Source organism: Stenotrophomonas sp. YJH_SMC_57, from assembly GCF_059369755.1.
In genome coordinates, this window is the sequence record NZ_JCAFSZ010000002.1 from 1 (window position 1) to 57,121 (window position 57,121).

General features: G+C 67.6%; 46 protein-coding genes (1 of these 46 cut by a window edge). 20 read left to right on the top strand and 26 right to left on the bottom strand.

From position 1 onward, the window contains the following. Positions 1-916 (top strand): calcium-binding protein (locus AC5P7U_RS02110; protein WP_495220744.1); only part of this gene is annotated, 916 nt, incomplete at its 5' end. Positions 917-1,087: 171 nt separating this feature from the next. On the opposite strand, the gene AC5P7U_RS02115 is transcribed toward AC5P7U_RS02110, so the two are convergent. Both AC5P7U_RS02115 and AC5P7U_RS02120 read right to left on the bottom strand, forming a co-directional pair. After that, positions 1,088-1,741 (bottom strand): response regulator, encoded by a 654-nt coding sequence (locus AC5P7U_RS02115; RefSeq protein ID WP_006450899.1) that lies wholly within the window; start codon positions 1,739-1,741, stop codon positions 1,088-1,090. Further along, on the bottom strand, positions 1,734-4,763 hold the full coding sequence (locus tag AC5P7U_RS02120) for a triple tyrosine motif-containing protein (RefSeq protein WP_197564888.1): 3,030 nt from the start codon (positions 4,761-4,763) through the stop codon (positions 1,734-1,736). Before AC5P7U_RS02120 ends, AC5P7U_RS02115 begins: the two co-directional genes overlap by 8 nt. Positions 4,764-4,859: 96 nt before the next feature. Between AC5P7U_RS02120 and AC5P7U_RS02125 the strand changes: the two genes are divergently transcribed. The 7 genes from AC5P7U_RS02125 to AC5P7U_RS02155 all read left to right on the top strand — a co-directional run bounded on the left by AC5P7U_RS02125 (position 4,860) and on the right by AC5P7U_RS02155 (position 11,639). Beyond that, positions 4,860-5,192 (top strand): hypothetical protein, encoded by a 333-nt coding sequence (locus AC5P7U_RS02125; RefSeq protein WP_197564887.1) that lies wholly within the window; start codon positions 4,860-4,862, stop codon positions 5,190-5,192. Positions 5,193-5,242: 50 nt separating this feature from the next. Further along, positions 5,243-5,686, top strand: coding sequence for a helix-turn-helix transcriptional regulator (locus tag AC5P7U_RS02130; protein ID WP_197564890.1), 444 nt, complete (start codon positions 5,243-5,245; stop codon positions 5,684-5,686). After that, a complete protein-coding gene (locus AC5P7U_RS02135) occupies positions 5,683-6,339 on the top strand; it encodes a hydrolase (RefSeq protein WP_197564886.1) in 657 nt (218 codons plus the stop codon). Before AC5P7U_RS02130 ends, AC5P7U_RS02135 begins: the two co-directional genes overlap by 4 nt. A 2-nt stretch (positions 6,340-6,341) precedes the next feature. Further along, positions 6,342-6,767: a DoxX family protein gene (locus tag AC5P7U_RS02140; RefSeq protein WP_197564885.1), complete on the top strand. Its 426-nt coding sequence runs from the start codon at positions 6,342-6,344 to the stop codon at positions 6,765-6,767. Between the two features lie 119 nt (positions 6,768-6,886). Beyond that, positions 6,887-8,734: an amidohydrolase family protein gene (locus AC5P7U_RS02145; protein ID WP_197564889.1), complete on the top strand. Its 1,848-nt coding sequence runs from the start codon at positions 6,887-6,889 to the stop codon at positions 8,732-8,734. Beyond that, on the top strand, positions 8,713-9,996 hold the full coding sequence (locus AC5P7U_RS02150; protein WP_197564884.1) for an alginate export family protein: 1,284 nt from the start codon (positions 8,713-8,715) through the stop codon (positions 9,994-9,996). Before AC5P7U_RS02145 ends, AC5P7U_RS02150 begins: the two co-directional genes overlap by 22 nt. Beyond that, on the top strand, positions 9,990-11,639 hold the full coding sequence (locus tag AC5P7U_RS02155) for an MFS transporter (protein WP_197564883.1): 1,650 nt from the start codon (positions 9,990-9,992) through the stop codon (positions 11,637-11,639). The genes AC5P7U_RS02150 and AC5P7U_RS02155 overlap by 7 nt, the downstream gene beginning before the upstream one ends. A 122-nt stretch (positions 11,640-11,761) precedes the next feature. On the opposite strand, the gene AC5P7U_RS02160 is transcribed toward AC5P7U_RS02155, so the two are convergent. Further along, entirely contained in the window at positions 11,762-12,586 is an 825-nt protein-coding gene (locus AC5P7U_RS02160) for an alpha/beta fold hydrolase (RefSeq protein WP_197564216.1), read from the bottom strand. Between the two features lie 186 nt (positions 12,587-12,772). On the opposite strand from AC5P7U_RS02160, the gene AC5P7U_RS02165 reads away from it, so the two are divergent. Further along, positions 12,773-13,159 carry a hypothetical protein gene (locus AC5P7U_RS02165; protein ID WP_495220745.1) on the top strand — a complete coding sequence of 129 codons (387 nt, stop codon included), beginning with the start codon at positions 12,773-12,775 and terminating at the stop codon, positions 13,157-13,159. Between the two features lie 66 nt (positions 13,160-13,225). Here the strand turns inward: AC5P7U_RS02165 and AC5P7U_RS02170 are convergent, their stop codons facing one another. From AC5P7U_RS02170 to AC5P7U_RS02230, 13 genes are all read right to left on the bottom strand, one after another. Beyond that, the gene (locus AC5P7U_RS02170) at positions 13,226-13,939 is read right to left on the bottom strand and encodes a DUF2968 domain-containing protein (protein ID WP_197564217.1); all 714 of its coding nucleotides are present in this window, start codon (positions 13,937-13,939) and stop codon (positions 13,226-13,228) included. Positions 13,940-14,038: 99 nt separating this feature from the next. Then, positions 14,039-16,192, bottom strand: a complete 2,154-nt coding sequence (locus AC5P7U_RS02175) for a TadG family pilus assembly protein (protein ID WP_197564218.1) — start codon at positions 16,190-16,192, stop codon at positions 14,039-14,041. 8 nt (positions 16,193-16,200) lie between these two features. Beyond that, positions 16,201-16,671, bottom strand: coding sequence for a DUF3613 domain-containing protein (locus tag AC5P7U_RS02180; RefSeq protein WP_006450822.1), 471 nt, complete (start codon positions 16,669-16,671; stop codon positions 16,201-16,203). Further along, positions 16,668-17,549, bottom strand: coding sequence for a tetratricopeptide repeat protein (locus tag AC5P7U_RS02185; RefSeq protein WP_197564219.1), 882 nt, complete (start codon positions 17,547-17,549; stop codon positions 16,668-16,670). Before AC5P7U_RS02185 ends, AC5P7U_RS02180 begins: the two co-directional genes overlap by 4 nt. Continuing rightward, positions 17,549-18,484 (bottom strand): type II secretion system F family protein, encoded by a 936-nt coding sequence (locus AC5P7U_RS02190; protein WP_006450819.1) that lies wholly within the window; start codon positions 18,482-18,484, stop codon positions 17,549-17,551. The genes AC5P7U_RS02185 and AC5P7U_RS02190 overlap by 1 nt, the downstream gene beginning before the upstream one ends. A 28-nt stretch (positions 18,485-18,512) precedes the next feature. Then, the gene (locus tag AC5P7U_RS02195) at positions 18,513-19,469 is read right to left on the bottom strand and encodes a type II secretion system F family protein (RefSeq protein ID WP_197564220.1); all 957 of its coding nucleotides are present in this window, start codon (positions 19,467-19,469) and stop codon (positions 18,513-18,515) included. A gap of 2 nt (positions 19,470-19,471) precedes the next feature. Next, the gene (locus tag AC5P7U_RS02200; RefSeq protein WP_049458423.1) at positions 19,472-20,821 is read right to left on the bottom strand and encodes a TadA family conjugal transfer-associated ATPase; all 1,350 of its coding nucleotides are present in this window, start codon (positions 20,819-20,821) and stop codon (positions 19,472-19,474) included. Further along, positions 20,806-22,062: a CpaE/TadZ family protein gene (locus tag AC5P7U_RS02205; RefSeq protein WP_197564221.1), complete on the bottom strand. Its 1,257-nt coding sequence runs from the start codon at positions 22,060-22,062 to the stop codon at positions 20,806-20,808. The genes AC5P7U_RS02200 and AC5P7U_RS02205 overlap by 16 nt, the downstream gene beginning before the upstream one ends. A 27-nt stretch (positions 22,063-22,089) precedes the next feature. Beyond that, positions 22,090-23,448, bottom strand: a complete 1,359-nt coding sequence (locus AC5P7U_RS02210) for a type II and III secretion system protein family protein (RefSeq protein WP_197564222.1) — start codon at positions 23,446-23,448, stop codon at positions 22,090-22,092. 16 nt (positions 23,449-23,464) lie between these two features. Next, a complete protein-coding gene (gene cpaB / locus AC5P7U_RS02215) occupies positions 23,465-24,496 on the bottom strand; it encodes a Flp pilus assembly protein CpaB (RefSeq protein ID WP_197564223.1) in 1,032 nt (343 codons plus the stop codon). Positions 24,497-24,519: 23 nt separating this feature from the next. Then, the gene (locus AC5P7U_RS02220; protein ID WP_006450702.1) at positions 24,520-24,996 is read right to left on the bottom strand and encodes a TadE/TadG family type IV pilus assembly protein; all 477 of its coding nucleotides are present in this window, start codon (positions 24,994-24,996) and stop codon (positions 24,520-24,522) included. Further along, positions 24,993-25,538: an A24 family peptidase gene (locus AC5P7U_RS02225; protein ID WP_006450701.1), complete on the bottom strand. Its 546-nt coding sequence runs from the start codon at positions 25,536-25,538 to the stop codon at positions 24,993-24,995. The genes AC5P7U_RS02220 and AC5P7U_RS02225 overlap by 4 nt, the downstream gene beginning before the upstream one ends. A gap of 105 nt (positions 25,539-25,643) precedes the next feature. Beyond that, positions 25,644-25,832 (bottom strand): Flp family type IVb pilin, encoded by a 189-nt coding sequence (locus tag AC5P7U_RS02230; RefSeq protein ID WP_006450700.1) that lies wholly within the window; start codon positions 25,830-25,832, stop codon positions 25,644-25,646. A gap of 687 nt (positions 25,833-26,519) precedes the next feature. Between AC5P7U_RS02230 and AC5P7U_RS02235 the strand changes: the two genes are divergently transcribed. From AC5P7U_RS02235 to AC5P7U_RS02250, 4 genes are all read left to right on the top strand, one after another. Beyond that, positions 26,520-27,500: an AraC family transcriptional regulator gene (locus AC5P7U_RS02235; protein ID WP_006450645.1), complete on the top strand. Its 981-nt coding sequence runs from the start codon at positions 26,520-26,522 to the stop codon at positions 27,498-27,500. A 235-nt stretch (positions 27,501-27,735) separates the two neighbouring features. Further along, positions 27,736-33,537 carry an ESPR-type extended signal peptide-containing protein gene (locus AC5P7U_RS02240; RefSeq protein ID WP_197564224.1) on the top strand — a complete coding sequence of 1,934 codons (5,802 nt, stop codon included), beginning with the start codon at positions 27,736-27,738 and terminating at the stop codon, positions 33,535-33,537. A gap of 61 nt (positions 33,538-33,598) precedes the next feature. Beyond that, the gene (locus AC5P7U_RS02245; RefSeq protein WP_197564225.1) at positions 33,599-34,441 is read left to right on the top strand and encodes an OmpA family protein; all 843 of its coding nucleotides are present in this window, start codon (positions 33,599-33,601) and stop codon (positions 34,439-34,441) included. A 148-nt stretch (positions 34,442-34,589) separates the two neighbouring features. Beyond that, a complete protein-coding gene (locus AC5P7U_RS02250) occupies positions 34,590-34,853 on the top strand; it encodes a DUF6959 family protein (protein ID WP_006450485.1) in 264 nt (87 codons plus the stop codon). A gap of 80 nt (positions 34,854-34,933) precedes the next feature. Here AC5P7U_RS02250 and AC5P7U_RS02255 read toward each other — a convergent pair whose 3' ends face one another. Next, complete coding sequence (locus AC5P7U_RS02255) at positions 34,934-35,761, bottom strand: methyltransferase domain-containing protein (RefSeq protein ID WP_197564226.1); 828 nt, start codon at positions 35,759-35,761, stop codon at positions 34,934-34,936. Between the two features lie 63 nt (positions 35,762-35,824). Between AC5P7U_RS02255 and AC5P7U_RS02260 the strand changes: the two genes are divergently transcribed. After that, a complete protein-coding gene (locus AC5P7U_RS02260; RefSeq protein WP_049457383.1) occupies positions 35,825-36,232 on the top strand; it encodes a MerR family transcriptional regulator in 408 nt (135 codons plus the stop codon). A 31-nt stretch (positions 36,233-36,263) separates the two neighbouring features. Here the strand turns inward: AC5P7U_RS02260 and AC5P7U_RS02265 are convergent, their stop codons facing one another. The 3 genes from AC5P7U_RS02265 to AC5P7U_RS02275 all read right to left on the bottom strand — a co-directional run bounded on the left by AC5P7U_RS02265 (position 36,264) and on the right by AC5P7U_RS02275 (position 41,000). Then, positions 36,264-36,980, bottom strand: coding sequence for an MgtC/SapB family protein (locus AC5P7U_RS02265; protein WP_006450480.1), 717 nt, complete (start codon positions 36,978-36,980; stop codon positions 36,264-36,266). A gap of 103 nt (positions 36,981-37,083) precedes the next feature. Continuing rightward, the gene (locus tag AC5P7U_RS02270) at positions 37,084-38,856 is read right to left on the bottom strand and encodes a chloride channel protein (RefSeq protein WP_308309473.1); all 1,773 of its coding nucleotides are present in this window, start codon (positions 38,854-38,856) and stop codon (positions 37,084-37,086) included. A gap of 62 nt (positions 38,857-38,918) precedes the next feature. Next, the gene (locus AC5P7U_RS02275; RefSeq protein WP_197564228.1) at positions 38,919-41,000 is read right to left on the bottom strand and encodes a TonB-dependent siderophore receptor; all 2,082 of its coding nucleotides are present in this window, start codon (positions 40,998-41,000) and stop codon (positions 38,919-38,921) included. A 131-nt stretch (positions 41,001-41,131) separates the two neighbouring features. Between AC5P7U_RS02275 and AC5P7U_RS02280 the strand changes: the two genes are divergently transcribed. Next, entirely contained in the window at positions 41,132-42,052 is a 921-nt protein-coding gene (locus tag AC5P7U_RS02280; protein WP_197564229.1) for a DUF2817 domain-containing protein, read from the top strand. A gap of 68 nt (positions 42,053-42,120) precedes the next feature. Here AC5P7U_RS02280 and AC5P7U_RS02285 read toward each other — a convergent pair whose 3' ends face one another. Beyond that, positions 42,121-42,972, bottom strand: a complete 852-nt coding sequence (locus tag AC5P7U_RS02285; protein WP_495220748.1) for a LysR family transcriptional regulator — start codon at positions 42,970-42,972, stop codon at positions 42,121-42,123. 160 nt (positions 42,973-43,132) lie between these two features. Here AC5P7U_RS02285 and AC5P7U_RS02290 point away from each other — a divergent pair, with 160 nt between their 5' ends. Continuing rightward, entirely contained in the window at positions 43,133-43,486 is a 354-nt protein-coding gene (locus AC5P7U_RS02290) for an SMR family transporter (RefSeq protein WP_053449983.1), read from the top strand. After that, on the top strand, positions 43,486-43,809 hold the full coding sequence (locus AC5P7U_RS02295) for an SMR family transporter (RefSeq protein WP_197564975.1): 324 nt from the start codon (positions 43,486-43,488) through the stop codon (positions 43,807-43,809). The genes AC5P7U_RS02290 and AC5P7U_RS02295 overlap by 1 nt, the downstream gene beginning before the upstream one ends. Positions 43,810-43,973: 164 nt before the next feature. On the opposite strand, the gene AC5P7U_RS02300 is transcribed toward AC5P7U_RS02295, so the two are convergent. The 3 genes from AC5P7U_RS02300 to AC5P7U_RS02310 form a co-directional block, all read right to left on the bottom strand. Beyond that, positions 43,974-46,922 carry a TonB-dependent receptor domain-containing protein gene (locus tag AC5P7U_RS02300; RefSeq protein WP_197564974.1) on the bottom strand — a complete coding sequence of 983 codons (2,949 nt, stop codon included), beginning with the start codon at positions 46,920-46,922 and terminating at the stop codon, positions 43,974-43,976. A gap of 69 nt (positions 46,923-46,991) precedes the next feature. Then, positions 46,992-47,936, bottom strand: coding sequence for a FecR family protein (locus tag AC5P7U_RS02305; RefSeq protein WP_495220749.1), 945 nt, complete (start codon positions 47,934-47,936; stop codon positions 46,992-46,994). Further along, positions 47,933-48,451 (bottom strand): sigma-70 family RNA polymerase sigma factor, encoded by a 519-nt coding sequence (locus AC5P7U_RS02310; protein WP_101765637.1) that lies wholly within the window; start codon positions 48,449-48,451, stop codon positions 47,933-47,935. The genes AC5P7U_RS02305 and AC5P7U_RS02310 overlap by 4 nt, the downstream gene beginning before the upstream one ends. A 148-nt stretch (positions 48,452-48,599) precedes the next feature. Here AC5P7U_RS02310 and AC5P7U_RS02315 point away from each other — a divergent pair, with 148 nt between their 5' ends. After that, complete coding sequence (locus AC5P7U_RS02315) at positions 48,600-48,980, top strand: VOC family protein (protein WP_006450259.1); 381 nt, start codon at positions 48,600-48,602, stop codon at positions 48,978-48,980. A 146-nt stretch (positions 48,981-49,126) separates the two neighbouring features. Beyond that, entirely contained in the window at positions 49,127-51,106 is a 1,980-nt protein-coding gene (betT, locus tag AC5P7U_RS02320; protein WP_088026253.1) for a choline BCCT transporter BetT, read from the top strand. 57 nt (positions 51,107-51,163) lie between these two features. On the opposite strand, the gene AC5P7U_RS02325 is transcribed toward betT, so the two are convergent. Together AC5P7U_RS02325 and AC5P7U_RS02330 are read right to left on the bottom strand one after the other, a co-directional pair. Further along, entirely contained in the window at positions 51,164-53,791 is a 2,628-nt protein-coding gene (locus AC5P7U_RS02325; RefSeq protein WP_197565054.1) for a TonB-dependent receptor domain-containing protein, read from the bottom strand. Positions 53,792-54,023: 232 nt separating this feature from the next. Further along, positions 54,024-55,001 carry a zinc-binding dehydrogenase gene (locus AC5P7U_RS02330; protein ID WP_049457398.1) on the bottom strand — a complete coding sequence of 326 codons (978 nt, stop codon included), beginning with the start codon at positions 54,999-55,001 and terminating at the stop codon, positions 54,024-54,026. 433 nt (positions 55,002-55,434) lie between these two features. Here AC5P7U_RS02330 and AC5P7U_RS02335 point away from each other — a divergent pair, with 433 nt between their 5' ends. Beyond that, on the top strand, positions 55,435-57,121 hold the 5' portion of the coding sequence (locus AC5P7U_RS02335; RefSeq protein ID WP_197565053.1) for a ribonucleoside-diphosphate reductase subunit alpha. 677 nt of this gene lie beyond the right edge of the window; the window shows 1,687 of its 2,364 coding nt (coding positions 1-1,687); it begins with the start codon at positions 55,435-55,437; its stop codon lies beyond the right edge, outside the window.

Here is a 57,121-nt window from a genome sequence, read left to right on the forward strand (position 1 = left end):
CATCACCGTCGACATGGGGCTGTACAACGACGCAGCGGCCGGCGGTGCGTACCGGATCGACCAGGTCAGCTTCGCCGACGGCACCCTGTGGACGATGGACCAGATCAAGCTGATGCTGCTGCAGCCGACCCCCGGCGCCGACCGTCTTCTGGGCTATGCCTCCAACGATCTTCTGGACGGTGGCGAGGGCAACGATGAGCTGGACGGGGCCGGTGGCAACGATGTGCTGATCGGTGGCGGTGGCAATGACATCCTGCGCGGCGGTGCGGGCAGCGACACGTATCACTTTGATCTGGGCTGGGGCAGCGACCGGATCATCGTCAGCGACAGCGGTGTTGGCCGGGTCGAGACGGTGCGCTTCGGCGCCGGGATAACCACCAGCGATATCCGTCTTGGCCGCGCCGGCAGCGATCTGCTGTTGACGCACGTCAATGGCGATCGCATCACCGTCGACATGGGCCTGTACAACGATGCAGCGGCCGGCAGTGCGTACCGGATCGACCAGGTCAGCTTCGCCGACGGCACCCTGTGGACGATGGACCAGATCAAGCAGATGCTGCTGCGTCCGACCAGCGGTGCGGCCAGCACTACCGGCGTTGCCAGCAATGGTCTGATCCAGGGCGACGAGGGTAACGACAAACTACATGCGCTGGCGGGCCACGATACCCTGTACGGTGACGCAATCTACAGCGCCGATCGCAGAGCCGGCCGCTTCGACGTCATCGAGTTCGGTGAGGGTATTGGCGCTGTCAGCCCGGGAAGCTATCGCAGCGATCACAGCAATGAGGTGGCGCTGTTGATCTCGGCATTGGCGGACGGTGGTGGGGCCACGGACTTCGCTGCGGCGATACGGGTGCGGGCCGATGACCCGCGCCACCAACTGGTGGCGATGCCGAGCGCGTTGATGCTCGGCTGAGTCTTCCAGCCGGATTTTCGGAACCGGAAGTGGCAGGGACAGTCCTCCACCGTGGAGGCTGTCCCGGGCCAGAGGTGCCTCCGCCCGAGCTTTGGCCGAATGTCGAGATGCTCGGCTGTGATTGGGGTTCATCCACGCATGGCGTGGATCTACTGATCGTGGATCCGTGCGTCAATCGTGAGCGCTGTCATCCAGGCTGATGATGCCGCGCCGCAGCGCCTGGGTGACCGCATGCGTGCGATCACCCACGCCAAGCTTGTCCATCAGGCTCTTCATGTGCGCCTTCACCGTCTGCTCGGAAATCTGCATGCGTTCGCCGATGCGCTTGTTCGACAGGCCCGCCGCCACGTGCCGCAGCACCTCGGTTTCACGGGGTGACAACCGGTCTTCCACCACGTGCGCGGCGATGCTGGCAGCCACCGCCGGTGGGATCGGTGCGCGCCGGCCACCGGCCACCATGCGGATGGTGTCGACCAGTTCATGGCGCAGCATGTCCTTCAGCAGGTAGGCACTGGCACCGGCCTGCAGTGCGCGCACCGCACGCACGTCGCCGCGGTAGGTGGTCAGCACGATGATCCGCGCGCGCGGGTCGAGCGCGCGGATCCGCACGATTGCTTCAACGCCATCCAGCCGTGGCATCTGCAGATCCATCAGCACCACGTCGGGGTGCAACCGCTGGTAGCACGCGATGGCCTCTTCGCCGTCGGCGGCTTCGCCAAGCAGCTGCAGGTCGGCCTGCGCGCCCAGCAGTGCGGCCAGGCCGTCGCGCAGCAGAGGATGGTCGTCGACCACCAGGACGCGGATCGGGGCAGGAATTTCAGTCATGCTTCGGTGTGCTCCAGGGCCAGCGCCAACGGGAGGGGTGGCGGTGATACAGGCGCCGCGCGGGAACCGCCAGCGCAATTTCGGTACCCAGTCCGGGGCGGGTCCACAGCTGCAGCTCGGCACCCAGGCGCTGCGCCCGCTCGCGCATGCCCTGCAGGCCCCAGTGGCCGTGGCCGGCGTGCTCGTCGGCGATGCCCACGCCATCATCGCGCACGTGCAGCAGGAAGCAACGCGTGCCGTAGGACAGCTCCACCTCGATGGCACTGGCGTCGGCGTGACGCAGCGCATTGCGGATCGCCTCGCGCCCGATCAGGAAGACTTCTTCAGCGGCGTCGGCCTGAAGCAGTGGCGCGGCCCCCTCCACGGTCAGGCGCAGCGGGTTGGTGCCCTGGCCGGCGTACTCGGCGTGCACATCGGCCAGCGCCGACGCAAGGTCGCGATCAGCGAACGGGCCATCACGCAATGCGTTGACTCGCTCGCGGCCTTCGGCCAGGTTGCGCTCGGCCAGCTGCATCGCCGACTCCAGCTGGCTGCGCACCGGCGCCGGGGTCTGCGCGGACTGGCTGATCGCATGCAGGCGCAGGATCAGGCCCTGGCTGCCCTGCAGCAGGGTGTCGTGCAGGTCGCGGGCGATGCGTTCGCGTTCACCGTGGCGCTCCTGCAGACGGGCACGGAACAATGCCGCCAGCTGGCCACTGCGGATGCGTACGGCCATCACCAGCAGTGCCAGTATCGCCGCTGCGCACAACAGCTTGAACCACACCGTCTGCATGAACGTAGGCGCGATGCGGAAGCTGCGGCTGGCCGGCGTGGTGCTCCAGATGCCGTCTTCGTTGGCAGCTTCCACCTCGAAGCGGTAATTGCCCGGTTCCAGGTTGGTGTAGTACGCACGGGTACTGCTGCCGGCGTCCTGCCAGCCGTCGTCGACGCCGGACAGGCGATAGCGGTAGCGGTTGCGCTCCGGGCGTGCCAGCGACAGCGCCACGTAGTCGATCTGCAGCTGGCTGGTGCCTGCCGGCAGGCGCAGGCCGTCACGCAGGGGCTGGTGTGCACTGCCGTACAGCACCTCGCCGATGCGCACGCTGGGCGCCATCATGTTGACATGCGAGCGCGTGGTATCCAGCCAGGCCAGGCCCTGGTTGGTGGCCAGCCACAGCAGTCCGTCATCGGCCAGCGCGGCGGTGGCGATCGGCCCGCTCTGCAGGGCAATTCCTGGCATGCCGTCCACCGCATCGAACAGGCGTGGCGTCACCTGCATGCCGGTGCGCAGGGCGCCGCGCAGCTGGCTGCTCTGCAGCCGTACCAGGCCCCGGCTGCCATTGAGCCACAGGTGCCCGCGTGCGTCGGCGACCATGCCGGTGATGCCTTCGAGCACACCGGCCATGTCAGTACGGACGGGCACGAATGAGCCATTTCCCACGCGCGCGGCAAGGCCGGCTTCGCCGGCCACCAGCAGCAGATCCTGATGCTGCAGCAGCGCGGTCACCGGCCCCACGGCAAGCCCCTGGGTGGCATCGAAGGTGTCGATGCCCGTGCTGCGCATGCGGCGCAGCCGGCCGTCGGCATAGCCGAGCAGCAGCTGACCCTCGTGGTCCAGTGCAAGCGTTGAACAGGACAGCTCGGGCAAGCGCGTTTCGCGCCGCCATTGGCCATGCCGGTAATGCAGTACGCCGTGTTCGCCACTGCAGACCCAGGCCTGTTCGTCGTCGGCGAACAGCAGGGCATGCAGCGGTTGCCCGGTGAACGGTGCCGGCAGCGGAATCAGGGTGGTGTGGCCAGCCACCGTACGTGCCAGGTTGACCCAGTCGAACTGCCAGACCGGCGTGGGCGCCTGGCGTGCGGCCGCCTGCAGCTGAGCGGCGTTGCCGTCCAGCAACGGCCGGCGCAGATCGTACAGTCGGAGGTCCTCGCCGTAGCCATACACGCGTCCATCGCTGGCCCGCACCAGTGAGCGGTAGGGGTCGCTGGGGCCGGCGGCGAGCGCATGCACGCTGCGCGCACGGAAGCGGTTGAGGCCGAGATTGGTGCCGACCCAGAGGTTGCCCTCGCGATCGACGATGATCGGCACGGCCGATGTGGCGGTCAGTCCGTGCGGTGAATCGAAGCGTTCCATGCGTACGGCATGGTCGCCCTGGAAGGTGACTCGGGCCACGCCGCCATGTGGGCTCATCGTGGCCCACAGCGCACCATCGGCGGTGAACTGCAGGCGCGCGGCGACCAGATCCGGCAATCGCCGTGCTTCGCGCTCATGCTCGGCCATCAGGCCCTGCGCGTTGGCCAGCGGCGAGGTGCCGCGCACGCGGTCGGCCAGCCACACTTCGCCCTGCGGGCTTTCCGCCAGTGACGCCATCTGCGATACGGCGATGCCGGTGTCCTTGAACACGGCATCGCCTGATGCGCGCATCCAGACCTTCAGGTCGGCCAGTACCCAGAAGGTGCCGCGGCTGTCATGCAGCACCCATTGCACGCGATGCTCCGGCACGCCGCTCCCGCTCGGCAGCGGTTGCCAGCTCCGGCCGTCGAACCAGCGCAGGCCACCATTGATGGCCGCCCACAAGCGACCGTCGCGGCCCTGGCTGAACTGCGGAACCACGCCGACCGGAACGCCCTGGCTGCGGCCGTAGTTGTGCAGCTGGCCGCGCGCGAGCTGGCTGATGCCGGCCTGGAAGTAGCCGATCCAGAGTGCGCCATCGCTGCGGTGCGCCAGCGTGACCATGTTGGAGGAGGGAAAGGCGCTGCCGACCGGTGCCGGCTGGCGTTCAAAGCGGCGGCCATCGAAGCGGTAGAGGCCCGAGCCGGTGGCCAGCCACAACAGGCCATCGCGGTCCTGGCTGATGTCCCATATATCACCCGGCGCGCCCTGGCCAACCCGCCAGGCGGTGTGCTCGTAGCCGGGCAGGCCGCTGCTCAGCAAAGGACGCTGCACGCCGAACGCAGGTAGGGAGATCAACAGCAGCAGGCACGCCAGCATCGCTGGCAGGCGCTGCTGGAACGGGAAGGGGTGGCCACGCATGGCGGGCATTCTGTCAGGTACGGGGCAGTCCAGGGTGACCCGAACGGGGTAGGTGCGTGGCGCGGCACTCGGCTATCACCCCGGCATGTTCCGTGGAGCCCAGCCATGCAGCGCCTGTTTGTGATGTTTCCCGACCGTGCACCGGGCATCGGCCTGTTGTGGCTGCGGCTGTGCGTGGCCGCTGCGCTGTGCATGCCGGCGCCGCACACCGGTGAGTGGTCGATACCCGGCCTGGTGGTGGCCGCGATGCTGGTGCTGGGCGCGCTGACCCCGCTGGCGGCGGTGCTGGCAACGTTGGGCCTGTACCTGCTGGCCCAGCCGTGGGCACTGGCACCACTGCCGCTGGCGCTGCTGCTGCTTGGGCCGGGCGCCTATTCGCTGGATGCTCGGTTGTTCGGCCGTCGCCTGCTGGGGCGGCGGCCTCCCCCATTCGGGTAGGTGCCGGCTTCGTCCGACGGGGGTAGGGCTTCCGGCGCGTGGCGCAGACCATGGGCCACCCCTCTGCGGCGTCCCCCATGGCCACCGTCTCCCTGCCTGTCTTGCCCGCCGCATTGCTTGCCCCGCACCAGGCGGCGGCGTTGCAGCGCGCCCTGCGCTATGTCGATGAACACCTGTCGCAGCCGCTGCGGGTGACTGATCTGGCGGAGGCTGCCTGTGTCAGTCGCTTCCATCTCGTGCGCCTGTTCCGTAGCGGCACGGGCGCCAGCCCGCTGCGCTATGTGCGCCGCCGCCGCATCCAGCGCGCCTGCCAGTTGTTGCCCGCCGCGAAGCTGCCGATGTCATCCCTGGCGCAGCAGCTGGGCTTCTTCGACCAGAGCCATTTCGTCCGCAGCTTCCGCGCCGAAACCGGCTGCAGCCCAGGCCAGTACCTGGCCGGCGATGCGGCGCTGTTGCTTCCCCCAGAACGTGCTTCCAACGGAGTCCATCCATGAGTCCTGCCACCGCTGTTCCCGCCCCGTCCCTGTTGTCGCCCACCGATCACGCGCTGGTGCTGATCGACTTCCAGTCGCAGATGGCATTTGCCACCCATACCATCGACATCTCGGCGCTGCGCAACAACGTGTCGCTGATCAGCAAGGGCGCCAAAGGCTTCAACGTACCGGTGCTGCTGACCACGGTGGCCGAGACGTCGTTCTCCGGCCCGATGTTCCCGGAACTGCCTGAGATCTTCCCGGGCCAGCCGGTGTTCGACCGGACCTCGATGAACACCTGGGAAGATCAGGCGGTGATCGCGGAGATCAACCGCATCGGCAAGCGCCGCCTGGTGCTTGCCGGCCTGTGGACCAGCGTCTGCATCGTTGGTCCGGCGCTGTCGGCGCTGGCGCAGGGGTTCGAGGTGTACGTGATCACCGATGCCTGTGGGGATGTCAGCGAAGAGGCCCACGAGCGTGCGATCACCCGCATGGTGCAGGCGGGCGCGGTGCCGATGACCAGCGTGCAGTACCTGCTTGAACTGCAGCGTGACTGGGCGCGTGGCGAAACCTACGAGCTGACCACCGGCATCGCCCGCGACCATGCCGGTGGCTACGGCATCGGTATCCAGTACGCCAAGCGCATGTTTGGCGCGCAGGAAGGCGGGCACTGAGCATGCTGGCTGGGCATGGCCTCGACCTGGCCCTGCTGATGCTGCGCGTGGCAGCTGGGGGATTCCTGCTGCCTCACGCGCTGGGCAAGCTGTCCGGCTGGTTCGGCGGCCCCGGGCTGGCCGGCTTCGCTACCGAGTTGCGCGGCTTCGGACTGCCAGCGGCGGCGCCACTGCCGCTGCTGCTGGCCCTGTTGCAGGTGCTGTGCGGACTGGCCGTGCTGCTGGGTTGGCAGGTCCGCATCGCCGCACTGGTCGCCGCCGCGTTCATCGGCTTCACCGTACTGCTGGCCCTGCCCAAGGGCTGGTTCTGGATGCGCGGTGGCAGCGAGTACCCGTTGATGTGGACCACGGTACTGCTGGCCGTCGCGCTGGCCGGGCCCGGCGCCTGGGCGCTGGACGGCCAACGCCTGCCGGGAGACCACGCATGAATCACGATCCACTCGACCACGGCCGTCGCAACGTGGTGCTGGCCAGCGGTGCCGCTGTTGCGCTGGGTGTGGCCGGCCGTGCCGGTGCCGCATTCGATTCCACTTCCAAGGAGCGTCGCATGAGCACGCTGGTCATCCGCAATGCCCGCATCACCACCCTCGACCCGCAGCAGCCACACGCACAGGCGCTGGCCGTGCAGGAGGGGCGCATCGTTGCCGTCGGCAGTGACGAGCAGATCATGCGCGACTGGGGCAACGAAGCGACCGTGATCGATGCACAGGGCCGGCGCCTGTTGCCCGGCCTCAACGACAGCCACACGCACCTGATCCGCGGTGGCCTGAACTACAACCTGGAGCTGCGCTGGGATGGCCTGCGTTCGCTGGCCGACGCGATGGCGATGCTGAAGGCACAGGTTGATCGCACCCCGGCACCGCAATGGGTACGCGTGGTGGGAGGTTTCACCGCCGCGCAGTTCAACGAGAAGCGCCTGCCGACCCTGCAGGAACTCAACGACATCGCGCCGGATACGCCGGTATTCCTGCTGCACCTGTACGACCGCGCGCTGCTCAATCGCGCCGCGCTGCGTGCCTGCGGCTACACCAAGGACACGCCGGATCCTCCGGGCGGGCAGATCGTGCGCGACGCGCTGGGCAACCCGACCGGACTGCTGCTGGCCAAGCCCAACGCGCTGATCCTGTACGCGACGCTGGCCAAGGGGCCCCGGCTGCCGATCGAGTACCAGGCCAATTCGACGCGCCACTTCATGCGTGAGCTGAACCGGCTGGGCATCACCTCGGTGATCGATGCCGGCGGCGGCTTCCAGAATTACCCCGAAGACTACCAGGTCATCGAACAGCTTCACCGCGATGACCAGCTGACAGTGCGCATCGCCTACAACCTGTTCACCCAGAACAAGGGCAACGAAGTGGATGACTTCCGCGGCTGGAGCGAGATGCTGCAGCCTCGCCAGGGCGATGACCTGCTGCGCCACAACGGGGCCGGCGAGATGCTGGTGTTTTCCGCTGCCGACTTCGAGCTGTTCAACGAGCCACGCCCGGAGTTGCCGCCGGAGCTGGAACCGGAACTGCACGATGTGGTGAAGCTGCTGGTCGAGAAGCGCTGGCCGTTCCGCATCCACGCCACCTACGACGAGAGCATCACCCGCATCCTCGACGTATACGAACAGGTCAACCGCGAGGTGCCGTTCGATGGCCTGCACTGGTTCATCGACCATGCCGAGACCATCACCCCGCGCAACATCGAGCGTATCCGCGCGCTGGGAGGCGGCATTGCCGTGCAGCACCGCATGGCCTACCAGGGCGAAGCGTTCGTCGAGCGCTATGGCGTGCAGGCGGCGCGGCATACGCCGCCGGTGAAGCGGATGCTGGCCGAAGGCGTGCCGGTGGGTGCCGGAACCGATGCCACCCGCGTGGCCAGCTACAACCCATGGGTGGCGCTGTCCTGGCTGGTGACCGGGCGCACCGTCGGAGGCCTGGCCCTGTATGGCGACGAAAACCTGCTGGAGCGCGAACAGGCGCTGCGCCTGTGGACCCAGGGCAGTGCCTGGTTCTCCGGCGATGAAGCGGTGAAGGGCACGCTGAAGGCTGGCCAGCTGGCCGACTTCATCCTGCTGTCGGCTGATTTCTTCCGCGTCGATGACGCGCGGATTGCCGACATCACCAGCGTGCTGACTGTGGTCGGTGGCCGCATCGTGCACGCCGACGGTGACTACGCCGGCCTGGCCCCGCAGCTGCCGCCGGCGATGCCCAACTGGTCGCCGGTGAACAGGTTCGGGGGCTACCACGTGGGTGGCGCCGCGACCGGCCTGGCCGCGGCCCACCGCCATCACCACGGTGTGGCCTGCACCACGCATGGCGCCCATGGTCATGCCGCCCGGCACGCGGCACCGACCGACGACCTGACCGCGTTCTGGGGCGCGATGGGATGCTCGTGCTTCGCGTTCTGAGCCTGGCGCTGCTGGTCGCGCCGACAGTGACGCTGGCCTGCGAAAACGGTCGTTGCATCGAGGCTGGTGACGGCCAATTGCAATGGGATGCGTCGCTGCGCGTGCGTGGGCTGTACTACGACCCGAGCCGGTTCGGCATTGGCGGTAGCGAGGATGGCTATGGCCTGCTGCGCGCGCTGGCCTCGGCCACCTATGTGGAAGAGACCTGGCAGGCGAAGCTGCAGCTGGGTGTGCACGGGGAGGATGGTAAAGCCGGCGGCCCCGGCCGTACCGATCGCAGCGCGCTGGATGTGCAGCAGGCGTACTGGCGCTGGCAGCACGGTGGCTTTCATCTGCAGCTGGGGCGGCAGGAGGCCGGCTACGGCAGTTCGCGGCTGTTGTCGGTACGCGATGGGCCGAACATCCGCCTGGCCTTCGACGGCGCACGTGCAGGCTGGAAAGGCCGTCTCGGCATGCTGGACCTGATGGTGCTGCGGCCGGTGGAGAACCGAGCCGGTGCCTTCGATGATCGGGGTGAACACGGTGCCCATCTGTGGGGTGCGTACGCCACGACGGCACGCGGTCAGGCGGCGGCCCAGTGGGATCTGTACCTGCTGGACTACCGCCGCGAAGGCGCGCGGTTCGCCGCAGGTGGCGGTATCGAGCGGCGGCAGACCCTGGGCGCACGATGGTTCGGCCAGGCCGGTGCACTGCACTGGAACAACGAACTGGTGGTGCAGGGCGGTGAACTGCGTACCGCCACGGGTGACCTCGGCATCCGCGCCTGGACGCTGGCCACCGATACGGGCTGGCGCTGGACGGACCTGCCGCTGCAACCGCGGTTGGGGCTGAAGGCGGACATCGCCAGTGGCGATGGCAATCTGCATGACGGCCGCCTGGGAACCTTCAATGCACTATTCCCGAAATCGGCCTACTTCAGCGAGGCCAGCCTGCTGGCCCCGGCCAACCTGATGGACGTCCAGCCGACCCTGACCCTGCGCCTGCACGACGCGGTGACGACGGAACTGGGCGTACAGATGGCCTGGAAGCATCGTCGCGCCGATGCGGTCTACACCACGCCGGCACCGCTGGTGGCGTTGCCGGGCAGCGCCGGTGGCGCGCGCCGCATCGGCACTCAGTACAAATCCGAAACCCGCTGGCAGGCCAGCGAACACTGGCAATGGCAGCTGCAGCTGGCCTGGGTCGATGCCGGTCCTGCACTGAAGCAGGCCGGGGGCCAGGACACGCTGTTCGCCTCGATCGTTGGAGCATGGCAATGGTGAACGCAACCGCGTCGCAACCTTCCGCACAGGCCGCAGGGGCCTGGTCACCGTTGAAGATCCGGATGTTCCGTTCGATCTGGCTGGCGATCCTGGCCAGCAACATCGGCACCTGGGTCAACGACGTGGCCGCCGCCTGGGTGATGGCCGAGCGTACCGGCTCGCCGTTGATGGTGGCGCTGGTGCAGTCGGCCACCACGGTGCCGATCGTGCTGCTGGCGCTGGCCGCCGGCACGCTGGCCGACATCGTCGACCGGCGCAGGTACCTGCTGGCCACCCAGGGCTGGATGCTGCTGGTGGCTGCGGTGATGGCGGCGCTGACCGCGATGGACATGCTGACCCCGCAGCTGCTGGTGCTGCTGACCTTCTGCATGGGCTGCGGCGCGGCGATGGCGATGCCGGCGCAGGCGGCGATCGTGTCCGAGCTGGTGCCGCAGCCGATGCTGGCCTCGGCGGTGGCGCTGAACTCGATCGGCATCAACATCGCGCGCTCGATCGGCCCGGCCATCGGCGGCGTGATCGTGGCGCAGCTTGGTGCGGTCTGGGCCTTCGGTTTCAACGCCATCACCTTCGCCGCGATGCTGTTCGTGGTGTGGGGCTGGAAGCGTGACCCGAAGCAGTCCAGCCTGCCGCCGGAAGGCTTCGGTGCCGGCCTGAAGGCAGGCCTGCGCTACGCCAGCCGCGCCGGGCGGCTGCAGGCGGTCCTGATCAAATCGGTCGGCTTCTTCTTCTTCGCCGCGGCGATGAACGCCTTGCTGCCGGTGGTGGTGCGCGGGCAGATGCAGGGTGGGGCGGGGCAGTACGGCATGCTGCTGGGCTGCATTGGTATCGGTGCGGTTGGCGGCGCGCTGCTGCTGCCGAAGCTGCGCGCCCAGATGGACCGCGACCTGCTGGTGCTGCTGGCCACGCTGTCGCTGGCGTTGAGCCTGGTCGGGCTGGCGCTGACCCGCAGCTGGTACGTGCTTCCCGTGGTGATGCTGGTCAATGGCTTTGCCTGGATCACCGTGCTTTCTTCGCTGCAGATTGCCGCGCAGACGGCGGTACCGGCGTGGGTACGTGCGCGCGCGTTGGCGCTGTACATCATGGTGTTCTCTGCCGGCATGGCCGCTGGCGGCCTGAGCTGGGGCGCGCTGGCGCAGCGCACCTCGCCCGAGCTGGCGCTGCTGGTGTCTGCCGCCGGTGCGGTGATCGGCGGGCTGCTGGTCTGGCGCGTGCGCATCGCCGGTACCGAAGACCTGAACCTGCGCCCGGCCGGGCACTGGCCGGCACCGGAACTCTCAGTTCCGGTATCCAATGATCGCGGCCCGGTGCTGGTGACCATCGAATACCGCATCGACGAAGCCGATCGCAGTGCATTCCAGGCGCAGATGCGCGCGCTGGGAACGATCCGTCGCCGTGATGGCGCCGTGGTCTGGGGCGTGGTTGAGGACGTGGCGACGCCGGGCATCCACCTGGAGTATTTCGTGACCCCGTCGTGGCTGGAGCATCTGCGCCAGCACGAACGCATCACCGCCGATGACAAGGCGATCCAGGAGGTGTTGCGCGAACTGCATCGCGGCGAACGGGCACCGGTGGTACGTCACTTCGTGGGGGGCCAGGACCCGCTACCCAAGGCCGCCGTTCCGCACCACCACAGCGATATCTGACCTGCTCTGGTAGAGCCGGCCGCTGGCCGGCTGCACGTGCTTTGGATCCGGATGGAAAAGTTGCCGGCCAACGGCCGGCACTACCGCAGAAGCGGCGGCGCTGCAGGCGCCGCCGCCGCATATCATTTGCGTGCGAACGCCAGCAGGTCGGCGTTGAACGCGTCGGCGTGGGTGACCGTCAGACCGTGCGGGGCACCGGCATACACCTTCAGTACGGCGTCGCTGATGATCTGCGAGGACAGTTTGGCCGAAGCATCGAACGGTACGATCTGGTCATCATCGCCATGCACGACCAGCGCAGGCACGTCGATCTTCTTCAGGTCACCGGTGTAGTCCACTTCCGAGAATTCGTGGATGCAGTCGTACTGGCCCTTGACGCCGCCGAGCATGCCCTGCAGCCAGAACGAATCACGCATGCCCTGGGTGACGCTGTTGCCATCGCGGTTGGCGCCGAAGAACGGCGTGGCCAGGTCCTTGAAGAACTGCGAGCGGTCGCCGCCGGTGCCCTTGCGGATGCCGTCGAAGACCTCAAGCGAAGTGCCGGCCGGGTTGCCGGCGGTCTTCAGCATCAACGGCGGCACGGCGCCGACCAGCACCACCTTGGCGACGCGCCTGCTGCCGTGGCGGCCGATGTAGTGGGCCACTTCGCCGCCGCCGGTGGAATGGCCGACCAGGATCGCGTCCTTCAGGTCCAGCGCGTCGATCACCGCGGCCAGGTCGTCGGCGTAGGTATCCATGTTGTTGCCGTCCCAGGTCTGGCTGGAGCGGCCGTGGCTGCGACGGTCATGGGCAATCACGCGATAGCCGTTCTGCCCCATGAACAGCATCTGCGGGTCCCAGGCATCGGAAGACAGCGGCCAACCGTGGGCGAACACGACCGGCTGGCCGCTGCCCCAGTCCTTGTAGAAGATGCGGGCGCCATCGGCGACGGTGACGTAATTGCTCATTGCAGGTTCCTTGGCGGAAGGGAGGAAAGGCACCTGCAGGCCTGCCGGTGCCTCCCGCAGTACAGCGCAACGGCTGTCGAATGCCTTGCACGCCTGTGCTGGATTGCCGGGGCTGTGACGTGTATCGCTCTGGCAGCGAGCAGATGGCCGGCTGACGATGGCGGCAGTCCCATCGAGGAACCTGTGATGCCGAGAGTGCAGTGCTGCCCGTTGTTGTGTCTGCTGCTGGCAGGCGCCGTTCACGCGCAGACCCAAGTCTACAAGTGCGTGGAGGGATCCCATCCGGTCTATCAGCAGACGCCCTGCCAGGGACGTGCGGAATGGCGCTGGGAGGTTCCGGCGGAACAGTCATTGTCGCGTGGCCCTGGGCCTGCCGCGGCCACACCCGCGCCGGCCCGCCGGCGGGCGTCACGCCCCGGGCGCGCGCGGGCTGCGCTGATCCCGATCAGCGCCGATCCCCGCGCCTGTGAGCGTGCGCGGCAGCAACGCGGGAAGGCGTTGGCCAGGGCCAGGCGCCTGGACTTCGTACAGCGCCGGCAGCTGGATGACGCGGTGCACGACGCGTGTCGCTGATTTTCGTGCTGAAAACGACAACGGCGCCCATGGGCGCCGTTGTGCGGAGACGCTGGAAGCGCGGGCTCAGCGACCGTCGCTGGCCGCCGCCGGTGCCGGCGAGGGCACGCTGTCCGGCTTGGGCAGGCTCAGCTCCGGGTTGCCCTGTTCGGCCTGCAGGATCTGGATGCGGCGCTGCAGCGCGTCCAGCTGGCTGTTGGTGCTCTGCACGTCGGTGCTCAGGCTGACTGCCTGCTGCTGGGCCTGCTGCAGGGCCGCGCTGACCTGGGCCGACTGCGCCTGCTGCTGTTCCATTTCCTGTTGCAGGGTGCGCAGGCGCTCCTCGTTGTAGGCCACCAGGCGCTCGGTGTAGCGCTTGCCGGCTTCCAGCCGGGTGGTGTCGATATAGACCTGGGCCAGCTGTTCGGACTGCTGCGCAAACGTGCGGTAGACGCGCTCGGCGTTGTCCACGGCATCGGTCTTGATCACCCGCCAGAAGTTCTTTTCCTGGAACAGGGCGACGTAATACGTCAGGGTGTTGGCGTTGAACAGCAGGCTGGCACCGTAGTTGCCGTTGTAGGTAGTGCGCAGCTCGGTCAGCTGGCGCGAATCCATCAGCTGCTTGAGTTCGTCCACGGTGTTGCGCACTACCGGTGCGGTGCGCGCGGCCTGCTCTGCGGCTGCTTCGCGGTCGCCACGGGCGGCCATCGCCGCCGGTGCCACCAGCATCATGGCCACGGCCAGCATTGCCGCGCCGCGCGCCTGACGGGCGAAGACCGCGCCCCCTGAAGTTTCTCGCATGTCTAGACCATCCACGGATGAGTGTGGGTTGAGATGAAGGTGGTTCCCCGCCGGGAGTCTAGCATGGGCGCGGGCGCCGCCAAGGGCGCCCGTCACGGGTCAATAGACCAGCTGCGCGGCGCTGCACTGGATCGATTGCACGTTGACATCGGTCCGGCCCAGTTCCAGCCCCAGCACACTGGCCAGCAGGTTGGTCAGCAGGGTGCCAACGCTGTTGAGGACCGGGCGCAGCGCGGCCAGGATCGGCTTCAGCAGCGTGCACAGCAGCCCGCTGCAGCTGACGCTGCCATCGGGGTTGGTGACGCCGGTTCCACCGGCACCATCGAGGAAGCCGGCCGGCGCGGTCTGGATGTACGACGCCAGGTTGTTGCGCACGCAGCCGTTGTAGTCGATCAGGTTGCCGAGCAGGCTGTCGCAGCGGTTGATCAGCAGGCCGCCGACCAGTGAGCCGAGCAGCCCGTCGAGCACGCCCAGGCCCTGGCCGGTGACGGTGACCTTGAACGCATCCCAGACCGGCCCGTCCTTGTGGCAGGTGACCAGGTTCAGCAGGCCGCAGGCGTAGGGCAGGCCGCCGGGCACATTCCAGCTGTTCAGCGGCGCCAGCTGCCGGCTGGGGTCGCCATCGCGCAGCAGCGGAATCAGCTTGTTGACGTCATAGCGCGTGTTGGGCGGGAACGTGGCCTGCAGGTAGCGGTCGGCCAGCGCCTTGGCGGTGTCGTTCGCGCTCATGCCCTGCTTGGGTGAGCTGAGCATGCCAGACAGGACCCGCAGCAACTCGTTCACCAGATCGGAAACGGCATTGCCCAGTGCCAGCGGATTGATCTGGGTGGAGCCGCTTTCGCCGGCAGCCAGGGTCAGGTTCTGCGAACTGGTCAACGCGGGCAGGGTGATCTTGTCGTTGATCAAGGGCTGGCCCAGCAGTGTCAGCAGCTGTTCCTTCTGCAGGGTGTTGTCACAGACATTGTTCTTGGAGAAACGCTGTGCGGGATCGACGTTGCCGACGCAGGCGCGCAGCACCGAGGAATCGACCTGGATGGTGGCCTGGGGCGAGGTGCCGCCGCATTGGATGCCGGTCAGCGTTCCCATTGCGTTGGCGACATCGACGTGTACGGGCAGATGCAGGCGCGTACCCAGCAGCTGCAGCAGTGGGCCGAGCGCAAACAGGTTGTTGCTGTCGACATCGGCCATCAGCCGGACCTGCGCGTTGTAGGCGCGCGACCCGACGCCACCGATGGCGATCGACGGCGGTTCGACCACCCCGGCCTGCACGTTGATGCCCAGCAGATTCAGGCCGCCGATCGCGATGCCATTGCCCTCATTGGCGATGGAAATGGCGGTGCTGATCAGGTTGAGGACGCTGATCTTCGATTCCAGCGCGCTGCCGGCGGTACCGTCCGGAGAAATGACTTCGGCGAACAGGCCACCGCCGCCGGATTCGCTGCCCAGCGCGATGTTGAGCTTGGTGATGTCCAGCCGGGTGGCGACCAGGTCCGACAGGGCACGCAGCTGCACGCCGACGGTGGTATCGCGGCCGACCACCGTGGCGGTGGCGTCGACCAGCTGCGCCAGCGAGATCTTGTTGACTGCCAGCAGGCGGTTGAAGTCGGCCACGCTGAGGTTGGCGCTGACTGGAATGTTGAGCGCCTTCAGCAGGCCGGAGGGTGTGACGTTGGCCTGCGCCAGGCCGTCATAGGAAAGCACGGTGGCGTTGGTGACATCCAGGCCGATCAGGCGCAGGGTCGACATCAGCAGCGAATCGCCGCGGGTCCGCAGCAGCTGCGAGCCGACGGCGAACACCGCAGTGGGCTCGGAGCGGCGCGCCACCGCCTGCACGCTGACGGTCGGCAAGCTGGTGTTCTGCCCGAAGAAGGGCAGCACGCTGCGCTGCGCGATGACCTGCACGGCATTGCGTGGATTGGCGGCATCCACAGTCCCCTGGAAACGATTGGCCGTGCCGCGTGTCGCGCTCCAGTTCCCGCACCTGATCTGCAGGCTGCCGGCAAACCGGTTCTGGGTCAGCGCGCTCTGCCGCGCCGCACTGTTGTCGCTGTTGTCCGACGTGCACAGTTCCAGGCGCTGGGCGCCGGCCAGCGCCGCCAGGTCGGCGACCTTCTGCGCATCGCGCTTGGCCCAGAACAGGTAGCCGATCTCGACCAGCCCGAGCATGGCCAGCAGCGCCAGCATGACCAGCATCATGGTGACCGACATGCCTCCGCGGGGGCGGTTGAAGCTGAACTGGCGTGGGCGTTTCATGGCCTACCTCAACGTCCGGATGAGGATGTTCCCTTGGACTTGCCGACATCGGTTTCAAAGAAATCGGGAATCTCGTGCTGGAAGCTCTTCAGGTAGCGTGCGTAGCTCAGGGTGGCCTGGTCGCCGAGGATCGGCAGGCGCGGGCCGGCCTGCTGCCCCGAGGCCTGCAGCTGGAACAGGCTGCGCGTGGCGTCGCCGATCTCGCTGCGGCGTACTGCTGGCGCAGGTGCGGCCGCTGTGCTGGCGACGTGGTAGGCAGGGGGAGGGGCGGGTGCCGGTACGGGTACACGTGCCTCGGGCGCGGACACGTCGACCGTTGCCAGCGTTTCGGACTGCAGCGGTTGTGCTGCGGTTGCAGCGGGACGGGCGCCGCCGAGCATCTGCCCGGTCAGCGGCTGTTGCTGTGCCTGGGCAGCTGTCGCCAGCAGCAGGCCGCTCAGCGCGGGCAACAGGCGACGGGTCAGGTGTGGCTTGATCATGGCGTGTTCCCGGTGGGCTGGTCTGGGGTGCTGAAGCGTTCGAGCATCGAAGGTGGCAGGCGCTGCGGATTCCGCTCATCGCGAGCGTCGCGTCGCGCTTCGGCGGCCAGCCGGGCCGCGGCCTGCGGGCGGGCCGGCGAGCCGGCAACCGCGCGGGGGGCTGCCACCTCGCGTGCCGCTGCTGCAGCCTGGCGCTGCTGCAGGCGTGCGCGGATCTGCTCGACCTGCTGCTGGATGCCGCGGCGGCTGTCTTCGTTGAGGTTGGCCTGCTGGGCCAGGCGCTCGGCCGTGGCGGTGTCCCCACGCAGCACCGCCCACAGTGCAAGGTTGGCCGTCGCCTTGGCATTGCCGGGTGACAGCTCGAGCGCCTTTGCCAGCGGCTCACGGGCCTGGTCGAACTGTCCTGCACGCAGCCGCGCGTAGCCCAGATCGCCGAGGTAGTCGGTGTTCAGCGGTTCCAGTTGGGTGGCCCGGGCCAGAGACTGCTCGCTGCCGGCGTCGTCATCGCGATGCGCGGCGATCAGGCCCAGCCCATGTGCGGCGGCGGCCGCCTGCGGCCCCGTGGACAGTTCGCGGTAGAGCGCGATGGCAGCGTCGGTCTGCCCGGTTTCGCGCAGGGCGTCGGCCTGCAGCAGCCGCAGCGCCGGGCGATCACCGTAGCGCTGGCGGAATGCATCGACGTGGGCCAGCGAGGCATACCAGGCGCCCTGCTGCTGCATGCGCGCGATCAGTTCCAGGTAGGCGTTGCGGCTGTCCTGTGGTGCCGGTTCGGGCGCGGCCAGGCTGGGCGCGCGCAGGTACTTCGGCGTGGTCGACGCGCAGCCACTGGCGACGGCGGCAAGGGCGAACAGCAGGCAGGCGGTGCGAAGGGCGGGCATCAGGTCGTTCCCATCGAGGACATGGTGGCGGCCAGCGCAACCAGCGCCGGGCCGGCAAGAACCAGCATCAGCGCTGGCAGCAGGGTCAGCATCATCACTACCGTCATCTTCACCGAGAGCTTGCCGACCTTTTCCTTCAGCGAATTGCGGCGCTGCTCGCGCAGGCGGATGCTGAACTGGCGCAGTGGCTCCTGCACCGCGCCACCGTGTGCATGCACCTGCAGGATCAGTTGCACCAGGCTGCTCAGGTCGTCGTCACCGTAGACGTCACTCAGGCGGCGCAGCGATTGCGCGCGGGTGCGCCCGTGGGTGTAGGCCACGTTGGCTTCCTGCAGTTCGCCGCCGAGGATCGGCAGCGCATCACGCAGCTTGTCGCCCAGCGTCTGCAGGCTCTGGTCCATGCTGAATCCCACCCCCTGCAGCAGGCGCAGCAGGTCGATCAGCAACGGCAGCTCGTTCTCGACTGCACGGCGGCGACGCTTGACCCAGGCAGACAGGGCGAACTTGGGCAGCAGCAGGCCCGCTGCCAGTGCACCGATCACCACCATGATCTTCGCCAGCCCGGTCGCCTCGCTGAAGGCCAGCGCAAGGGCCAGTACCAGCAGCGCCAGCAGCAGGCGGACGCCGAGATAGATGGCGGTGCCGCGGCGCGTGTTCCAGCCGGCCAGATCCAGCAGCAGGCGATCCTCGTTGGCCAGCAGTGCGGCTTCCAGGCGGCCACCACTGAGCGAGCGACCGAAGCGCTCCAGCCAGCCGAGCGAGTCGTGGCCCGTGGCTTCCACTTCGCGCGCCTCGTCACGCGGCTGCAGAGCGGTCTTGAGCGTCGCCGACGTGCGCTGTTCACGATGGCTGCGGACCCAACCGGCAAACCCGAGCAGGGCCACGCCCGCGGCCAGCACCAGCAATGAAAGCGCAAACCAGGTGCTCGCACTCATCGGGCTTCTCCTGGGGGGCTGCGATGGCTCATAGCGATTTGGCCAGTCGATACAGCAGGAAGGCGCCCACCAGCTCCAGGCCCAACGCGATCAGCAGGACCTTGTGGCCGAGCGGCTCGTGCAGCACGGGTTGGAAGAAGTCGGGGCTGGCGATGGCCATCAGCACGGCGCTGGCCGGCGGCAGCAGGCCCAGCACCCAGGCCGACATCCGCGTTTCCGAGGTGGTCGCCGCCAGCTCCTGCTGTGCCTGTTCCAGGTCGCGCATGAAGTCGCCCATGCGCTGCAGGATCTGGTCGGAGCGGCCGCCGATGCGCACGCTGACGCCGATCACCACCGACAGCACCTTCAATACATCCATGCGATAGGGCTGCGCGGCGAGTGACAACGCGCGATCCAGGTCCATGCCGCTGCGGGCATAGCGCACCGTGGTGTCGAGCAGGCCGCGCAGCGGCGCGCTGGTCTGCATCGACGCGACCTGGAAGGCCGCCTGCAGGCTGTTGCCCAGCGCGGTCAGGCGCACCAGGTTGTCGAGGAAATCGGGCAGCTGGTGCAGCAGCTGCGCGCGCAGCCGGGTGGTCCGGCGCATGATCCACAGCCAGCAACCGAGCGCGTACAGCAGCAGGGTCAGCGGGAACATCCACGCGGTGCCCAGCCGCAGCATGGCCGTCAATGACAGCACCAGGCCCGGCACCAGCAGCATCACCGGAAGTTTCCAGCCAGGTTGCAGGCCCGCACGTTGCAGCAGTCCATTCCAGGGCAGCGGCCTGCGCCCGCTGCTGGCAGGCCGCGCGGGCTCGTTGGCGGCGGCACTGGCGATGCTGGCCGATGGCGAAGTGGCTGCATTGCCCCGCGCCAGCTGCTGCTCGGCATGCTGCAGTGAAGCCTGGCGTTGCTCGCGGGTGCTGGCCGTGCCCCACAGCCATGCCGCCAGCGCCAGCAGCACGGAGATGATGCTCAGCACGCCCAGCAGCAGACCGGTGCCCATGCTCAATAGTCTCCGTACAGCGATTCGCGCAGCAGCTGGCGGAACGGTTCCAGCTTGTGCGAGTGGGGCTGGAAGCCCAGGCCGATCCAGCGGTCGATCTCCCGGCCGTTCGCATCGATCTGCAGTTCGTGCCGAAACATCTCCTGGGTGGTGATCAGGTTGTCGCTGACGCCGGTGATTTCCGTGATCGAGACCAGCACGCGGCGGCCGCTGCCCAGTCGCGAGATCTGCACGATGAAGTCGATCGCACTGGCAATCTGCCGGCGAAGGCTGTCTTCGCTGCCCTGGAAGCCGGCGAAACCTGCCAGCATCTCGATGCGGTACAGGCAATCACGCGGTGAATTGGCATGGATGGTCGCCATCGAGCCGTCGTGGCCGGTGTTCATCGCCTGCAGCATTTCCAGCACCTCGGCGCCACGGACTTCGCCGACCACGATGCGGTCCGGCCGCATGCGCAGGCTGTTGCGCACCAGGTCGCGGATGCTCACCGCACCGTGGCCTTCGGCGCCGCCGATACGGCTTTCCAGGCGCACCACGTGCGGGTGGTTGAGCGACAGTTCGGCAGTGTCCTCGACGGTGATCACGCGCTCGTTGGGCGGCACGTAGCTGGCCAGTGCGTTCAGCAGCGAGGTCTTGCCGGAGCTGGTTCCGCCCGACACCAGGATGTTGCAGCGCCCCAGCACCATGGCTTTCAACAGCGCCTGCATCGGCGCGTCGAAGGTGCCTTTGGCCAGCAGTTCGTCAGGCGTGAACGGGTCCTTGCGGAACTTGCGGATGGAGACCATCGGTCCATCCACCGCCAGCGGCGAAATGATTGCGTTGAGGCGCCCGCCATTGGGCAGGCGCGCATCGACCATCGGGTTGGAGTCATCCAGGCGGCGCCCCAGTGGTGCGAGGATGCGGCGCAGGATCCGCAGCAGGTGGGTATCGTCGGTGAAGCGCTGCGTGGCGCGCTTGAGCTGGCCGCCCTGCGAGACGTGCACATCCTTGAAGCCGTTGATCAGGATGTCTTCGATCGACGGGTCATGCAGCAGGTCGTCGAGCGGGCCGAAGCCGGTCAGCTCCTTGACCAGCCCTTCAGCGACTACCTGCATTTCTTCTTCATTGATCGGGATGCGCCATTCTTGGATGAAGCCCACCGTCTGCACCTGTACCCAGCGTGCGATGGTGTCCGGCGCCCAGGAATCAATGTCGATGCGCTCGTCCTCGATGCTGTTGAGCAGGTGCTCATGCGCGGCCGACAGCACCTTCTGGTACTGCTCGGTCTGCGCGAACGGCAGGTGGCCCGGCGGGGTGTCGGGCAGCACCGGGCGGGTGGCGGCATGCGGGAACGGGGTTACCTTGTCTTCCATTGCGATCCACCCAGGGCAAGGGAGAGTCTTTCCCGCAGTCCCTGTGCCTGCACCGGGCATGCAGCCGGGTCCAGGCGCGAAACGAGCGGGGCGAGGGCACGCAGGTAGGGGTCGCGCGGTGCGTCCTGCAGCAGCAGGTGGCCCTGGCTGGCAGCAAGGCGCACCCGTGGACGTTCGGGCAAGGTGGCCAGCAGCGGCACCTCGAAGCGACGCGCGATCTGTTCCGGGCTCATGCCGCTGCTGTCGTCGTGGCGATTGATCACCAGCTGCAGCCGCTTCTCGCGCTCGCGCTGCCCGGCAAGGTGCTTCAGCGCCTGGTCGAGCGACACCAGGGTGGCGATCGAGGCGTCGGTGACCAGCCAGATTTCGTCGGCCTGGTCCAGCAGCAGCGGCGGCAACTGCCGCAGCGGGCAGCCGCCGGCATCGCACAGCACACTGGCGAAGACGCCGCGCAGGCGCTGCAGCAGTGCACCTGGATCGGAGGGCGGCACGGCGTCACTGCCACCGGCCCGATCAAGCAGTACCAGTCCGGAGTCATGGCGGGCCATGGCGGTGCGGGCGAGGGTGGCGTCGATGCGGCTGGCGTTGCGCAACGCGTCTTCGTAGTGGAAGCGGCTGTCGAGGTTGAGGTACAGCGCGAGATCACCGGACGGCTGTGCCAGCTCCATCAGCAGGCCATCCTGCTGCAACGCTTCGCCCTGGGCGAGGGTGCGGGTCTGCTGCGCGAGCACTGACAGGTGCGCGGCCAGGGTGCTGGTGCCGACCCCGGCACGCACGCCCAGCAGCACGATCAGGCGGGCCTTGTGCGCCAGTTGTGGCGAGGCCGCCGGTCGCGGCGACAGCGCACGGCGCAACGCGGCTTCGATGCCGGCGTTGTCGCTGTCCAGGTCCAGCACGTCGCGCAGGCCGGCGCGCAGCGCGATCACCACGCCTTCGACCTGGCCGGCACTGGTAGCGCCGACCGCGACCAGCACCAGGTCCGGCTGTGTCTGCTGCAGCTGCTGGGCCAGTGCGCTGGAGGCGGCCGCGTGTTCGGGGCGGAAATCGAGCAGCACCAGGCTCTGGCCCCCGCGTTGAAGGTCCTGTGCGGAGGTCGGCGCGTTGCTGTCCTGCCAGTGCAGGGTCGTGGTCGGCGGCAACTTGGCAGCCAGCCGGGGCAGCAGTTCGCGATCCATTCCGTACAGGACCAGGTTCATCGGTGGTCCCTGTGGATGCAGGGGCTGGGCGGTGGCGTAGGGCATGGTCGTGGTATCGCAGGCATCATGGAATCAGCGTGAGAAGCCGGGCACCGGGTCCTGGCTGATCGGACCGAGCAGCCACGAGCCCCATTCGGGCAGGTTCGGCTTGGCTTCGCGTGCGCCGGGCAGCGGTAGTTCGGTGTTGCGCGCAAGCGGCTGCACCAGCCGCGGCGTGACGATGATCACCAGTTCCTTGTCCTGACGCTTGTAGTCGAAATTGCGGAAGAACGAGCCGATGATCGGCAGGTCACCGAGCAGCGGAATCTTGTTGACGCTGGACACCACGTTGGAGCTGACCAGTCCGCCGATGACGAAGCTCTCGCCGTCACCCAGTTCAACCGTGGTATCGGCCCGGCGGGTGGTGATCGAAGGGATCTGCACGCCATTGAGGGCGATGGAGTTGGTGTAGTCCAGATCGCTGGCTTCCGGTGCGACCTTCAGTGCGATGCGGTTGGGCGCCAGCACGGTCGGGGTCACCGTCAGCCCGATGCCGAACGGCTTGTAGGTGATGGTGGTGGTGCCCAGGCCCTGCGGTTCCAGGATGGGCAGTTCGCCACCGGCCAGGAAGCTGGCGCTCTGCCCGGACAAGGCGACCAGGGTGGGCTCGGCCAGCACGCGGGCCATGCCGTTGCTCTGCAGCAGGTCGACATCGGCATTCCACAGGCCCTTGGTGGAGCCGAACACCAGGCGGAACGCCGAGGAAATCGGTGATGTCGACTCGTTGCCCGATTCGCCTTCCTTCATGCCGGGCAGGATGCCGGTGTTGCCGGGCAGCTGGCCGCCGGGACGGGCGATGCCGTAGGCGAAGCTGCCGTTGCGGTTCTGGAAGCTGATGCCGATCTGCTTCAGGGCGGTCTTGTTGAACTCCACCACCTTGACCTCGACCTGGACCACGCCACCGCTGCTGACCGTCGATGCGTCGGCGAGCTGGCCCTCCTTGCCCAGTGCCATCGCCGCGGTCTGCTGTTCCTGCATGTGCGCAAGCACGCTGTCCGTGCTTCCCTGCAGCAGGCCCTGGTGGTCCTGCTGGGTGAACAGCAGGCCGCTGGGGCCGGTGCTCGCCGCGCCCTGCACGGCGCTCTGCACGCGCACCTGCACGCGCTGTGGCTCGGCCTGCTTGCGGTGCCACAGCAGCAGTGTGGTGGTGCCGGGCGCCTTGCCCACCAGCAGCGCCTGGCGCTGGCCGCGCAGCATCACGATGTCGGCGACGCCAGGGTCGGCGATGGCCACGCGCTCGAGGTCGGCGGGCAGGCTCCAAGGACGCTGCTCGCGGGCCTGCAGCACCAGGTCGTCGGCGGCCACGCTTGTTGCCGGTGCCAGCAGCACCAGCATCAGGGCCAGCCAGCGCTGGCGAGGGGAGGGGCGTGGAGACAGTCGGCGTTGGGTCATGGATGCACTCGGCAGGTCAGAGGGAACCACGGGGAGCGGAGCTGTCACCCCGGATGATTTCAATGCCGGAGGCGCGGGGTGCACCGTGGCGGACCGCCGGTGCGCGCGGCGGCGCCTGCGGGTTGGCGCGCGTCGGGGCGGCGCCGCGCCCGGCCAGCGCATCGTCATCGATGCCTGCGAAAGCGTGGTTCTCGGGTCGCTGCAGGGCCACCTGCTGCTCTGCATCCAGTCCGCGCAGCGGATCGATCACGCCCCGCGCCTGCGGGAACAGGGCAAGGTCGGGCAGGCCGGTGTCGGCCGGATTGCGCAGCGCCAGGAACAGCTTGCCCTGCTGGGCGCCCAGCAGCAGCCGGTTGGCGTCCGCCACCGGTACCGCCAGTACCGCGCTGCGCGCTGGTTGGCGGGTCTGGTCGCTGGCGCCAGGGCTGCTGCCGGTGATGTCCGCCGCGCGTGCGTCGTTGCGTTCGCTGCCATCGCTGCTTGCGGCGGTGTCGCCCGGGTTCGGCGCGATATCCTGTTGGCCATAGCTCAACACGCGCAGGCGCGACAGCAGCAGGCGCGCCTGTGCAGCCTCGCCCGGGCCCCCTGCGCTGGGCTGGGCGGTGCGAAGGTTGAGGAACACGTCGACGAAATCGCCGGGGAGGATGCGATTGCCCGCGCCGACCAGTTCATCGACCGGTACCGCCAGTGCACGCTCACCGGGCCGCAGCTGCAGCGAGAAGCCCTGCGCGAGGGCCGAGCTGCTGATCGCGCTGCCTTCAGCAATGTCCTGTACTGGAACCTTGCCAACCACGGTGGAAATGCTGGTCGCGGCGCCGGCGACCGGCGTGGTGCGCTGGGCCAGTCGCAGGCCATTGGCAGTGATCGGCTCGCCGGCTGGAAGCCGGGCGACGGCTTCGACCACCGTGATGGCCTGCGGGTCCGCGCTGGCAACCGGCGCCACTTGCACCGGCGCGTTGGGCTTGCGGCCGATCATCAGTGCAATCACGGCCAGCAGCACGGCCAGGCCGATCAGGGCGACGGCGGCGATGCGGGTCAACTTGAGCATGGAACCGTCTCCTGTACCAATCGTCAGGTGCCGCTGCCGAGGTCGAGCTGGGCGACCGCGACGCTGCGGATGGGAGCCTGCATCACCCACCCGTAGAGGGTGGCGGTGCCAGGCAGGAAGGGGTGGCCGGCATAGTCGTAGCTGACCGTGACGGTGATGCACTGCGCGGCGGGCAGCCCCGCACACGGCGCGGGCGCGGCGACCACGATGGCGTTGCTGCCCCCCGCGCTGCAGTCCACGTCCTGCTTGGAAAACTGCAGCAGCCACTGCATCGATGTGCGTGCTGCGACACAGGCCGCGGTGCGGCGCTGGGCGTTGGTCCCGTAGCGCAGGGAAGCGCGTGCTCCCTCTGCGGATGCGGTCGCCAGCGTCTGCTGCGCGGCCATGATCATCACCCCGGTGAAGGTGAACAGCAGCAGCGGCAGCAGGCCGAGCATCAGCATCAGTGCGAACTCGATGCTGGCCACGCCGCGTTGCCGGCGAGGGCTGCGAGTGTTCATGAAACACCTCCGTAGACCTGGATGATGATCCAGCCGATGGCCGACAGCGCCAGATAGGCCGCGTAGGGAATGCCGTGGCGTCCCTGCCGTGCGCTCTGCAGTTCGCGCAGGGCAGGATGTGTCTGCCACTGCACGCTGGCCCGGGTCATCTGCAGCTGCAGGCCGGCCGGCAGCATGGGGCCGAGGCGGCGCGAGGCCAGCACCACCAGCGCATGAAGCCCGGCGGCGAGGCTGGCGACCACCCAGATCGGCAGCAGTGCCTCCAATCCCAGCAGCAGGCCCAGCACCGCAAAGAACTTCACGTCGCCCGCGCCCATCCAGCGCACGGCGTAGAACGGAAGCAATGCGACCAGGCCCAGCGCCGCGCCGGCGACGTGGGAGCCCCACGGCAGGCGCGGCGTACTGAACTGGCCAGCGATCAACAGCGGTACAGCCAGCGCGCACGCGGCAAGCAGCCAGGCGTTGGGCACCCGGCGGGCATACAGATCGCTGATCGCGATCCGCAGGCACATGCCGATGGCCAACAATCCCAGCAGTGTCATCGCACACTCCGTCGCCCGATACCGGGCTGTCCCTGGAAACTCCCCGACCTTGCTTCCGGTAGTTTCACTATTACCGGTGTTTGGATCGGTCCATATCCGCCGCGTTTACTTCGGCGCCGTGGTGGCGTCCTTGGCGATATCCTGCAGGTGCTCGAACAGCGTGGTGAAAAACGCGCTGATCTGGGTGCGGCCGACCGCGATCAGGACACCGGCAATGACCGCCGCCAGCAATCCATATTCAAGCGCGGTGACACCATCTTCTTCCTTCAGGAACGTGCGGATCGATGCGTTCATGGTGATTTTCTCCCTCTACCTGTCTGCTGCAGGACACCTGTTGGGCGGTGGCCCGGCTCCGCCGGGATCGTCCGTGGACCCCCGCGCGTCCTGGCGGGGGAGGCACGACGGGGTGTGCCCGCCGTGCTCAAGCAGGGTGATCGGCCCAGGGGAAAACGCCGGCCGCGCGCGGTCCACCGCGCGACGCTGCGCCGCTGGTCGGAATGTCGTGCAATACGGCCATGGTCATGTGCTCCCCCAGGGTGCGGCCGCATTGAAGTGGCCGGATCACCGTGTTATCGACTTTGCCTGAATGGCGGTTCGCTGCAACTGGAACCTATATGCAAATTCGGCAGAAACCCGCTGATGCTTAAACTTTCAGTCTGGTTCTGTGACGCAAATCCGTTCGCGGGCAAAACGATTCACTGACGTGCAGATAATGTGATGCCCTTTCGATCGCATGCGAGAACCGTGCCAGTCGCGGCCACATTTTCTTCACCTGTGTATCTATTTTCTTCAATGCAGGCTGCGGGTTTACCCAAGTAGATTATCGGGCATACTCGGCTTCAGGTTGTGGCAATTCCCGGGCCGGTTGCATGGCATTGGCTGCTTCCATTCCGGCAACGACGGATGTTCGTGGAAAGGTGTGGCCCTGTCAGGCAGTGGGGGCCGCAGCGTGTGACGGATCAATGGGGGGATGACACTGTCATGGTCGATGGTGGGGTAGGAGACAGCGACGACAGCGGCCTGCGATCAATCGATCTGGCGACGCTGAGCGGTGTACTTCGGGTGTGCGATGTCGAACTGCTGCTGCTCGATGGTAATGGGCCGCGGGCGGCATTCGCTTCGCGCGTACATGAAGAAGCCCTGTTCTGCAGCATCAGCTGCGGATTCCATTGCCGCGGCCGCTTCATGCTGCCACCGGACTGGGCGATGCTCGGATACCTGCACGCGACCGACGAGACACTGAGCTGGTGCCACGGCATACCGCTGACGCCCGGAATGGCATTGACGGTGATGCCTGAGGGCATCAGCGAGTTCACGCTGAGCCCAGGTACGCACCTGACCCTGATGCTGGTGCCGGTTGCGCGTGTACAGCGCAAGCTGACCGAGCTGAGCCTGCGCAGCACGCCGCCGGCCGGACAGGCATTGTCGCTTTTCAACCTGTCCAGCGAATCGGCGCCGCTTGCGCGTCATTATCAGCAGTTGCATGTCCAGCTGGGGCAGGGCGGCAACCTGGAGCCAGAAGAGGCAGAGCGCTTGCTGCACGAGCATGTACAGGCGCTGCTCGGGGCCGGTGCTGCCGATCGGCCCGGCTGCAGCCGGGCGCGGCGAACGCATTATCTGATCGCGCAGCGCGCGGAAAACTTCATGCGCCTCAACCTGCGCCGCAACATCTACATGAATGAGATATGCGATGCGGCCGGAGTCAGCGAGCGCGGCCTGCGCTACGCCTTCGAAGACCTGTTCGGCACATCGCCCAACCGCTATCTGTCGATGCTGCGGCTGTGCGCGGCCTGCCGCAGCCTGTCGATGGCGGATTCCAGCCGGCGCTCGGTGAAGGCGATCGCGCTCAGTTGCGGGCTCTGGGACCTCTCCCGCTTCGCCGACAACTACCGCAAGGTATTCGGCGAACTGCCCCGCGATACTCTGATGCGCGCCCCGGCGCAGATTGGCCAGCCGGCCTGAATCAAGCGGCACAAGGGTTTTCCCGCGGTTTCTGCCGGAATTGTACATCCGCTTGCCGATATGGTTGCCGCTTCTGCATAACCGGCTGCCGATTCTGGCCGTGGATTTGCCGGAATGCGCGATTGTCGTGCCGGAATGAAGTGCGCCGTGGCTTCCGCCCGCGCTGAAATGTCAGTCACCTGCCTAGCGGCAAGTCCACTGACATTCCAGTTGTTCGCCTACGGGGGAAATGCTCATGAACCGCATCTACCGGCGTGTATGGAACCGCCAGCTCAATGCTCTGGTTGTGGCCTCGGAACTGGCCACGGGCGACAGCGGTGGCAGCGCTGCCCGTGATCCGCGCAGTGTCCTGCTGGTGCCGACCGCCCTGGCCCTTGCCCTGCTGTGTGCGCTGGCCAGCGGTCATGCGGGGGCATCCGAATCGAATCAATCGCTGCGCGACCTGCAGGCGCTTGCCGCCAAATACACGCAGCCGATGCCGGTCAAGGTTGATGCCGAAGTTGCATTGGCGGCTGCCGCGCGACAGGCGCAGAGCAGCCCGGCGATCAGTGCGGATGCGCGCGTTGGCCTGCAGTTGAGCACGGCGTCGCTGCCGGTGGTGCGTGATGTGCTGCCGGCCACCGTACAGGTGAAGCTGGCGGCCGGCAGCACGCCGAAGCAGGTTGCGGTACCGGGTCTTGCGGCGGATGTGCGCGCCAGCGTAGGCCTGGGCAACGCAGCATCGCGTGCCGCGCAGGTGGATGCATCGCTGGCTGCACAGGTCGCACCGGCGGCGCAGGCGCCGCTGGGCATTGCCGCAGACGCACGCGCCAAGGCCAAGGTCGGTGTTGCGGGCGCGCAGGTTGCGTCGATCGACAGCAGTGCCAAGGCTGCGGCCGGCGTCAGTGCTGCGTCGGCGGGAGGCCTGCCAGGGCTGAAGGCAGCAGCTGACGGTGCGCTGGAGTCGAAGCTGAAGGTGGCGGGCCATCAGATCGACGCTCACGGGCAGGCCAGGGCGACGGCAGCGGTCACGCTGCCGGCCAAGGAAGAGGTGCCGGGGGAAACCCATGACCGTGCGATCACCGCGGCTTTCGACACCGGCGTAGCGGGCAAGGTGCGGGTGCAGGCGCCAGATGGGCAGGAAGTGGTGGCAGATCGCAATCTCAAGCTGGCGGGCCAGGCGACCGTTGCGGCGCAGAACAGCGCGCTGGGTGTGGGTGGCCTGGTTGGCGGTGTGGTGGGCGCCGCTGGGAATGCTGTCGGTGGCGCCCTCAACGGCACGGTTGGCAGCGTAGGCGGTGGCGTTGGCGGCACGCTCAACAACACCGTGGGTGCTGTAGGTGGCGCATTGAATGGCGCGGTCGGCACAGTCGGCAGCGCAGTGGGTGGCGCTCTCAACGGCACAGGTGGCAACGTAGGCGGCACGCTCAACAACGCCGTAGGCGCCGTGGGTGGCGCAGTGAATGGTGCGGTCGGCACAGTCGGTAGCGCGGTGGGTGGCGCCGTCGGTGGCGCCCTCAACGGCACAGTTGGCAGCGTGGGCGGTGCCCTGGGCGGCACGCTCAACAACACTGTGGGGGCCGTGGGTGGCGCATTGAACGGTGCTGTCGGTACCGTCGGCGGCGCCCTCAACGGCACGGTTGGCAGCGTAGGCGGTGCCCTGGGCGGCACGCTCAACAACACGGTGGGTGCTGTGGGTGGTGCATTGAACGGCGCGGTCGGCACAGTCGGCGCGGTGGGTGGAGCCGTCGGCGGCGCCCTCAACGGCACAGTTGGCAACGTAGGCGGTGCCCTGGGCGGCACGCTCAACAACACCGTGGGCGCCGTGGGTGGCGCATTGAATGGTGCTGTCGGCACAGTCGGCGCGGTGGGTGGCGCCGTCGGTGGCGCCCTCAACGGCACAGTCGGCAACGTAGGCGGTGCGGTGGGCGGCACGCTCAACAACACCGTGGGTGCTGTGGGTGGTGCATTGAACGGCGCGGTCGGCACAGTCGGCGCGGTGGGTGGCGCCGTTGGCGGCGCCCTCAACGGCACAGTCGGCAACGTGGGCGGCGCCGTGGGCGGCACGCTCAACAACACCGTGGGTGCTGTGGGTGGTGCATTGAACGGCGCGGTCGGCACAGTCGGCGCGGTGGGTGGCGCCGTCGGCGGCGCCCTCAACGGCACAGTCGGCAACGTGGGCGGCGCGGTGGGCGGCACGCTCAACAACACTGTGGGCGCCGTGGGTGGCGCATTGAATGGTGCCGTCGGCACAGTCGGCGCGGTGGGTGGCGCCGTCGGTGGTGCCCTCAACGGCACGGTGGGCACGGTCGGAGGCACGGTGGGGGGCGCAGTCAACGGTACGGTTGGCGCCGTAGGCAGTGCAGTCGGCACCGTTGGCAGCACCGTCGGTGGCGTGCTGAACGGCGCCACTGGCGGCAGCACCGGTGGCCTGGGCGGGGTGCTGGGCAACACGCTTGGCAACGTCGGCAGCGCCGTGGGCAACCTGCTCAATGGCAACCTCAATGGCACCCTCGGCAATCTGGGCAGCGCCGTGGGTGGCCTGGTCGGTGGCACGCTCGGCGGCCTCGGCCTGACCAAACCCTCCGCGATTCCGCCGACCAGTCCGAAGGCGCCGGCCGCCGCCGACCCCAATGCCGGCCTGATCATCGGCACCGGCGGCCTGGTCGGTAATGTTGGCCAGCTGATCGGTCCGACCACCACCAGCCTGTTCGGTGGCAACGGCTACCTGAGCAACGGCAATCTCAAGCTCAGCAATGCCAACGTGATGCAGACCTATTCGACGGTCAACGTGCTGGGTCTGCCGGTGGTCAACCTGTCGCCGGTCGGCAGCACGCTCAATGGCCTGGGCGGTGCGGTTACCGGTGGCAGCTCGCACCTGACCCTGATCGGCGGCGTCACCTCCGACAGCTACATCTACAACATCAACAACGGCAATCCGGGCGGCCTGCTTGGCCTGCTGCTGCCGAAGGATTCGCCGGCATGGGCGGCAAAGTGCCTCGACATCGCCCTGGCCGACATCTCCTGCTGGGCGGTCAACGCCGCACAGGATTACCAGGTGCTGATGGGTGACGGCGCCTTCGCCAACGGCTCCAAGGAAGTAGTGATCGGTGCCAACGCCCGCCACGAACTGCCGAAGGTGGATGCCAATGTCGCCTTCCCCGGTGCCGGCACCAACGATCCGAGCGACCCGACCGGCGTACCGACGGCTGACTATGCCGCGCGCATGGGCCACTCGGTGATCGTCGGCGACAGCGCCGTCGGCACCGCCAACGGACAGACCCTGCTGGGCGCGGAGGCCACCTCGAACCAGGCCAACTCGGTCGCACTGGGCTACCGTTCGGCTGCACTGCGCGGTGCGCAGGCCAGCTACAGCGCCTATGGCCTTACCGCGCCGCAGGTCTCGGCCGGTGAAGTGTCGGTGGGTACCGCCGGCGGCGGCGAGCGCCAGATCACCAATCTCGCCGCGGGTAGCGCCAACACCGATGCGGTCAACGTGGCCCAGCTGAAGGGCGCGATCAGCCTGATCAACGGTGTTGCCGATGTCGCGGTGACCTACGATCTGGACGGTGCCGGCAACCCGAACTATCGCCGGGTCACGCTCGGCGCGGGTACCGGTACCACCACCATCGGCAACCTTGCCGGCGGCGCGGTCACTGCCGGCAGCCTGGAGGCGGTCAACGGCGGACAGCTGGCAGGCACCAACGCCGCCATCGCCAGCTTCTTCGGTGGTCGTGCGGCCTTCGATCCGGCCACAGGTGCCTTCACCGCACCGCTGTTCGAGATCAGCACGATCTCCACCGGCGGTGCCATCGCCAAGGGCCTCTATACCAACGCCACCGACGCCTTTGCAGCGGTCGATGGGTCGCTGGTCAACCTCAACACGCAGATTACCGACATCCGCAACGGCGGCACCAAGTACCTGCGGGTCAATTCGACCGGTACCGAGGCCGTGGCCAGCGGCACCGACTCGATCGCGGTCGGTACCAACGCCCGTGCAACCGCTGCCAACAGCATCGCCGTCGGCGCCGGCAGCCTGGCCGACCGCGCCAACAGCGTGTCGGTCGGCGCGGCGGGTGCAGAGCGCCAGGTCACCAACATGGCAGCCGGTACCGCCGCCACCGATGCGGTGAATGTCGGCCAGCTGCAGGCGGCCGCGGCCGGCGCACTGCGCTACGACCTCAATGGCGACGGCAGCGTCAACTATGCCAGCGCCACGCTGGGCCAGGGCGGCACCGCCACCACGCTGCGCAACCTCGGCCCGGGCCAGGTGAGTGCCACCAGCAGCGAGGCGATCAACGGTGCCCAGCTGTTCGCTGCCAACCAGGCCGTGGCCACCCACCTGGGCGGCGGCGCAGCGGTCAACGCCAGCGGTGTGCTGACCGCACCGACCTACTCGATCAACAACATCGCCGCCAATGGCACCATCACCAAGGGCAGCTACAACGACGTCGGCACCGCCTTCGATGCGGTCAGCAACTCGCTGGCCAACGTTGCCGACCAGACCGGCGAGATCGACAAGCTGGCGGTGAAGTACGACGTCGACGGCAGTGGCAACGTGATCAACAGTGTCTCGCTGAAGGGCACCGGCACCGGAGCGGTGAAAGTGACCAACGTCGCCGCAGGCAGCATCCTGGCCGGCAGCAGCGATGCCATCACAGGCGACCAGCTGTTCAGCACCCACAGCACCCTCGCCAACTACTTCGGTGGCAGCACCGCCTTCAACGGCACCACCAATGTGTGGACCGCGCCGAAGTTCAGCATCTCCAGCATCGCCACCGATGGCAGCTTCACCAGCGGCGACTACAACAACGTCACCGCGGCCTTCAACGCGGTGGACGGCTCGCTGAAGGTCCTCAACCAGCGCATCACCAACGGGGGCGGTGGCAGTGCCTACCTGGCGGTGAACTCGACGGCGGCGGCTGCAACCGCGGCCGGTGCCGAAGCGGTGGCGGTCGGCCCGCAGGCCAGTGCCGCAGGTGCCAACAGCGTGGCGGTCGGCAACGGCGCCAGCAGCAGTGCCGGCAATAGTGTGGCGCTGGGTGCCGGTTCGGTGGCCAGCGTCGGTGCGCAGAGTGGCTACACCGGCGCCTATGGGCAGACCGGTGCCAGCAACTCGGCCGGTGAGGTGTCGGTCGGCAGCACTGGCAACGAACGCAAGATCACCCACGTTGCCGATGGCTCCGACGACCACGATGCGACCAACGTCGGCCAGCTGAAGAACGGCGTGAACTACGCCATCGACCAGTCCAAGTCCTATACCGACCAGAAGATCCAGAACATCACCAACGTGGCCGGCAGCTTCCGCGCCAACAACACCAACAACCTGGCCGACCCGTCCGCCAGTGGTGCCAACTCGGCCGCCGGTGGCGCAGGCTCGACTGCTGCCGGTGCCAATTCGACTGCGCTGGGCAACGGTTCGCAGGCACAGGCCGACAACTCGGTGGCACTGGGTGCGGGTTCGGTGGCGAACCGGGCCAACACGGTGTCGGTCGGTGCCGCCGGTGCCGAGCGCCAGGTGGTCAACGTGGCTGACGGCTCGCAGGCTACCGATGCAGTAAACGTTCGCCAGCTGCAGGCCTCGCAGCAGGGCACCATCCGCTACGACACCACGGTCAACGGTGCCACCAACTTCAACAGCGTCACCCTGGGCAGCACCGGCAGCGGCCCGACCACGGTCCGCAACGTTGCCGCCGGTACTGCCGGCACCGATGCGGTCAATGTCGACCAGCTGAAGTCGGGCATGGCACAGACCCTGGACTGGTCGAAGGCCTACACCGACGAGCGCATGGGCGGCTTCGAGCGCGACCTGCGCAAGACCGACAACCGCGCCTCGGCCGGTATCGCCTCGGCGATGGCCACTGCGGCGCTGCCGCAGCCCAGCGAAGCCGGCCGCAGCATGGCTTCGATCGCCGCCGGCAGCTACAACGGCGAATCGGGCGTGGCGCTGGGCATCTCCGGTGTCTCCGAAGGCGGGCGCTGGATCTACAAGTTCAGTGGTTCCACCAACAGCCGTGGCGAGGCCGGTGTGGCCGTCGGTGCCGGCATCCAGTGGTGATCACCGCCGCCGGGCCGCCGCGGCGGCCCGGCATCGCGGAAACGTCAACAGGGGGAATGACATGAAACAGCATCGCATCGCCCAGGCCGGCCACGTTGCCGCGACGCTGGGACTGCTCCTGGGACTCGGCCTGCTGGCCGCCTGCCGCAGCCATGCGCCAGCCGCCGATGGCCCCACCGAAACCACCGCCGTGCATTTCCCGGAGGCATCGAAGGCCTCGCTGAAGGAAGGCACCTATCCCGACGTCGCCGATCTGCGCCGCTTTGCGCCCGGGATGAGCAAGCGCCAGCTGTACACCCTGCTGGGCACGCCGCACTTCAACGAAGGCATGTGGGGCGTGCGCGAGTGGAACTACCTGTTCAACTTCCGCACTGCGCAGGGCGCGGAGTACTTCAGCTGCCAGTTCCAGGTGCGCTTCGACAGCAAGGGCATTGCCCAGGCCGGGTACTGGAAGCCGGAATCGTGCGCGGCCGTGCTTGATCCGCCGCGGCCTCCGGCTCCGCCTGCACCCGCACCGGCGCCATTGCCGGAACAGCCGTTGCGTCTGTCTGCCGACGCACTGTTCGGCTTCGACAGTGCGAAGCTCAGCGCCGAAGGCCAGCAGGCCGTGCAGGGCATCCTGGCGCAGGTGCGCGAGGCGGCGCAGGTGCAGTCGATCCGGGTGACCGGGTACACCGACCGCATCGGCAGCGCCAGTTACAACCAGGCGTTGTCGCAGCGCCGTGCCGATGCCGTGCGCACCGCACTGGTGCAGGGTGGGGTGCCTGCCGGCAGCATCAGTGCCGAAGGCCGCGGGGCCGCCGAACCGATCGTGCAGTGCGAGCAGCGCAACCGCCGCGAGCTGATTGCCTGCCTGGCACCGAACCGGCGGGTGCAGATCGCGGGAATGGCCCATCCGCGCTGAGATTCCTGCACCGGGGCATGACCCCGGTATTCCGAGTCCCCCCTGACCGTCGGCAGGACGTGGCAACGTCTCCCCCGTCAACCACGCCTGCCGGCGGCTCAGGTTTTCCATGGTGCCCGCGATGAATGCCCAATTCCTGCCTCTTTCCATGAAGACGGAAACCACACTGAGTGTGTATGGCCAGCTCGGCAACCACGCCGTGGTGCGTATTCCCGGGCGGCGGCTGCCGGGATTGATCCTGCAGGCCGATACCGTGGCGGGGTTCCTGGCCCAGCTGCAGGAAGCCCAGGCCTGCCTGCGCAGCGGCCGCGCGCAGCGTACCGATGCCGAGCTGGACATGCTGATCGACGTCCTGCAGCAGTGGTACGCGCTCATCGAATCGCGCCTGGCCGATGCCGGCGAGGCGCTGTAGGAAAAAAGGGGACGGAGGGGATTAAGTCGTTTCCGGCACTGCCGGGGCAAGAACGACTTAATCCCCTCCGTCCCCTTTTTCTAAGCTCGGGCGCTTACGTGCCAGCAGGCGGCATCCACGCGCACGCGGTCGCCTTCGATGAAAGGGGTGAACGCCGCCAGTGCCTTGTCGCGGAGTGCGGCGGCGCGGGCTTCCGGCATCGAGCGCAGCGCCAGTCCCAGCGGGCCCAACTGGCCCACGTACGTCGGCAGGTCGGCACGGGCGATCGAGCAGGGCAGGTCCACTGCGACCACCTCGACATCCTTCCAGCCGGCGGCCAGCAGCACCTGCCGCACGCGTCCGCCATCGGCGAAAGCGAACTGTCCCGGAGCGCCGGGCAGGCGTGGCGGTAGTTCCAGCGCATCGCCGATGGCGCGCTCGGCGGTGGTCATGAACGGATTCTCGTCTGCACCGCGCCAGGCAATGAAACGAAGGCCGGCGCCGGGCAGCGCGGCACGGTGCAGGTTGGCGAAGGCCGCGCCGCTGTCCTCAAAGAACATCACGCCCAGCCGCGACTGGATCCAGTCGTAGTGTGCCGGCGGCAGCGGATGTTGCTGCGCATCGGCCACGATGAAGTCCGCCTCAAGTCCTGCGTCGGCGGCACGTTGACGGGCCAGCGCCAGCATCGGCGCGGAGATGTCCAGGCCGGTGCAGTGCGCCTCTGGTCGCGCCGCCGCGGACGCGAGCAGGCTGGCGCCGGTACCGCAACCAATGTCCAGCAGTTGCGTGACGGTGTCCGGCAGCTCGCTGACCAGCAGATCGGCCATCGGCTGGAACAGGCCATCGAGGATGGCCTGTTGCGCGACCCATACCTGCCCGCCAGGGCCATTCCAGAGCGTGTTCTGATCAACCGGGGATGTGCTGGCCATGGCCTTGCCTTGCAGGGAAGTTGCCCATAGGTTGGCGCTTGAAGGCGACTTGAGGTCAAGCCCATGCGTGAACTGGATATCGGCGAGGTGGTGAAGCGCAGTGGCGTGCCGGCCTCGACACTGCGTTACTACGAACAGCTGGGGCTGTTGCAGGCCCTGGGCCGTCGCGGCATGCGCCGGCAGTACGACGAGCAGGTGCTGGAGCGGCTGGCGCTGATCGGCCTTGGCCAGGCGGCCGGGCTGTCGCTGCAGCAGATCGGGGTATCGCTGCCGCCACTGCGTGGATGCCTCACGCTGGACCGGGACGCCCTGCTGGCACAGGCCGAGATACTGCAGCGGCAGATCAACCAGCTGCAGCGGATACGCCGGCACCTGCAGCGTGCGGCGGCCTGCCCGGAGGCGCAGGATGCGCGCCAGTGCGGCTCATTCCGCAAGTTGTTGAGGGCCCAGCAGCGCATCGCGGGAGGGTGAGAGAAGCGCATCCACGCCATGCATGGATGAATCAATCGCGCGTACTGACTTCCCAGGTGGCGTGCAGCACGCCCGGCACATGTTCCATCCGCGCCAGCACCACGTCCAGTTCATCGGCGCTCACGGCGGTGCTGACCAGGACCGCGATTACATCGGTGGGCGCGTCTGCATGTTCGACCACCTGCACATCGCCAACCGGATACTGCGCGGCCTCCAGCGCGTCGACCAGCCGCTCGCGCACGCGCGGCACCGCATCGGCATCCACGCTCAGGCGCACCTCGTAGGTCGCTTCGGTCGCCGCCTCGTTGATCGGGATGCGGTTGATCGCATTCACCAGCGGCCGCAGCAGGGTGTTGCCGGCAATGATCAACACCGTCAGCAGCACGCCCTCGGCCAGCATGTCCGCACCGGTGCAGCTGCCGACGGCCGCCGAGCACCACAGCGTGGCGGCGGTATTCAGGCCGCGTACGTTCATGCCTTCCTTCATGATCACGCCGGCGCCGAGGAAGCCGACGCCGGAGACCACGTAGGAGATCACCCGCACCGCCTCGGCGCTGCCGGCGATGCGCATGCCCAGGTCGACGAAGGCAGCCGCGCCCACCGCGACCAGTACGTTGGTGCGCAGGCCGGCGGTGCGCTGCCGGTACTGGCGCTCGGCACCGATCAGCGTGCCAAGCACGAAGGCGGCCAGCAGGCTGACCACGGTGTCGGCGAAGGGGCCGGCCTGGAAGGTTTCAATGAAGCGCATGGCCCGAGTCTACCCGGTGGAAGTGACAGTAGTTCCACGCCAACGCGTGGACATCCAGATGTGCCGGAAACGACTTAATCCCCTCCGTCCCCTTTTTGTGGGGTCAGTCGGTGTCCTCGACGCGCTCGCCCATCAGTTCGCGCTGGCGCTTGTCCAGTTCCTCGGCGTAGCGCTTGCGGACGAAGGCTTCGGAGACCACGCCCAGCACCTGGCCATCGCTGGTGACCACGGCCAGTTCGTCGGCCTGGGTCTGGTCGAAGCGCTGCATCACGCTGACCACGTCCGCGGCCGGCGACAGTGACACGTCACGGTTCTCGGCCAGTTCGCCGATCGTGGTCTCCGGCTTCACGCCATCGCCATAGACGCGCGGGATCTGCACGATGCCGGCGTAGTGGCCTTCGCCATCGATCAGTACCACCCGGCTGCCCGAACCCAGCGGGAAGCGCTGGCGGAACGCGGCAGCGTCGAGGTCGGCCGGTGCGGTCGCCACGCCCTTGCGCATCAGCCGGCCGGCGTTGAGGTTCTGAACCCAGCCGACGTCGCGGGCGCTCTTGATGGTCTCGCCGCGCAGATGCATGCGCCAGGTCGAGAACGAGTAGCCGAACCACTGCCGTACCAGCGTGCTGGACACCAGCACCGCACTCATCACCACGCTGGTCAACAGGAAGTCGTGGGTGCCTTCCAGTACCAGCATGGCCATGGTCATCGGTGCGCCGACCACGGCGGCGGCCAGCGCCGCCATCCCGGCCAGCGCGGCGGAGGTGGCGTCGATCACCGGCACCCCGGTGGCCATGGCCAGCAGGCCGGCGAACAGGGCGCCGACCAGGGTGCCCATGAACAGCGAGGCGAAGAACAGGCCGCCGCGGAAGCCGAACCCGAGCGAGATGCCCGAGGCCAGGCACTTCAGGGTCAGCAGGCCGCCGATCCAGATCAGTGGCAGATGCGTGGTCAGGTCCAGGTGCAGCGCGCCATGCCCCGACGACAGCACCTGCGGGCTGGCCAGTGCCAGTGGAATCAGCAGCAGGCCGCCCACCACCGGGCGGCCCCACAACGGCAGCGGGCTGCGCTTGACCGTGCCTTCGATCGAGGCGATCAGCCGCATCACCGCGATGCCGACCATCGCGCAGCAGCAGCCGAGCAGGCCGTAGATGGCGTAGTCGGCGGCGCGGACATCAATCGTCGAGGCGGCTGGCAGCAGGTAGGCCTCGATGCCAGCCTGGTCGGCCACGAACGCGCCGGCCAGAGCGGCGACCGCAACCGGCGCCAGCGCGGCCGGAGTGTAGGCACCGATGACGATCTCGAAGGCGTAGAACGCGCCTGCCAGCGGCGCACCGAAGGCGGCGGCAATGGCACCGGCGGCACCCGCGCCGACCAGGATGCGCACGTCGTTGCGGCGCAGGCGCATCACCCGGCCAAGCTGCGAGCCGCTGCCCGCGCCCATCTGCGTATAGGAAGCCTCCAGCCCGACCGAGGCGCCGCAGCCGTTGGACAGCAGGGTCTGGGTCAGCACGATCAGGTTGTCGCGCATCGACATGCGGCCGCCGTGCAGCGCATTGGCTTCCACCGCGTCAAGCAGGGGGCGTTTCAACCGGGTCGCGGCCAGGCTGACCAGCCCGACCAGCAGCCCACCCAGCGGCAGCACCAGCAGCGCGGTCCAGGTCAGCGAGGGCAGGGAGCTCAGCCGCATGCCTTCGTCCAGGCCGTACAGCGCGCCCTGCAGCCAGCGCGCGATGCCCGATTGCAGCAGGGTCAGGTAGCCGGCAATCAGGCCGACCAGCAGCGCCAGCGCGATGAACCACAGGTCGCTGCCGCGCAGGCGCAGACGCAGGCCCTGGAAGGCCAGATGCAGGCGCGATGGTGAAACGGGCAGTGACATGGTGGCGGCATGATACGCCGCCACCGTGAGCGCCACCGTCACTGCATCGGGCGGTTATCGCCTCAGAAGCGGTAGCGGCCCTGCACGTAGAAGGTGCGCGGCGCGGCCACCATGCGCCCGGCGTTGCCGTCGACGTTGCGGGTGTACCAGCGCTTGTCGGCCAGGTTGTTCACGCCCAGCGCGATCTCGCTGTCGCCCAGCCCCGGCACCTGCCAGGCCACCTGCGCGTTCCACAGGCGCACGCCGGGAACGCGGCCCACGCGCGCGTCGGCGGTCTCATCCCAGGTGTTGGCCGCATCGGAGAACTGGCCGCTCTGGTGGGTGCTGGAAACGTTGAAAGTCCAGCCGGCCAGGGCATAACGGGCGCCGACGCTGTCGGTGTCGCGCGAATAGAACGGCACGTCCAGGCCGCGGTTGTCGCCGGACTGCTGGATCGCCTTGGTCCAGGTGTAGTTGGCGTACAGCTCCAGCCCGGCCAGCGCGCTGTCCTCGGCGAAGTGGTATTCCAGCGCGCTTTCCACGCCCTTGTGGTCGGTGGCGCCGATGTTCTGGAAGGTCGGCGGGGTGATGCCCGGCACCTGCAGGATCTGGTTGTCGAAGCGCATCTTGAACACGGTCACTTCCGCGCGCAGTGCGCCGTCCTGCCAGCGCGCGCCCAGTTCGGTGGTCTTGGCCACTTCCGGGTTCAGCGGGTTGCTGGCGGTCTGCGAATTCAGCTGGATGTTCTGCACCGGCCCGAACGAGGTGGTGTAGTTGCCGAACACGGTCAGCTGCGGGGTCAGCAGGTAGGCGATGTTGAGCGAGGGCAGGGCTTTGTTGTTGCGGCTGCTGAAGGTCGCGCTGCCGCCGGACTGGCGGCGGTCCATGTCGATCCACTCCATGCGCACGCCCGGGGTGATCCGCCACTGGCCGACCGCGATGCGGTCGTCGATGTAGAACGCGTGGGCGTCGGTGGCGTTGTCGAAGCGGGTGGTGGCGCTGGCCGCACCGGTGCGGCGGGTGACGGTGTAGCTGCGGTCGTTGCCGCGCTCGCGCAGGAAGCGGTAGCCGGCGGTGATGTCATGCACCGTACTGCCCCAGTGCAGGCGCTGGGTGTAGCGCGGCTCGATGCCGAGCACGCGGTAGTCGCGCGGCTGCACGGTCAGCTGGGTGTTGGCGGCATTGATCAGCGAGCTGGCACGGTTGCTCTCGTTGTAATAGGCCAGCACCTCCAACTCGCTGTTGGCCGACAGCGTGTTGGTGTAACCCAGGTCGATGCCGGTGCGATGGCCCTTCCAGAAATCGGTGGGGCGGGTGTTCTGGAACGGATCGGCCTCGTACTGCGCGCGGGTCAGGCCGCCCGGAGTCAGTGAGCGCACATCGTAGTAGGACAGCTTGGCACGCAGCTCCTGCTGTTCGTCGATGGCGTAGGCGAACTTCAGTGCGAGATCGTTGAAGCGATCATCGCTGCCCTGGCGCCAGCCGCGGCCGTCCTGGCCGGAGTAGAGCAGGGCGGCGCCCAGCCCGTTGTCGCCGGTGCCGCCGAGGAAGGCGTTGTACTGGGTGCTGTCGCCACCGCCGTGATCGTAGGCGGTGTGGCGCACACCGGCCTCACCGTGCAGGCCGGCGTCGGTCGGAATGGCGCGGGTGCTGAAGTTGATGATGCCGCCCACGTTCTGCGGCCCGTAACGCACCGCGCCGCCGCCGCGCACCACGTCGATCGATTCGATGTTGGACAGGCTGGCCGGGGCGAACGACAGCTGCGGCTGCCCATACGGCGCCACCGCCAGTGGCACACCATCGAGCAGTACGGTGGAGCGCGGCGAATAGCGACCGGTGAGGCCGCGCACGCCGATGTTCAACGACACCGAGCTGCCGGCCGTACCGGAGTTGTCGGTGACCTGCACGCCGGGGATGCGGCGCATGGCATCGCCGATGCTGGCCGCGCCGCTGGCCTCGATGCGCTGGCGGTCCACCACGGTGCGGGCGCCGGCGAAGCTCTTGACGCTGTCGTGCAGGCCGGTGCCCAGCCAGCTGCCGGAGACCTGGATGCTGTCCAGCGTGGTGGCGCCGTCCTGGGCGAAGGCGCTGACGGCCGGGAGCAGACACAGGGCGAGGGCGGCGGCCAGTGGCAGGCGGGCCGGTCGGAGGGCGTGAATGGGCATCTTGGCAGGTCGTGGAAGGTCGTAAATGAGAATTATTGCTGATTCCATTCGCCAATGGAATGCGTCTGCGGTTCATGCCGAGGGCCCGGTGGTAGAGTGGTTGATTGCTTCCTGACTCGTTGAGATCCGCAATGTCCCAAGCCGCTTTCTACCCCGTCGGAACCCCTGGCCAGCCGTGGGGAGCGGCGGAACGGGAACAGTGGCGTGGCCGCCAGCAGCGCCTGCGTCGCTATGACCAGGAGGTGTTGCCGCGCATCGAGGCCCTGGCCTCGCGCTTCGACAAGGTGGCTTATGGCCAGCTCGACTACGCGGGTGAGACCTACACCCTGTTTGCCCTGCGCAGCCGTGACTGGAATCCGGCCCTGCCGGCGGCGCTGGTCACCGGTGGCGTGCACGGCTATGAGACCAGCGGCGTGATGGGTGCGCTGGAGTTCCTCGAGAAGCACGCCGCCGACTATGCCGGCAAGGCCAACCTGCTGGTGGCACCGTGCGTGAACCCGTGGGGCTTTGAGCGCATCAACCGCTGGAACTTCGATGCGGTCGACCCCAACCGCAATTTCCGCGCCGATGGCCCGGCCCGCGAGTCGACTGCCGTGATCGAACTGATCGCGCCCTACCAGGGCCAGTTCGTGCTGCACATCGATCTGCATGAAACCACCGACAGTGACGAGAGCGAGTTCCGCCCGGCCCTGGCGGCGCGTGATGGCAAGCCGTTCGAGCCGGGCCTGATCCCGGATGGCTTCTACCTGGTCGACGACACCGCGAACCCGCAGCCGGCGTTCCAGCAGGCGGTGATCGCCGCGGTGGAGAAGGTCACCCACATCGCCCCGGCCGACGACAAGGGCGAAATCATCGGTTCGCCGGTGGTCGCCCATGGCGTGATCGAGTACCCGCTGGAGAAGCTGGCGCTGTGCGCGGGCATCACCGGTGCGAAGTACACCACCACCACCGAGGTCTACCCGGACAGCCCGCGCGCCACGCCGCAGCAGTGCAACGACGCACAGGTGGCCGCGGTGTGCTCGGCCCTGGACTACGCGCTCGCCCATCGTTGACCGGTAGTGCCGGCCGCTGGCCGGCAACCACGGGACAGTGGGATTGCCGGCCAGCGGCCGGCACTACCTTATCCAAGCGCGTCGGCCCACCATAGGGCGGCCGGACCCGGCGGCGTGTCGCGGCGCCACAGCAGGTCGCTGTGGATACGCCGGGGCCAGCCGGGCAGGCTCAGTTCCACCAGCTGCCCACGGTCATAGCGCTGTACCAGCGCGCGTGGCAGTTCGGCCCAGCCGATGCCGTCCTCGGTCATCTCCATCACCATCAGGTAGTCGGTGGCGGTCCACGCCAGCCCGGTGGCTGCACGTGCATGTTCGACCTCGGCGCTCAATCGCACCTGCCGGTACCGGGCCAGCTGGGCTGCCGCGCGGCGGCCGGCGTCGGCCAGCGGATGGTCGCGCGCCACATAGATCGATAGTTCGCTGTGGTGGGCCAGCGGTCGGGCCACCAGTTCATCGGGATAGCGTTCCTGCCTGGGCAGCAGGCCCAGGCCGGCCCTGCCGCTGCATACAAGTTCCAGCACGTCCTCGCCCTCGGCGTCCAGCCATTCCAGCTCGATCTCCGGGAACGCCACCGCGAACCGCTGCAGGACCCGCAGCTCTGGATCAAGCTGGTAGACATCGGAGAACACCACGGTCAGGCGCGCTTCGACCGGCGCGGCCAGGCGCACGCTCAACTGCTGAAGCCGCACATCGGCGGCGAGGATCTCCTGGGCATGGCCGAGCACCTGTCGGCCGGCTTCGGTCAGCTGCGGATAGCGCCCACTGCGGTCGAACAGGCTGACCCCCAGGTCCGCTTCCAGATGGGCGATGGCGGTGCTGACCGTCGACTGGGTCTTGCGCAGGCGACGCGCCGCCGCCGAGAACGAGCCCAGCGCTGCGGCTTCGACGAAGGCCTGCAGGGATTCAGGAGAGTAGGGCATTGATCCATTGCTCTTGTCGATGGAATCCATTTTGATCCCACCGTAAAAGACGATGATACTGCCGGTCGTCGCCCCTGTCTGTGGGGCGTTCCGGATCATCCGCGCATCGCGTGGATCTACTGATGGCGAGGCGCGGTCCCCGCCCTGCAAGGAGTTTCATATGTCCCGCACTGTTCCCGCCCGTGGCGCGCTGGTCGCCTGGGCCTGCCTGACCGTGGCGATCGTCGCCGAAGTGGTCGGTACCTCGTTCATGGCCCATGCCGCCCGTGATGGCGGCTGGACCGGTTACCTGGTCATGGCTGGCGCGCTGGCGCTGTCCTATTACTTCCTGGCGCTCTCGGTGCGTCGCATCGCGGTCGGCGTGGCCTATGCGGTGTGGGAAGGCCTCGGCCTGACCCTGCTGACCGTGGTCGGCGTCACCGTGTTCGGCGAGAGCCTGTCGCTGCAGCAGCTGGCCGGCCTGGTGCTGGCGGTGGTCGGCATCGTCTGCGTCACCCTCGGGGAGGCGCACTGATGAACACCCTGGCCCTGTTCTTCGTGATCTGTTCGGCCTTGATCGACGTCGCCGCCAACATGATGGTGGCCAAGTCGGAAGGCTTCCGCCGCTGGCGCTGGGGTGTTGCGGCGATCGTCATGGTCTGGATCGCCTTCGCCCTGCTGGGCCAGGCGGTGCGCTACATGGACCTGGCCAGCGCCTATGCGATGTGGGGTGCGATCGGTGTGATCGGTACCGCTACCTGCGGCCGCCTGCTGTTCGGCAACCGCCTGCGTCCGATCGGCTGGGTCGGCATCGCGCTGGTCACTATCGCGGTGCTGCTGCTCAGTACCGCGAAGTAGTTCGTCGCTGTGCCAACCAAGGTTGGCACCCACCAGTGCTGAGCTGCTGTGCCAACCAAGGTTGGCACCTACCAGGACCACGGTTGGGAGCTACCAGCGCGTGAGCCGCCGCAAGCAAGCGCCCCGGGGAGGACCTCCCCGGGGCGCTGTCGTATCCGCAGGGCTTAGAAGCGCGCGGTGAAGTTCAGCCGCGTGGTGCGGCCCGGGCCCGGCATCAGGCTCATCGCCAGCGTGTCCATGTAGTAGGTGTTGCGCAGGTTGCTGACCACCAGTTCCACCTCGGCCTTCGGGGTGAACTGCCAGCGCGCGTAGAAGTCATAGATCGCGGTGGGCAGGTAGATGTTCTGCAGGCCGGTCGAGCCGGTGGTGTTCCAGGGCTTGTCCAGTTCATGGGTGGGGCCGCTGTTGTAGGTGCGGCGGATGCCGGTATCCAGGCGGCGGTCGAACAGGCGGAAGCCCAGCGTGCTGTGGATCGAGTACTTCGGCGGGTTCTGCGCGTTGACAAACGAGGTACCGAAGCCGCCGTCCACGCAGTCCGGCGTGGTATCCAGCTTGCTCCACTTGGCATACGGGTCTTCGCGCAGGCGCTTGGCGGTGGCCGCATCGCAGGTGCGTGCGCGCTGGTAGTAGCTGGCCGACAGGTCCAGGTAGGCAATGCCGGCGTCATAGCCGGACTGCAGCTCGTAGCCGGACACCGTGTAGTTGTCGACGTTGTCGACGTAGAACGCCCAGTTGCTGGAATCGAAGCGGCGGGTGATCGCGTTGTCGATATCGTTCTTGAACCAGGCCACCTTGAACGCCAGGCGGTCACCTTCACGCCAGAGGTCCTGCTTGAGCAGGCTGAAGCCGATGTCCCAGGAACGATTCTTTTCCGGCTTCAGGTCACCGACCGGCGCCGAGGTACTGTTGCCCAGCGTCGATTCGAACAGGCTGGGCATCTTCCAGCCCTGCGCGTACTTCACGTAGAAGAACATGTCCGCATCGAGGTTGAAGCGAGCCTCGGCATACGGCGCGAAGCCATGGCCGGAGCGGCGGATCGCCGGCTTGTAGCCCCACGCGGTGGGAATCTGCTTGGTGTAGAAGCCGTTGGCGCCGCGCGGATCGGGAATGAAGCCATCGAAGTCGTAGGCCTGGCCCAGCGTGCTGTCGCCATAGGGCGTGGCGCGCAGCGAGTCATAGGTGTAGTTGCCCTGTGCGTCCGGGTACCACTCCTTGTACCAGCCCGGCAGCAGCTGGCCGCCCTTGCTCAGCCGCGCGAAGGTGTAGCGCAGGTCACGCGATTCGCTGACGAAGGCCACGCGGTTGCGGTCACGGGTGCGGTAGTCGATGAAGCGGCCGCCCGCGGTCAGCGACAGCCAGTCCCACGGCTGCCATTGCAGCGAGGCGACGACGCTGGCTTCGCGGCGCGTGCCCGAGCGCAGGTAGCGGTTGTTGTTGTAGTCCACCGGCAGCACCGGTGAATTCGGCGCGGTGTCCTCATGCTGGAAGGCGGCACCGTAGCGCAGCGTCCACTCACCCAGACCGTTGCTGAAGCGGGTGGTGTTGCTGCTGTCCACGCCCCAGCGCTGGGTCTTCACGTCCGACTGCAGGCCCGGGCCGTAGGTCTCGCCCAGCGTGTCGGGCATCGCGTCGCCCGGATAGTTCTTGAACAGCGGCGTGTTGGCGATGTTGCTGTTGAACATGCGGCTGGTGGCGGTGGTGAACCAAAGGGTGCTGCTCAGGTCCAGCCACGGGTGTGCCTCGGGCCGGTAGCGATGGCGCAGCGAGGTGGCGTTGACCCGCATCTTCCCCGGCTCGAACTGGAACATGGTGTTGGCCTTGTCCACGTAGGTTACCCATTCGTTGGACTCGCCCACGCGGCCGATCGCCGACGGCATGATCTCGCCGAAGCTGGAGTTGAAGAAGCGGTGGCTCAGCTCCAGGCGCTGGTCGGGGTTGGGTGTCCAGGTGAATTTCAGCAGCGCCGATTCGTTGTCGGTATGCGTGTTGAGTACCTCATCGCCCGGATGGAAGAGCTTGGACACCGCCTGGCTGGACATGCCGGTGCCGCCGCTGGACAAGTGCTGGTCGTCGTAACGATGCGCACCGTTGCTGCCGGCAAAGTAGTTGCCCTGGCGGCGACGTGCATAGGCGGCCACCAGCTGCCAGTCTTCGCCGCGCTGTGCGAAGGCCATGCTGCCGTTCCAGTCACGCGGATCGCGCAGGCTGTTGCGGTTGTCGCTGCCACGCGCCACCTGCTTGAACACGCGCGTGCGATCGATGCTGTTGTTGGCCACGCCGCCGCGCACGCGCAGGCCCCAGGCCTGGCCGTCGTCGAGGATGTCATCGACGTTCAGCGTTTCCATGTAGACCACGCCGCCGATCGCGCTGGCGGCATTGGCGGCCAGGCTCGGCCCCTTCTCGATGCTGACCGCGCTGATCAGGTCCGGGTCGAGGTAGCTGCGCTGCTGTACGCCGGCATAGCCGCGGTACACGTCGATGGCCTGCTGGCCGCCGTCGATGATCACCGGCACCCGGTTCTGGCCCTGCAGGCCGCGGATGTTGACATCCAGCGCACCGCCATTGCGGATGTCAGCGGTGTGCACGCCGACCGCGCCGGCCAGCACGTCGCCGATTGACTGGCCGCGGAAGCGCTCCAGCTGCTGGCGGTCCAGGTGCACGCGCGAGCCGCTGTCACGGTAGACCGCATCGGCATCGGACAGGCCCCACGGCGAAGCGCCTTCGCTGGCCTGGCCAGCCACGCGCAGGGTGCCGATCTGGCGCACCCCGGCCTCGGCGTTGGGTGCCGCCTGCAGCACCACACCGCTGGCATCCCGCTGGAAGGTCAGGCCGGTACCGGCCAGCAGCTGTGCCAGTGCGGCATCGGCGTCGAGCGTGGCCTGCACGCCGTTGCTGTGGCGGCCCCGGGTCAGGCGCGCGTCGGCGGCGATGGACAGGCCCGATTGCTGGCCGAATGCGGTCAGGGCCCGGTCGAGCGCACCCGCGGGGATCTGCCAGCGAACGGCAGCAGCGGTGTCCTGTGCATGGGCGGCGGCCGGCAACAGGCACGGGGTGGACAGGGCCAGGCACAGCGCGATGGCCAGCGGGCGAGGGGAGGGGCAGGGTAGTTTCATGGGGGCGGCAACATCCGCAATGGGTTCCCTTGTAGTGCCCGCCGAGCGCGCAGAAAGGGAACCGCTGTTTCAACGCGGACGCACGACGGTCCACCACGGCCAGCGCTGCTCGATGCGGATCGGCAGGGCGCGGGCCAGCAGCTGCAGGGCCTGCAGGCTGTCCAGGCGTGGCAGTACGGCGGTGACGTTCAATGCGGCGAGCGCCGGATCACACCCAAGGTAACCGCGATGGTGGCGAGCCAGCTCACCGATGACGCGGATCAGCGCCACGTCCTGCACCTGCAGTCGGCCGTCGTGCCAGTCGCCACGCAGCGGATCGGCATCGACCGTCGTCAGTCCGCCGATTGGACCGATCCGTACCGCCTCGCCTGCGGGTACGTCCTGCGCCGCGCCGAACAGCGGCAGGCAGCGCACTACGCCTTCGAACACATCCAGGCGACTGCCCTGCGGCTCACGGCCGACCGCGAAGCGGGTGCCGATCGGCTGCAGGCGCACGCCAGGTACATGCACCGACAGCGGCAGATGGGCAAATGCGGGCAGGTGCCCGGTCTGCAGCAGCAGTTCGCCGCGCAGCAGGTGCAGGTCGCGGCGGCCGTTGCCGATGTCGATCGACACTTCGCTGTCGGCGTTGAGCCACAGCCGGCTGCCATCGGCCAGGGTCCAGTGGCCTGTGTGTCCGGCGGCGGTGCGCTGCCTCTGCAGGCCGCGCTGCAGCTGCACGGCGTGCAGGCCGAGCAACGAGAAGGCGCCAAGGCCGAGGGCGCCGCCGAGGCCGCGCAATGCCTGCCGGCGGCGACGGCCAGCGGCATCCAGTGCTTTCGCTGCCGCGGGAGCCGACAATGGCGCGAACGATTGCCAGACCGACTCGACCCGTTGCCACGCATCGGCATGGCCGGCATCGGCCTGCAGCCAGGCCCGCCAGTGCTGCTGGTCGGCGTCGCTCCATCCCTGCTGGCGCAGCGCGAACCATTCCGCAGCCTGCTCCAGCGCCGGGCTGGCCAGTGCGGTGCTCATGCCGTGGCATCGCCGGACAAGCGCAGGCAATGCAGCATCGCCTGCGCCATGTACTTCTTGACCATCCGCTCGGACACGCCCAGCTGCTGGCCGATCTCCGCATAGCCGAGTCCGGACAGCCGTGCCAGCAGGAAGGCACGCCGTGGTCGCTCGGCCAGGCCGGACAGCATGTCGGCGATCGCATGCAGCAGCTGCAATGCCTGCGTGCGTTCTTCCGCAGACGGGTGCACCGGCTCCGGCTGCGCGGCCAGCGCGGCCAGATAGGCGCGCTCCAGGTCGGCGCGCTGCCAGTGGTTGACCAGCAGGGCGTGCGCGATGGTGCTGAGGTAGGCACGCGGCAGGCGCAGCTCGGACGGATCGACGCGACGGCTGAGCAGGCGCAGGAAGGTGTCCTGGGTCAGGTCGGCCGCGCAGTCTGCGTTGTGGGTGCGGCGGCGCAGCCAGCCCAGCAGCCAACCATGGTGTTCGCGGTAGAACCCCGCCAGCGCAGTGCTGGAGGCGGCGGGCACGGCCATCGGCATTGATCATTAATGAGAATGATTCCCATTATAGAATGATCGTGCGTCACTCGACAAACCTTGTGCAGCCAGGGCGCGAGGAGGGTGGATTTGCGATGCGCCCCTGCGCTCGCCGACACTGCGGTTTTCCACAAGGAGTGCCCGCATGTTCAGCCACATCACTGTTGGAACGAACGACATGGAGGCCGCGCACCGCTTCTATGAGGCCCTGTTCACCGCCCTCGGTGCGCGCCCGGGGGTGTTCGACGACAAGGGTCGCCTGGTGTACTTCAAGGACGGCCGGATGTTCATCGTCACCGCCCCCATCGATGGTGAGCCGGCGTGCCATGCCAACGGCGGCACCATCGGCTTCACCCTGGACAGTGCCGAGGCCGTGCGCGGCTGGCAGGACGCCGGCGTGGCCCATGGCGGCACCGCCATCGAAGACCCGGCCGGCATCCGCAACATGGCCGGACGCCAGTTGTTCCTGGCCTACCTGCGCGATCCGGACGGCAACAAGCTGTGCGCGGTGCATGTGATGTCGTGATGCAGGGCAGGCACGGCGGCGCGCGCGTGATAGCACGAAAGCGCGCGCGCTGGCCGTGACCCGCGGCCGCGACTTCATGCTCTGTCCACTGCGGTTCAGCCAGAATCGGTCGGCTAATTCACTGATCTGCCGGAGAACGCCGCCCCATGGAAGCCCTGGAGCCGCAACAATCCCCGGTGCGCACCCTTCGGCCTGTGTTCGCCTTCGCGGCGATCGTTGTCGTGGCGTTCGCGCTGTTTGTCAGCCTGTTCCCGCTCGGTGCGGGCCGCCTTCTGGTCAAGGCACAGGACTGGGCCGCGCTCAATGTCGGCTGGTACTACCTGCTGGCGATGACCCTGTACCTGGTGTTCGTGGTCGGCGTGGCGTTGTCCAAGTATGGCGGCATCAAGCTTGGCGCCGACCATGACGAGCCGGAGTTCAGTTATCTGTCCTGGGCCGGCATGCTGTTCGCTGCGGGTATCAGCATCACCCTGTTCTTCTTCTGCGTGTCTGAACCACTGACCCATTACCTGCAGCCGCCGCAGGGCGACCCCGCAGCGGGCGAGGCCGGTGCGCGCCAGGCCATGCAGCTGCTGTTCCTGCATTGGGGCCTGCATGGCTGGGGCGTGTTCGCGCTGGCGGCGATGGCGATGGCCTATTTCGCCTACCGCCATAACCTGCCGCTGGCGCTGCGTTCGGCGCTGTACCCGCTGATCGGCAAGCGCATCAATGGCCCGATCGGCTACACCGTGGATGCGCTGGGCATTGTCGCCACCGTGTTCGGCATCGGCGCCGACATGGGCTTCGGCGTGCTGCACCTCAATGCTGGCCTGTCGCACCTGTTCAACATCCCGCACTCCAACCTGGTGCAGATCATCCTGGTGGTCAGCATGATGGGCGCGGCGGTGGCCGTGGCCGTTTCAGGTGTGGAGAAGGGCGTGCGCTGGATGGCCAACATCAACATGCTGCTGGCGATCGCGCTGGTGCTGTTCATGCTGTGCGCCGGCCCCACCCAGTATCTGCTCAGTACGCTGATGCAGAACCTGGGCGACTACCTGGGCAGCGTGGTTGGCAAGAGCTTCGACGTGTATGCCTATGGCGGCCGACCGGAATGGCTGGGCGGCTGGACGGTGTTCTACTGGGCCTGGTGGATTGGCTGGGCGCCGTTCGTCGGCCTGTTCATCGCGCGCATCTCGCGTGGCCGCACCATCCGCGAATTCGTGTTCGGCGTGCTGCTGATACCGCTCGGTTTCACCCTGGCGTGGCTGTCGATCTTCGGCAACAGCGCGTTGGACCAGGTGCTGCACCATGGCCAGCAGCAACTGGCGCAACTGGCGGTGGATGATCCACCCACCGTGCTGTACGCGCTGCTGGACGGCTACCCGTGGAGCAAGGCAGTGATCGCGGTGACGGTGTTCGTCAGTTTCATTTTCTTCGTGACATCGGCTGACTCCGGCGCGGTGGTGCTGTCCACGTTGTCCTCGCACGGCGGTGCACCGGAGGATGATGGCCCGCGCTGGCTGCGTGTGTTCTGGGGCACGGTCATCGCGGTGCTGACCGCCGGGTTGTTGCTGGCCGGCAGCATCGATGCGCTGAAATCGGCGGTGGTGCTGGCGTCGCTGCCGTTCTCGGCGGTGTTGTTGCTGATGATGTGGGGCCTGACCCGCGCCTTCAGTGACGAATCGCACCGCAAGCGCGCGCTGCAGTACCGTCCCTCACCGCTGATCGGTGATGACCGCCACCACCAGGGCTGGCGCCAGCGCCTGAGCCAGGCCATGCACTTCCCGGTGCGCGACCAGGTCTACCGCTTCATGGACGACACCGTGAAGCCAGCGATGGAGGCGGTGGCCGAGCAGTTGCGCGGGCAGGGCTGGGATGTGGCCACGCGATTCGAGGCCGGCGACATGGAGTTGACGGTGAATCACGGCGAGCAGCAGGACTTCCTGTACCGGGTGATCCTCAGTGGCTACCTGACGCCGTCGTTCGCCGCGCAGCAGCTGCGCAACCAGCGCTACTACCGCGCCGAGGTGCATCTGTTCGAGGGCAGCCAGGACTACGACCTGGTCGGCTACAGCCGCAAGCAGATCATCAACGACATCATCAGCCAGTACGAACGGCACCTGCAGTTCCTGCACCTCAGCCGTTGATGCACGAACGCCGGGGTGGGTGCGGACCGTTGGTCCGCACCCCCTTGTAGAGCCGCATCAGAACCGGTAGCGCGCCCCCAGCGAGACGAACTGCCCGCGCAGGTTGTACTGGCTGATGTCGAAGCCGTTGGAGCCACCGGCCGGATCGAACGGCGGGTCCTTGTCGGTCAGGTTCAGCACCGACAGTGACAGCGTGGTGTTGGCAATGCCTTCGTACGCCACGTACAGATCCAATTGGTGATACGGCTTGATGCGGTCGCGCAGGCCCGGGTTGCTGGTCGCCGTCGCCACGCGCTGGTCGTAACCGCTCACGTACTGCAGGCTCAGCGTACTGCTCCAGTCACCCACCGCCCAGTTCAGCGAAGTGGTGCCGCGGCTGCGCGGCAGAGCGCCGTGGCGGTTGTTGCCGGCGCCGTCATACGGGGCCTGGCCGGCCACCAGCGGCTGCTTGAAGCTGAGCAGGTGGGTCCAGCTGCCGGCCACGGTGAAATTGCCCCAGCCCTCGGTGCGGAAGGTGCGGTTGGCGTCCAGGTCCAGCCCCGAGGTGGTCAGCTCGCCCTGGTTGGCGTACTGGTTGGTGATGAACTGGATGCGTCCTTGTGCATCGCGCTGCACGCGCCCGGGGAACAGGGTCGGGTTGTCGACGATGAACTGTGCGCTGTCCGGCTTGACCAGGTTGTCCTGTTCGATGCGGTACCAGTCCAGGCCGATGCTGGTGTCGCCATCGGGCGACCACACTGCACCGATGTTGAAGTTGCGCGAGCGCTCGGCCTTCAGGTCCGGATTGCCGGTACGGATGTTGGTCACGCCACGGCTGCCACCGGGCTGCAGTGGATCCAGCGGATCGATCACCGAGCCGTAGCTGACGGTCTGGCCCGGCGCGATCTCAGGCAGCGAGGGGGCGCGGAAACCACGCGAGAACGAGCCGCGCAGCAGCAGGCTGTCCAGCGGCTGCCAGCGCAGCGCCACTTTCGGCGAGAACGCCTTGCCGAAGTCATCGTAGTGGTCGCCGCGACCAGCCAGCTGCAGCTCCAGCGTGCGATGCAGCGGCACGCTCAGTTCGGCGTACGCGGCGCTGACCTGGCGCTCGCCGTTGACCACGTTGATGGCCGGGCGCAGTTCGGTACCGGACAGGACCTGCGCGCTGGTACGCGCATCCAGCGATTCCTTGCGGAACTCGGCACCCCAGGCGAAGCCGACCGCACCGGCCGGCAGATCCCACAGCGTGGTCGAGGCCTTCACGTTCAACGCGTGCAGCTTGTACCAGCCGGGGCGCTTGGTCTGCAGGCGCAGGGCATCCAGCGCGCCCGGCGTGCTGGCCGGATTGAGGAAGTTGTAGCTGCCATCGCGCAGGGTCTGCTCGAACGCGTAGCGGTTGACGAAGTTGTCCACGTATTCGCGCTGTGCACTCTGCGAAGTCAGCGCGGCCACTTCCCAGTCCCAGCGCTCGCCGCTGCCGCGCACGCCGGCCAGGGCACGGTAGAACACCTGGGTGTTGTCCTTCAGGCGCGGGCCGAGGTCGAAGAAGGTGTACTCGAATGGCAACGGCGTGCTGCCCGGGTTGTTCGGGTGGCCGACCGGCAGCACCGCCGGCACGTCGATCAGGGTGCCGGTGGCCGGGTTGTAGGCACGCAGGCCTGGGCCGACGGTGAGCGGCGCGCTGAAGATCTGGTCGGCCTTGTTGTGGCTGTACAGCACGTCGGCGAACGCCTCGACGCTGTCGTTGAAGCGGTACGTTGCACTCAACGACGCCTGCAGGCGCTCGGCGCCGGGCTGCAGGGTCTTGAACGGTTGTGCGTTGAAGGCGCAGGCCTGGCCGGGCAGGGTGCTGCCAAAGTCGCTGTACGGACGCAGCTGGCTGCCGTCAGGGCAGTTGGCGAATGGCTGCGGTGCGCGTGGGTTGGACAGCCAGTTGCCACCGGCAGTGGACCAGCCGGCCAGGCGGCCACCGGGCTTGTCGCGGAAATCGCCGCTGCGGGTGTAGGCGCGCTGATCGGCGTCGAGGCGATCTCGCTTGAGCAGGTCCAGCCCGAACAGCACGTTCCAGCCCTGCTGTTCGAGGTCGCCGAACCCAGCGAGCAGATTGGCCTTGCGTTCGTTCAAGCCGCCCTGGGTAGCGGTACCGAAACCGCCGCCGACCTCCACGCCCTGGAAGTTCCTGCGCAGGATAATGTTGATGACGCCGGCGATGGCATCGGAGCCATACACCGCCGAGGCACCGTCCTTCAGCACTTCGATGCGTTCGACCGCGCTGATCGGCAGCGCGTTGAGGTCGACGAAGGTGTCCTGCGTATTGAGCGCGAAACCGAAGTTGGAGACGCGGTAGCCGTTGACCAGCACCAGCGTGTTCTTCGGCGACAGGCCACGCAGGCCGATCGAGGCCGAGCCGGCGGCAAAGCTGCCGGTGTACTGCTCGTCGAAACTGTTGCCGGCGTTGGCCGACAGGTTGCGCAGCACATCGGTGAGGGTGGAGCGGCCGGTCTGCTCGATCTGTTCGCGGCTGACGATCTGCACCGGGTTGGGCCCGGCGGTATCGCTGCGCTTGATGTTGGAGCCGGTCACCAGCACGGCGCCCAGGGTGGTGCTGTCCTTGCCGGTGTCGGCAGTTTCAGCGGCGCCGGCAGTTCCGGCGGAAAGGCCCAGCGCGATGGCGCCGGCAAGCAGGTTCAGGGTGGTGCGGTACATGAAAGCGACAACGCCGAACGGGGAGGAGCCTTCAGTACCGCACGCGACTGCACGCGCCTTCCAATGACGAAAGCGCATTCAGTTATACATCACAGGTTCTTAACGAACTAACCCGGTGGGTGCGGACCGTTGGTCCGCACGCTGCTGTAGAGCCGAGCCTACGCTCGGCTCCGCACACTGACCGGAAAGCAGCCGAGCATGGCTCGGCTCTACAGAAGACAATGCCAGGCCATCAAGGCCGCAGCAGCACCTTGCCGTTGCGACCCGAGCCGCCCGCGGCCTTCGCTGCCTGGGCAATGTCATCCAATGCGAAGACCCGCTCCACTGGCAGGGTCAGTTCGCCGCCGGCGGCGCGCTTCAGCAGTTCGCCGACCAGCCGCCGCTTGTCCTCCACCGCCATCGCCTGGCTGACCTTGCTGCCCCAGAAGCCCTTCACCGTGGCCTCCTTGTAGATCAGGCCACCGGCGGGGATGTGCATCGGCTGGCCACTCATTACGCCGAACGAGACCAGGGTGCCGTGGTGGCCAAGCAGGTCGACCAGGTCGCCGCTGGCGTCGCCGCCGATGGAATCGACTGCCGCCGCTGCCTGTGCTTCGCCCGTTGCTGCGCGCACGCGATCCTTCCAGCCGTCCACCGAGGTATCGAATACGTGATCGATGCCGAGTGCCTGCAGCTGCGCGACCGCGTCGGCGTTGCGCACCAGGTTGGCCACGTGCACGCCGCGCGCCCGCGCCAGCATCGCCAGCGACTTGCCGACGGCACCGTTGGCGGTGTTCTGCACGATCCACTGGCCCGGCTCGACGTGCAGGAACTCCAGCAGCATCAGCGCGCTCAGCGGCATCGCGATCAGCTGTGCGGCCATCTCGTCGGCGATGGCGTCCGGCATCGGAATCACCATGCGCGCCGGCGCGATGAAGGCTTCGGCCCAGGTGCCGTGCACCGAGGCGGCGGCCACCCGCTGGCCGATCTGGAGGCCGTCGACGCCTTCGCCGAGGGCATCGATTACGCCCAGGGCTTCGCTGCCAGCGATGGCCGGCAGCGTCGGCTTGTAGCCGTACAGGCCACGCACGGTCAGCAGGTCGTGGTTGTGGATCGAGGCCAGCACGGTGCGGATGCGCACCTCGCCGGGGCCGGGTTCGGGCAGGGCCACATCGGCAACGGCAAGGACGTCGGCCGGGTCGGCGAAGGAAGCGTACTGGGCAGCGCGCATGGGCGGTGTTCCGGGGAAAGTGGAGGTTGTATCGAACTGGGGACGAGGACGCGGTCGACAAGGCGTCGCCGCTGCAACACGGCATCCTGCGACGGATCGTCGCGTCATGTCGTGATTACCTCATCTTGTGTTGACGGCTCGGAATATCCCCACTATGTTGTGGCCGTCACTCCCGGTCAGCCGCCGCCGCCGGACATGCAGCAAACGTCCCGCGGCCCGCCCCTGAAGGCTTGCCGTGTCGACGCGGCCGCCATCGCGCGGACACAGGTCGCCCCCCACGGCCCGGATACCGGCCGCAGGCGCAGGCTCTTGCCGACGACCTGATGATCCCGTGCGGTGGCATCCCACCCCGATCGCCCCGTGCGCCGGTATCGCGTGCAGGGCTGCCACGGCATCGACGCCGCTGTGCGTGCGAGCCTGGAGACGCAGGACCATGACCGACAACACCTACCGCGCGGCCGATCTGGCCGGCGCTGGCGACGCTTTGCGCGCCGGTGGCGAGCGCGTGCCGACCTGGATCACCAAGGAAGCCGGCAACCGCCGCCTGCCGTTCGACGCCGAGCGCCTGCAGCGCAGCATCGATACGGTGCACGCGGAGTTTCCGCAGCTGGATGTGAGCGACTATCGCCGTGTGGTGCAGGCGATGGTCGAGCGCAAGCCGAGCCTCAGTGCCGATGACCTGGTCGACCTGCTGATCCGCGAGGCCGAATCGCGCGTGGATCTGGTCGCGCCGGAGTGGGAGCAGTTCGCCGCACGCATCTACCTGCGTCGCCTGTACAAGCGCGCCAGCCGCAACCGCTTCTACGACGTCAGCCTGAAGTACGGCTCCTACGTGGGCCTGCAGGAAAGCCTGGCCGACCGTGGCATCTACAGCAACGACATCCTGCGCTGCTATTCCAAGGAAGAGCTGCAGCAGGCCGGCGAGATGATCGAGCCGGAACGCGATCGCCTGTTTGCCTACAACGGCCTGTACCTGCTGGCCACGCGTTACCTGGCCAGCGACCGCAGCCGCGAGGTCTATGAACTGCCGCAGGAGCGCTGGCTGACCATCGCGCTGTACCTGATGCAGGAAGAAAAGCCGCGGGAGCGGCGCATGCAGCTGGTCGGCGAGGCCTACTGGGCGCTGTCCAACCTGTACATGACGGTGGCCACGCCGACCCTGGCCAACGCCGGCAAGGTCGGCGGCCAGCTGTCCAGCTGCTTCATCGACACGGTGGATGACAGCCTGCAGGGCATCTATGACTCCAACACCGATATCGCGCGCGTGTCCAAGCACGGTGGTGGTGTGGGCGCCTATCTGGGCTACGTGCGCAGCAGTGGCGCACCGATCCGTGGCGTGCCCAATTCCTCCGGTGGCGTGGTGCCGTGGATCAAGCAGCTCAACAACACCGCCGTCTCGGTCGACCAGCTCGGCCAGCGCAAGGGCGCGGTGGCGGTGTACCTGGACATCTGGCACCGCGACATTGAAGCCTTCCTGGATCTGCGCCTGAACAATGGTGACCAGCGCCTGCGCGCGCACGATGTGTTCACTTCGGTGTGCGTGCCGGACCTGTTCATGGAAGCGGTCGAGCGCCGTGCCGACTGGTACCTGTTCGACCCGCACGAAGTGAAGAGTGCCAAGGGCTGGTACCTGCAGGACTTCTACGATGAGAAGCGTGGCTCGGGCAGCTTCCGCGACCGCTATGCCGAACTGGTGGCCGATGAGCGCATCAGCCGCCGCACGGTGAAGGCGATCGACCTGTTCAAGCGGATCATGCTCAGCCAGCTGGAGACCGGCAACCCGTTCCTGTTCTACCGCGACGAGGTCAACCGCAAGAACCCGAACAAGCACGCGGGCATGGTCTATTCCAGCAACCTGTGCACCGAGATCCTGCAGAACATGAGCCCGACGCGGATGATCCAGGAGATCGTCAGCGGCGACCAGATCGTCACCACCCGCCGCGCGGGCGACTTCGTGGTCTGCAACCTGTCCTCGATCAACCTCGGTCGTGCGATCAGTGCGCCGGATGACCTGCTGGCCACCGACGTGCTGGAGCGCCTGATCCCGATCCAGGTGCGCATGCTCGACAACGTGATCGACCTCAACGCGTTGCCGGTGCCGCAGGCCACGATCACCAACC

Excerpts from the sequence above, each read along its gene's own strand:
- AC5P7U_RS02235 (WP_006450645.1), top strand. The coding sequence starts at position 26,520 with ATGGTCGATGGTGGGGTAGGAGACAGCGACGACAGCGGCCTGCGATCA.
- AC5P7U_RS02225 (WP_006450701.1), bottom strand. The coding sequence starts at position 25,538 with ATGACACTGCTGGGATTGTTGGCCATCGGCATGTGCCTGCGGATCGCG.
- AC5P7U_RS02285 (WP_495220748.1), bottom strand. The coding sequence starts at position 42,972 with ATGCCCTACTCTCCTGAATCCCTGCAGGCCTTCGTCGAAGCCGCAGCG.
- AC5P7U_RS02115 (WP_006450899.1), bottom strand. The coding sequence starts at position 1,741 with ATGACTGAAATTCCTGCCCCGATCCGCGTCCTGGTGGTCGACGACCAT.
- AC5P7U_RS02200 (WP_049458423.1), bottom strand. The coding sequence starts at position 20,821 with ATGGAAGACAAGGTAACCCCGTTCCCGCATGCCGCCACCCGCCCGGTG.
- AC5P7U_RS02145 (WP_197564889.1), top strand. The coding sequence starts at position 6,887 with ATGAGCACGCTGGTCATCCGCAATGCCCGCATCACCACCCTCGACCCG.
- AC5P7U_RS02175 (WP_197564218.1), bottom strand. The coding sequence starts at position 16,192 with ATGAAACGCCCACGCCAGTTCAGCTTCAACCGCCCCCGCGGAGGCATG.
- AC5P7U_RS02275 (WP_197564228.1), bottom strand. The coding sequence starts at position 41,000 with ATGCCCATTCACGCCCTCCGACCGGCCCGCCTGCCACTGGCCGCCGCC.
- AC5P7U_RS02255 (WP_197564226.1), bottom strand. The coding sequence starts at position 35,761 with ATGGCCAGCACATCCCCGGTTGATCAGAACACGCTCTGGAATGGCCCT.
- AC5P7U_RS02180 (WP_006450822.1), bottom strand. The coding sequence starts at position 16,671 with ATGATCAAGCCACACCTGACCCGTCGCCTGTTGCCCGCGCTGAGCGGC.
- AC5P7U_RS02270 (WP_308309473.1), bottom strand. The coding sequence starts at position 38,856 with ATGTCACTGCCCGTTTCACCATCGCGCCTGCATCTGGCCTTCCAGGGC.
- AC5P7U_RS02305 (WP_495220749.1), bottom strand. The coding sequence starts at position 47,936 with ATGAGCACCGCACTGGCCAGCCCGGCGCTGGAGCAGGCTGCGGAATGG.
- AC5P7U_RS02170 (WP_197564217.1), bottom strand. The coding sequence starts at position 13,939 with ATGCGAGAAACTTCAGGGGGCGCGGTCTTCGCCCGTCAGGCGCGCGGC.
- AC5P7U_RS02120 (WP_197564888.1), bottom strand. The coding sequence starts at position 4,763 with ATGCCCGCCATGCGTGGCCACCCCTTCCCGTTCCAGCAGCGCCTGCCA.
- AC5P7U_RS02190 (WP_006450819.1), bottom strand. The coding sequence starts at position 18,484 with ATGAGTGCGAGCACCTGGTTTGCGCTTTCATTGCTGGTGCTGGCCGCG.
- AC5P7U_RS02205 (WP_197564221.1), bottom strand. The coding sequence starts at position 22,062 with ATGCCCTACGCCACCGCCCAGCCCCTGCATCCACAGGGACCACCGATG.
- AC5P7U_RS02280 (WP_197564229.1), top strand. The coding sequence starts at position 41,132 with ATGTCCCAAGCCGCTTTCTACCCCGTCGGAACCCCTGGCCAGCCGTGG.
- AC5P7U_RS02245 (WP_197564225.1), top strand. The coding sequence starts at position 33,599 with ATGAAACAGCATCGCATCGCCCAGGCCGGCCACGTTGCCGCGACGCTG.
- AC5P7U_RS02330 (WP_049457398.1), bottom strand. The coding sequence starts at position 55,001 with ATGCGCGCTGCCCAGTACGCTTCCTTCGCCGACCCGGCCGACGTCCTT.
- AC5P7U_RS02300 (WP_197564974.1), bottom strand. The coding sequence starts at position 46,922 with ATGAAACTACCCTGCCCCTCCCCTCGCCCGCTGGCCATCGCGCTGTGC.
- AC5P7U_RS02220 (WP_006450702.1), bottom strand. The coding sequence starts at position 24,996 with ATGAACACTCGCAGCCCTCGCCGGCAACGCGGCGTGGCCAGCATCGAG.
- AC5P7U_RS02315 (WP_006450259.1), top strand. The coding sequence starts at position 48,600 with ATGTTCAGCCACATCACTGTTGGAACGAACGACATGGAGGCCGCGCAC.
- AC5P7U_RS02130 (WP_197564890.1), top strand. The coding sequence starts at position 5,243 with ATGGGCCACCCCTCTGCGGCGTCCCCCATGGCCACCGTCTCCCTGCCT.
- betT (WP_088026253.1), top strand. The coding sequence starts at position 49,127 with ATGGAAGCCCTGGAGCCGCAACAATCCCCGGTGCGCACCCTTCGGCCT.
- AC5P7U_RS02265 (WP_006450480.1), bottom strand. The coding sequence starts at position 36,980 with ATGCGCTTCATTGAAACCTTCCAGGCCGGCCCCTTCGCCGACACCGTG.
- AC5P7U_RS02160 (WP_197564216.1), bottom strand. The coding sequence starts at position 12,586 with ATGAGCAATTACGTCACCGTCGCCGATGGCGCCCGCATCTTCTACAAG.
- AC5P7U_RS02125 (WP_197564887.1), top strand. The coding sequence starts at position 4,860 with ATGCAGCGCCTGTTTGTGATGTTTCCCGACCGTGCACCGGGCATCGGC.
- AC5P7U_RS02140 (WP_197564885.1), top strand. The coding sequence starts at position 6,342 with ATGCTGGCTGGGCATGGCCTCGACCTGGCCCTGCTGATGCTGCGCGTG.
- cpaB (WP_197564223.1), bottom strand. The coding sequence starts at position 24,496 with ATGCTCAAGTTGACCCGCATCGCCGCCGTCGCCCTGATCGGCCTGGCC.
- AC5P7U_RS02150 (WP_197564884.1), top strand. The coding sequence starts at position 8,713 with ATGCTCGTGCTTCGCGTTCTGAGCCTGGCGCTGCTGGTCGCGCCGACA.
- AC5P7U_RS02195 (WP_197564220.1), bottom strand. The coding sequence starts at position 19,469 with ATGGGCACCGGTCTGCTGCTGGGCGTGCTGAGCATCATCTCCGTGCTG.
- AC5P7U_RS02135 (WP_197564886.1), top strand. The coding sequence starts at position 5,683 with ATGAGTCCTGCCACCGCTGTTCCCGCCCCGTCCCTGTTGTCGCCCACC.
- AC5P7U_RS02325 (WP_197565054.1), bottom strand. The coding sequence starts at position 53,791 with ATGTACCGCACCACCCTGAACCTGCTTGCCGGCGCCATCGCGCTGGGC.
- AC5P7U_RS02210 (WP_197564222.1), bottom strand. The coding sequence starts at position 23,448 with ATGACCCAACGCCGACTGTCTCCACGCCCCTCCCCTCGCCAGCGCTGG.
- AC5P7U_RS02185 (WP_197564219.1), bottom strand. The coding sequence starts at position 17,549 with ATGCCCGCCCTTCGCACCGCCTGCCTGCTGTTCGCCCTTGCCGCCGTC.
- AC5P7U_RS02230 (WP_006450700.1), bottom strand. The coding sequence starts at position 25,832 with ATGAACGCATCGATCCGCACGTTCCTGAAGGAAGAAGATGGTGTCACC.
- AC5P7U_RS02250 (WP_006450485.1), top strand. The coding sequence starts at position 34,590 with ATGAAGACGGAAACCACACTGAGTGTGTATGGCCAGCTCGGCAACCAC.
- AC5P7U_RS02260 (WP_049457383.1), top strand. The coding sequence starts at position 35,825 with ATGCGTGAACTGGATATCGGCGAGGTGGTGAAGCGCAGTGGCGTGCCG.
- AC5P7U_RS02240 (WP_197564224.1), top strand. The coding sequence starts at position 27,736 with ATGAACCGCATCTACCGGCGTGTATGGAACCGCCAGCTCAATGCTCTG.
- AC5P7U_RS02165 (WP_495220745.1), top strand. The coding sequence starts at position 12,773 with ATGCCGAGAGTGCAGTGCTGCCCGTTGTTGTGTCTGCTGCTGGCAGGC.
- AC5P7U_RS02155 (WP_197564883.1), top strand. The coding sequence starts at position 9,990 with ATGGTGAACGCAACCGCGTCGCAACCTTCCGCACAGGCCGCAGGGGCC.
- AC5P7U_RS02310 (WP_101765637.1), bottom strand. The coding sequence starts at position 48,451 with ATGGCCGTGCCCGCCGCCTCCAGCACTGCGCTGGCGGGGTTCTACCGC.
- AC5P7U_RS02290 (WP_053449983.1), top strand. The coding sequence starts at position 43,133 with ATGTCCCGCACTGTTCCCGCCCGTGGCGCGCTGGTCGCCTGGGCCTGC.
- AC5P7U_RS02295 (WP_197564975.1), top strand. The coding sequence starts at position 43,486 with ATGAACACCCTGGCCCTGTTCTTCGTGATCTGTTCGGCCTTGATCGAC.